This window comes from Collinsella aerofaciens (assembly GCF_039752955.1).
GTDB lineage: Bacteria > Actinomycetota > Coriobacteriia > Coriobacteriales > Coriobacteriaceae > Collinsella > Collinsella aerofaciens_BI.
In genome coordinates this window covers 1-49,987 of sequence record NZ_JBDMHB010000011.1, presented here as the reverse complement: position 1 = coordinate 49,987, position 49,987 = coordinate 1, and the positions used below count along the sequence as shown (strand labels likewise).

The window sequence follows — 49,987 nt, the reverse complement described above, 5'->3', positions numbered from 1 at the left end:
GATATACGCCGTGATGCGCGACCGGGTGCCCTACCGGGAGTAGCCCCGACGGTTGACAAAACTATAGGAACACCCAATGACTAGGCGGGGAAGGCGTGCGACAATGGTGGGCGTTGTGTTGTTCGCGCTAAGGAGTTGCCATGTTGTTGTGCCCCGTTTGCCATGAGCCGCTGGTGGATGACGAACGCGGTGCTGCATGCGCGGGCGGACACCGGTTTGACCGTGCGCGCGAGGGCTATCTATATCTATTGCGCTCGTCCAAGAGCGGCGACTCCATGGGCGATCCCAAGTCGCAGGCACGCAGCCGTCGCGACTTTCTGAACCGCGGTTACTATGCGCCGTTGCGCGATGCGATGGTCGAGCTGGTGCGCGAGCGGGTGTCTGGACGTGCCGCGTCTACGAACTGCCCCATGACGTTGCTCGATATTTGCTGTGGCGAGGGCTACTACACCAGCGCCATGGGTGCGGTGCCGGGCGTGGATGCTTACGGCTTTGACCTGGGCAAAGAGATGGTGCGCCTTGCCGCCAAGCGCGGCGATGCGACCTACTTCGTGGCCAACATGAAGGACATCCCCGTGGCCGATGGCACCTTCGATATGGTGACCGAGCTCTTCGCTCCCTTTAACGAGCGCGAATTTGCCCGCGTGCTGGCTCCAGAGGGCTCACTCTATACCGTGGTGCCGGGTGCCCGTCATCTCTTTGGGCTCAAGGAGGTGCTCTACGATACGCCGTACCTTAACGATGAGAAGCTGCCGAAGACCACCGAGCTCGAGTTGGTCGGAACACAGCGGGTGTCTGCGAACATTACGCTCCAGACCCAGGCAGACATCGAGGCGGTGTTCCAGATGACGCCGTACTACTACCGCACACGCCCTGCCGACAAAGAGCGCCTGGCAAATTTGAACACGCTCCAGACCGATATCGACTTCATCATCGCCGAGTACCGCCACTGCTAACCTACCAAAAAGGGACAGGTTTATTTTGGCAGGTTTTATCTGGGCAAACGCAAAGGGCCGACCGCGGAGACGCGCGATCGGCCCTTTTTAGTTGCTTGGCTGCAGAGGTTATGAGAAGCGAGCGCTTACAGGCGGTCCTTGTTCTCGGCCTTAACGGCGTGTGCCTGCTGAACAAAGAACAGGTCGTACACCACGATGACAAAGGCGACGATATTGACGGAGCTGCCGCCGAGCGCGGGAAGCGTGAGTACGGCCTGCGCAATCGTGGCGATTGCGGCAACGATGCCGAGCTTAAACGCGCCATCCACCTGCGAAGGCTTGTTGGCGCCCTTGATGCCCGCAACACCTGCGGCAAGATCGACAACGCCCTTGGCGACCAGCACGACCGCGGCGAGCATGGCGTTCGACCCGTAGGTGGACTCGAGCTTGCCGGTCGCGATACCGGCGATTCCAATGACGAGACTGGCGATGCCCAGAACAAAATAAATCAGGGCAAGGATTTTGAGTGTCTTGCGCGCGGCGCTCATGGCTGGTCCTTTCGATGCGGGCGCGGAGAATCTGTCGCACCCAGGTTGTGGCACATATCGTGAAGCACATTGTAGTTCAACGCGGCGATGCATGCGTTTGAAAGCGTCTCTTGCCTGTACGGTCCAACCTTTCAAAAAGGAAAGCTGGACGTAAGCCAAATCGATGGCAGCCCATGTGCGGCGCTGCGATGATGAGGCCGTAACAAGGAGCTGGTCTCAAGGAGGAGTCATGATGTACGGAGCAGGGCAAATGCGTGAGCCGCAGTCGTTGGGAAGGCGCATGGGTGATTCTGTGATCGCTGCCGTGTGCACGGGATTGATGGCGGTGCTTTGCATTGCGATGCTGTGGGCCATGTCGCATGTGGGACAATAGCGGACGGTTGGGTGCTGGCATAAACGGCACTCGCGTATTCGTTTTGCTTGCTAAGGAGTGCCCATGGGCGTCGTCGATCCCTTTTCTGTTGCTCGGGCCGCGGGGCTTGAGCTGATCGGGAAGTCCGAGGGCCTCACGCTCACCGACGGCACGATGGAGCTGCGTGCCGATTTTGACCGCATGCTTCCGCGGCTCAAGCAGGGCCGTCTGCAGCAAGAGCTGTTGGTAAAGGCTGCGCGCGCAAAAGGCATCGAGTGCCCATGGGCGATTGATGCCACGGCAGGCTTTGGCGAGGATTCGCTGCTGTTGGCGGCCGCGGGCTTTACCGTCGATCTGTATGAGCAGGATTGCGTGATCGCGGCGCTCCTCAAGGATGCCCTGGATCGCGCGGCAGATGATCCGGCGCTTGCGGCTGCCGTGTCGCGCATGCGCTTACATGCGGGCGAGGACAGCATTGCCGGCCTTCGTCATACGGCTGAGCTGATCGGGCGGGGCGAGCTTGCCGCCCCCGACGTGGTATATCTGGATCCCATGTTTCCCGAACGCACCAAGAGCGCGGCGGTGAAAAAGAAGTTCCAACTCTTGCACCATCTGGAGCAGCCGTGCGCCGATGAGGAGACGCTGGTCGAAGCTGCGCTTGCGGCGCGCCCGCGCAAGGTCGTTATCAAGCGGCCGGTGAAGGGGCCGCTGCTTGCCGGCGTTAAGCCGAGCTATCAACTTGCGGGCAAGGCCGTTCGCTACGATGTGTTGGTGCCGCCGCGCCCGTAGCTTGCGTGCGATGGCTGGCGCTCCGTCAATGCCGTGCCGATGCGGCGCCTATTTCCAAGGGTGCGACGTCAAGTGCCAGCCGCCGCAGTATTCGCATTTGTAGCAGGCCAGCCCGCGGCGTCCGCGGTTTTCGCAGTCGGCCATAACTGCCTCGGCCTCGGCGCGCGTGTCGTAACGGTTTTTGCGCTCGCACGATTTGTAGCGCCAGGCTTCATCGCGCTCGGCGTCCAGGGCGTCGCGGCGCTCGTCCTCGCGTGCAAACAGGTCGCTCATATCGCTGCCGGTAGCAGCGCCCAAAAACTCGCTTTTGGCCTTTGACCAGGCGGCTCGCTTTTTGCTTCCCATCTGCATCGCGCCCCTCTCCAAACGTTGGTATCATTGCTCAATCAAAGTGATACCAATAAACGTGAGGTCGCCGCGTGATGATCAGAAAAACCCTCGATACCGACATTCCCGCCGTCATGGCTATCTATGACGCGGCCCGTGCCTTTATGCGCGCGCATGGCAACGCCACGCAGTGGCCCGAGGGCACGCCTTCTGCCGAGCAACTGGCTGCCGATATCGCCGCTGATGGCAGCTATGTGTACGAAGTCGACGGTCGCGTGGTGGCGACGTTTGCCTTTTTACCGGGCCCGGACGAGTGTTATGACGTAATTGAGAACGGGCAATGGCGCAGCGACACTCCGTACGCCGTGCTGCACCGTGTGGCGTCCGACGGCACCATGCACGGTATCACGGCTGCGATGTTTGCCTTTGCCAAGGAACGCGCCAACCACCTGCGTATCGACACACATCAGGATAACCTGCCCATGCAGGGTGCGAGCCTCAAGGCTGGATTTGAGCGTGCCGGCATCGTGTATGTGTCGGACGGTACACCGCGTGTTGCGTTTGACTGGCTGCGCGAGGCATAAGAGCGGGGACGCGTGTCAACAATTCGCGCGAACGAAAATGGCCCCGGGTGGGGCCATTTTCGATTACTACGCTGTTTTGAAAGCCGGCTTTCGCAAGGCGCGAACCTACGAAAATCGCCGCGCGGCAACGCGGGGCGATGAGCTCGGTCGGGGGATAGGGCTCGCTTCGCCCGCCGGCCCGTACATTGTATCATCCAGTGTGGAACGAGGATGCCCGTTGCCGCGTGCGATGGGCTTGCAATAAGAGGAGAGCCATGTCGAAGCAAGCGGTCGTTGGAATCTTGGCGCATGTCGATGCCGGCAAGACCACGTTGGCCGAGGCCATGCTGTTCAACGCGGGTCGTATTCGCAAGCGCGGCCGCGTTGATGATGGCGATTCGCACCTGGACACTGACGCGATCGAGCGCGAGCGCGGCATTACGATCTTCTCGTCGCAGGCCGTACTCGACCACGGCGATACCCACGTCATGCTCGTGGATGCACCGGGGCATGTCGATTTTTCGGCCGAGGCGGAGCGCACATTGCGCGCGCTGGACTACGCGATTTTAGTTGTGGGCGCCAACGACGGCGTGCAAGGGCACACCGAAACCCTGTGGCGCCTGCTTGCACGCTATGACATCCCGACGTTCATCTTCATCAACAAGATCGATTTGGAGAATCCCGGCCGCGATGTTTTGCTGGCACAACTCGGGCAGCGTCTTTCCGAGGGCTGCCTGGATGCCAACGAACTGCTGGCGGGCGGCGCCGTTCAGGAGGACGCTGCTGCGTTGGACGAAGCGGCGCTCGAGGAGTTTTTTGAAGCGGGTGAGCTTTCTGTCGCAACGCTGTCGCGCATGGTTGCCGAACGCAAGCTCTTTCCCTGCTTTGCCGGCTCGGCGCTCAAGGACCAAGGCGTGGACGAGCTGCTGGACGGCATATGCGCGCTGATGCGTGAACAGGCATGGCACCCGGAGTTTGCCGCGCGCGTCTATCGTGTCAGCCGCGGGGATCACGGCGAGCGCTTGGCTTGGGTTAAAGTGACCGGCGGCACGCTGCATGCCAAGCAGATGATTGACGGACGTTCTGGCGCCGAAGCATGGGAGCAGAAGGTCGATCAGGTACGCATCTATAACGGCGAGAAGTATGAGCTTGCCCAAGAAGTTGTTGCTGGCGGTATTTGTGCTGTGACGGGTCTTGCGCACGTTCGCCCAGGGGACGCCCTGGGCGCGGAGCCCGCGGGCGATGCGCCCGTCATCGCTCCGGTCCTCACCTATACGGTGCTTCCGGGCGAACACGATGTCCACGCGGTGTTCAAAGCGCTGACTGAGTTGGCGGACGAAGATCCCATGCTCGGCGTAAGCTGGAACACGCATCTTGAACAAATACATTTGCAGCTCATGGGGGCGGTGCAGCTCGAGGTCGTGCAGCGGGTGTTGGCCGATCGTTTTGGCCTTTCGGTTGCGTTTGAGTCTGGCGGCATTCTCTATAAGGAGACTATTTCGCAGCCGGTCGAGGGCGTGGGCCACTTTGAGCCGCTGCGCCACTATGCCGAGGTGCATCTGCGCCTGGAGCCGTTGGCAGCGGGTTCGGGCGTGCAGTTTGGCACCGTGACCTCGACCGACGAGCTCGATCTTAACTGGCAGCGTTTGGCGCTCACCAACGCCATGGAGCGCGATCATCTGGGCGTGCTGACCGGTTCGCCCATCACCGATGTGCGCATTACGCTCACGGGCGGCCGCGCGCATGCCAAACACACCGAGGGCGGCGATTTTCGCCAGGCCACGTATCGCGCGATTCGCCAGGGACTCATGCAGGCACGTGAGGCCGGCGCGGCGGTGCTGTTGGAGCCGTGGTACCACTTTGAGCTCGAGGTGCCGGGGGAGTGCGTGGGCCGGGCGCTCTCGGATGCCACGCGTATGGGTGCCGAGTACGAGCCACCGGCGATGGCGGGAGACCGGGCGAAGCTTGTGGGTCGCGTGCCGGCATCCGAGGTGCAGGATTACGCGCTGGAGGTGGCTGCCTACACGAGCGGTCGCGGGCATCTGTACCTGGAGTTCGCCGGTTATGCGGCCTGTCATGATGCCGAGCGCGTTATAGAGGCGGCCGCCTATGAGCCCGAGGCCGATCTGCCCAACACGCCCGACTCGGTCTTTTGCTCTCACGGCGCCGGTTACACGGTCAAATGGTACGACGTACCCGCCGCGGCACACGTAAAGGTCGATCCCGCCACCTTCCGCCCCTGGCGTGCAGCAGACGCGGAGTTTTTCGGCCACATGTGACAAAGGGGCAGTTCCTTTTGTTCCATGCTATTGGTATAACTCGGTATAAGTTGGTATAACTATTACCAGGGTTTGCCAATCCGAGGAGGCCGACATGAATCCAAATCCCTTTAAGCCAACGGCAGGCAAGCGGCCTCCGATACTCATCGGTCGCGAGTCGGTCATCGAAGATTTCGAGGAAGGGCTCGATAACGGCGCCGGAGCGCCGGGCAGGCTCATGCTCATTACGGGAAACCGCGGCTGCGGCAAGACAGTTCTCCTGCGGGAGCTGCAACGTCTGGCCAGTGAGCGCGGATGGGCGGTTGTCTCCGATTCCGCTTCGCTTGGCTTATGCGACCGCTTGGCCGACGCGCTTCGCTCGAATAAACCCGTTGTGACGTCAATGGAGCTCGGTCCGTCGTTTGGCCGGATGTCGGTCGAGGCGGCGCGAGCAAAGGGCGAGACGTTGCGAGGGCTGGTCAACGAGCGCCTTAAGAAGCTCGGTCCAGGCAAGGGCATACTGTTTGCGATTGACGAGGCGCAATCGGCGTCTATCGAGGAACTGGCGGCTCTTGCCGTTCTCTATCAGCAGGTGCTCGGAGACCAGGATGCCACGGGCCTGCCCGATAGCGACCAGCGCGGTCTTGCGCTGGCGTTCGCTGGATTGCCCAGTATGGTTGATGACTTGCTCGAAGAGCCGAGCGTGACGTTTTTGCGCCGTGCCCAGCAGCGTACGCTGGGGGCGATTTCTTTGCCCAAGGTGCGCGATTCGTATATCCAGACGGTCAAAGACGCTGGTCTTTACGTTGACGCGGAGACGGCGGACCTTGCGGCACGCAAGAGCATGGGGCATCCCTATATGGTTCAGCTGGTGGGCTATTACATGTGGCGCTCTGCTGTCCGGCGTGGTTCGCAGGTCATCGAAAGGTGCGATGCCGAGGCCGGCCATACGGACGCCGTCTCCGAGTTCTACGAAGCGGTTGACGCGCCCCTGTATTACGGGCTGCGTAGTCCACAGCGCCTTTTTATCGAGGCCATGGCGGTTGACGAGGACAAACCGACTCGTATGGCGGATATCATTGAGCGCTGCGATCGTACTCAGAGCTGGGCGAGTAAATATCGCGCAAGTCTGATTCGCGAGCGCGTCATCGAGGCTGCCGGATATGGCCTCGTCCGGTTTACCGTGCCCATGCTGGGCGCGTACATTCGCGATCGAGTTATATGGCATGAGTAGGGTGATAAAGGTGACGGAACAGAAGATGAGCCCGCAGGCTATCGAGGTACGTGGCGCACGTGTCCATAACCTTAAGGACATCGATATCGATATTCCGCTGGGAAAGCTCGTGGGTATTGCCGGCGTGTCGGGCTCGGGCAAGAGTTCGCTGGCACTGGGAGTTCTTTATGCCGAGGGCTCGCGTCGCTACTTGGAAGCACTCAGCACCTATACTCGCCGTCGCCTGACGCAGGCCGAACACGCCCAGGTGGACGAGGTACTGCACGTGCCGGCGGCGCTCGCATTGCATCAGCGCCCCAGCGTGCCGGGCGTGCGCTCCACCTTTGGCACCATGACCGAGCTCAACAATAGTCTGCGTCTGCTCTTTAGCCGTTGCGCCCATCACGTGTGCCCGCATTGCGGGACGCGCGTGGAACCGAGCCTTAACGTGGCCGCTGGTCTGTCGCTCACGTGCCCTGCGTGCGGTCGCGAGTTCTACGCGCCGAGTGCCGAGGATTTGGCTTTCAATAGCGGCGGTGCGTGCCCTACCTGCGGCGGTACCGGTGTCATGCGCGAGGTGGACGAGACGAGCCTGGTGCCCGATGAGTCAAAGACCATCAACGAGGGCGCAGTACTTCCCTGGGGTACGCTTATGTGGGATCTGATGAAGCAGGTAGCCGGCGAGATGGGCGTGCGTACCGACGTGCCGTTTAACCAGCTCACGCCTCAAGAGCGCGACATCGTGTTCCATGGTCCGGCGGTTAAGAAGCACATTCTCTACGTTCCCAAAAACGGCGAGGGCGCCACGCCGCTCGACTTCACCTATTACAACGCCGTCTATACCGTCGAGAATGCGCTCGCCAAGGTCAAGGACGATAAGGGCTTAAAACGCGTTGCGCGCTTTTTGCGCGAGGGGGCATGCCGTGACTGTGGTGGCACGCGTCTTTCCGAGGCTGCGCGCCAGCCCCAAGTGCGCGGTATCAATCTGGCGCAGGCCGCGGCCATGACGCTGGGCGAGGCGATTGAGTGGATGCGCGGGGTGCCCGCATCCTTGCCGCCCGAGATGCGGCCCATGGCGACGGATATCTGCGATTCGTTTTTGAGCGTGGCCCGTCGTCTGGTCGACCTGGGTCTCGATTACCTTTCACTCGACCGCGCCGGTGCCACACTCTCCACGGGTGAGCGCCAGCGCGTGCAGCTCGCCCGCGTGGTGCGCAACCGGTCGACGGGCGTGCTCTATGTGCTGGACGAGCCCTCGATCGGCTTGCATCCAGCCAATGTCGACGGCTTGGTGGGCGTGATGCGCGATCTGGTGGATGACGGCAACACCGTGGTTGTTGTCGACCACGACACGCGCGTACTGGCGGAAGCCGACTATCTGGTCGAGATGGGCCCCGTTGCCGGAGCAGGCGGCGGCAATGTGATCGCCGCTGGTACGGTAGACGAGGTCGAACAATCGCAAAGCAGCCGCATCGCGCCGTTTTTGCGCGCCGAGCCCAAGCGCTTGCGTCCGCAGGTGACTGACGACGAAATGTTCGACCAGGGCCATATCCGCATGGCGACCGATGCCATCCATACCGTCAAGCCGCTCGAAGTCGATATCCCGCGCGGCCGCCTTGTCGCGGTGACGGGTGTTTCGGGTTCGGGTAAGACGACGTTGGTGCTCGAGACGCTCATCCCGGCGCTTAAGGCGCAGGCAGCTGGCGAGCGTCTGCCGGGGCACGTGCGTTGGGTCGATGCCGAGGGCATTGCGCGTGCCAACCTGATTGACGCCACGCCCATCGGTGCCAACGTGCGCTCGACGGTAGCGACCTATGCCGACATCCATGATGAGCTGCGCCGCGCCTTCGCCCGTACGCCCGAAGCCAAGGCAGCCGGCTACAAGGCGGGTGCCTTTAGCTACAACACTGGCGCCTTGCGCTGCCCTACGTGCGATGGTACGGGATCGATATCGCTCGACGTGCAGTTTTTGCCCGATGTCGAGATCGTCTGCCCGGCATGTCGCGGTTCGCGTTATGCCGACGCGGCTTCGCGTATCCATCGCGAGGGCAAGGATGGAAGCCTACTTACGTTGCCGCAGCTCATGGACATGAGTGTGGACGAGGCCATCGACGCCACGGTGGGACTCAAGAAGGTTCAGACGCGCTTACAGACCTTGCACGACCTGGGCCTGGGTTATCTCACGCTCGGTGAGCCCACGCCGGCGCTTTCGGGCGGTGAGGCACAGCGGCTTAAGCTCGCGAGCGAGATGGGCCGCGTGCAGGACGACGCCGTATTCGTGTTCGACGAGCCCACAATCGGACTACATCCGCTCGATGTCCAAGTGTTGCTGAGTGTGTTCGACGGCCTCGTTGCCAAGGGCGCCACGGTTATCGTGATCGAACACGATCTCGACCTTATCCGCAATGCCGATTACGTGATCGACATGGGCCCGGGTGGTGGCGACGCGGGCGGGCAAATCGTCTGCGCCGGCACGCCGGGCGACATCGCTGCCTGCTCTACAAGCATCACCGGTCGCTACCTATAACCGAATGCGACAAAGGGGCTGCCCCTTTGTCGCATTGACCTCTATTTCACGCATTGAGCCGCGAGATAGTCGCGGAAGAATGGCAATTCAAATGCGACGAGCCCTCGTCCTCGTTCTCCGATGATGCCGGCATCTATCATGCGGCGTCGGTAGCGGGAGACCTGCTGCGGCGAACGCTTAAGGCGCTCGACAAGGTCAGCGGTGGTGGACTCTTCCTCGTCATCGAGCATGGCGATGAGGAATCGCTTGTCCTCTGCAGTGAGTTCCCGATAGGTTGCCGCGAGGATTCGGTCGTCCATCTCGTCGCGCGCGATTTTGATTCCCAGGTCAAAGTCGCGTGACGAGATTTCCTTCGAATCGCTTGTGAGATCCCAGGCACGGTAGCCTACGAGTTGCAATAGGAAGGGAAAACCAGAGATCGAGCGAACGGCTCTATCGATTCCCTCGGCATCTGCCAGGCGATCGTTTTCCTGGATCGTGCGAATCAAGGCCTCGCGTACGTCATAGTCGGCAATGCGACCCAGATGATATTGTTGGGCGCGGCGAAGGAACGAGACCGTCTTGTGGTTCAGCAACGTCGAGACGTTGTTGGGAAGTCCCGCCATGAGCAGCGCGACGCGTTTCCCATCGGTCACAAAGTGCTGATACGTCGCTGCGAGCTGAATCATCTCGTCGAGTGTCGGGTCCATCTCGTCAACCGTGACGAGCAGACCGGTGCCCGCCTCGTTGAGCTGGTCGATGATGTCGCTCATGCGATAACGCCAGGTTGAGGCATCGTGAACGCGATTGACCTCGATGCTGCCGAGCGGTGCAATTCCGAGGCCGGTGACTTCGAAGTTCTTAGACGGGTCGATAAGATGGCCGGCAGCACGTTTCGCCCCGAACTCGATTTCCTCAAGCATTCCCGGGAGCGCGGTCGTCTTTACGGCTATCCAGCCGTGGGATTCCGCCCTTGTCGCGAGCGACGACATGAGAGCGGTTTTACCGGTTCCGCGCGCGCCTGAGAAGATCGAAGTCAATTCCGGGCGCCTGCGCTGGCTCAAGAAGGCACGGTCCAAATCCCGAATAATCTGTTGTCTGCCAGCGAGATGGGCAGGAACCTCACCAAAACTGGGGGTAAACGGGTTCTCGAGATATTTCACAAGGCTCTCCTTTCACACCGCCGTTTAACTTCATTTTATTTTAGTTAATTCTGATTAAAAGCAATGGTTCGTTATTTAGAGCATCAATGTGACAAAGCGACAGTCCCTTTGTCACATTGATGCCAAAACCAGCTTGTCAAGAGCTAGAGGGTTTAAAAATCTGCCATTTCTACCCCGTCCCCTAATGGCGGGTTTGTTACATTCCCGGAAAGCCTGTTTGGCGCAGGGCCTCGTAGAGGACGATGGCGGCGCTGTTGGAGAGGTTGAGTGCACTGATACGGTAGTCGTCCGGGTTGACGAAGTTGCCGCAGATATCCTGCTGAAGGATGGTCTCGTGGCTGTCCTCGGTATGCCCCAGCGATTCCTCGTGGGCTTCCCAAGCCTCGGCGTTATCGAGTGAGTCGCAATCGCGCAGCATCGGGATGCGCTCGCAGCGCTCGGGCGCCGCGGCAAGCAGTGGCTCGGGAATGCCCGAGCTTTCGCTGCCAAAGACTAAATAGTCACCGTCACGGTAGGTGCTCTGTGCATAGGTTCGGCGTGCCTTTTTGGTCAGCAGATGTAGGCGACCATCGGCGGGGGAGAGGTCGTTGCGCGCAAGGAAATCCTTCCAGCCGGCATAGGTCGTCACGTCCAAGTTTTGCCAGTAGCCCAGGCCAGCGCGACGTACTGTCTTGTCGTCGAGCGAAAAGCCCAGCGGCTCCACCAGATGCAGGCGGGCGCCGGCAACCACGCAGGTGCGGCCGATATTGCCCGTATTGGCCGGGATTTCGGGCGCATACAGCACAATGTTGAACATGAATCTCCTTGGCATAGAACGAAAAACCACCACGAAGGGGACAGGCACCTTCGTGGTGGTTTGGCGGTTGCGTAGCGGAAAAACCCGCTTGGATAAACCTAGGCACGGTGCCAGTCGGTCAGGCAGGCATCGAGGGAGGCGATGAGCGCATCCTTGTCCATGTGACGGCCGATGATGCACAGGCTCGTCATGCGGTCGCCCGTCTCGTCGTCCCAAATCTGCATGATTTCGGGGTTCTCGTCGATGATCTTCTGCTTCTCGCCCTCGGGCGCGGAGTCAACGAACAGGCCATTCTCCATCAGGCGCATCTGGTGGCCGGCCTGCTCAAACATGTAGCACATGTCCGGATCGCCGGTCTGCCACAGCGGACCCTTGACGCGGATGACCTCGTCGGGCCACTCCTGCTCAACAAAATCGGTAAATTTCTGCAGGTCAAACGGCTTGCGGCGCGAGTACACAAAGGTCTCGATGTCATACTCGAGCACCTCGGGGTCGTCGTGCTCCTCGGGATGCTCCATGGCCTCGATCCAGGCGGCGGAGTTGTAGGCGCGCATAAAGTCGAAGCGGTCGGTATCGAGCAGCTCCTCCATGGGGACCTCGCCGTTTTGGGCCTCGACGATCACGGCGTCCTTCTGCAGGCTGCGCACGATGGCCTTGAGCTCGGCGATCTGCTCGGGCGTCACGGTATCGGTCTTGTTAAGGATCAGCGTGGAGCAGAACTCGATTTGCTGGATGAGCAGGCTTTCGATGTCGTCCTCGTCGATATCCTCAGCCAGCAGGTCGCGACCGCCGTTGAACTCGTCGTACATGCGGGCGCAGTCGACCACGGCCACGATGTTGTCGAGCGCGAGCTTGGGCTCGCCGCCCACCTTGGCCTCGTCGCAGAAGCTCGAGATGGTGTAGGCGATGGGGATAGGCTCGCAAATACCCGATGCCTCGATGATGATGTAGTCGAACTTGCCCGAATCGGCAATGCCCTGCAGCTGGTTGGCCAGGTCGTCCGAAAGCGTGCAGCAGATGCAGCCGTTGGTGAGCGGGATGAGGTCGTCGGTCTCGGAAAGGCCGCCGTCGGCGATAAGACTGGCGTCGACATTGATCTCGCCGATATCGTTGACGATCACGGCGGCGCGGATGCCGCCGTCGTTAGCGAGGATGTGGTTGAGCAGCGTGGTCTTGCCGGCACCGAGGTATCCGGTAAGCATGATGATCTTCACGGGTTTGTTGGGCATGTGCCCTCCTTTGTTAGACATGGCTTACAGTTGAATCTTATGCCAAACGCCTGCTCTTATACCCACGCGCCGGCAAATAACACAGGCTACTCCCAGGCTCCCCATACATCGGGGCAATAACCGACGGTGGCCTTTTTGCCGTTGCGCACGATGGGTTCGGCTAGAACCTGCTGGTTTTCGAGCAGTTTGTCGAAGCGCTGGCTAGGGGTAAGGTGCTGGATGAGCGCGAGCGTCTCCTCGTCCTTGGCCTTGGGGTTGAGCAGCTTGTCGATGCCGCCGACCGCCTGCATCACGCTCGTGAGCTCGCCCTTGCTCATCTCCTTTTCCCTAAGGTCAATAAACTGCACCTTAATGCGGCGCTCCTTAAAATAGCGCTGGGCCTTCTTGGTATCGAAAGACTTTTTGGTTCCAAAAATCTGGATATTCATGCTCCGCCGCTCTATCGAATGAAGTTGGTCGTTGCTCGATCTGCCTCGGGTGCGTTGATACCGGCGGCCTGTCCTGCCTCGATACAGCGCAGGAGCCAGGCCATGTTTTTGCCGATGTTTCGCATGGTGGCCAGGCCCTCGGCGTCCTGGGTGGCCTCGCCCGGCATGGCACCAAAGACGTTGTTCCAGTACGTGGAGGCCACCACGGGCATCTGGTTGATAGTGAAGTACTTGTTGAGTACATCGAAGGTGGTCGACGTGCCGCCACGGCGGGCGACGGCAACGGCAGCGCCCGGCTTGTGGTCAAAGGCCTTGCTGCCCGCATAGAATGCGCGGTCGAGCGCCGACAGAATGCGACCGCTGGGGTGCGCATAGTAGACGGGGGAGCCAAAGACAAAGCCGTCTGCCTGCTCGGCGGCGGCGATGAGCTCGTTCACCACGTCGTCGTCAAAGGTGCAGCGACCGCCAAGCTTGCCGCACTGACCGCAGCCGATGCAGTCGCGGATGGGCTTGGCGCCCAGTTGGAATACCTCGCTGTCGATGCCCTCGGCTTTAAGTTGCTCGGCGACTTCGGCGAGCGCGCGAGCGGTGTTGCCGTTTGCCTTGGGGCTGCCATTGACCAAAAGAACCTTCATCACAAACTCCCTCTGCTGTTGGTGACTTCTGCAGAGGATTATCGCACGATGGGGGAGGCGGTGCGGGCGTGGTGCTAATCCAGTTTGGTACCTGGCACCTGCACGGCTTTCCCGAGCAACACTTTGAGCTCGTTCAAAATGGAAACGGGCTGTCGGTCGACGGTATCCAGATGAAGCGTGGCCACGCGAAGGGGCGGCTGATATTCAAACGAGCCAAAGAGCACGGGAGAGCCCAGGAATCGTTCGATTTCGTTTGCGAGCTCGTCGATTGCCTCGGGGCCGAGCTCATCGAAAAGCGCCACGAACATTGGTCCCGTCGAGCGGAACAGGCGACCCTTGCCGCGCGAACAATCCATGAGGCAGGCGGCACTTTCGGCGAGCACGCGGTCGCCTGCATCGAATCCAAAGCGGGCATTGACTTCGGCGATATCGTCGACCTTAATGGCAATAAAGCCTGCCTCGCGCGCCACGCGGCGCATCTCTCCAATAGCGTTGACCAGCGCGTGGACATCGCCCAGGCCCGTTACCGAGTCGGTCGTATCTGCCAAGCTTCGGTTGATGATAGTGCCCACATACATGCTGGGCTCGGTATCGGTGCCGTCCAAGCGGTAACCTGTGCAGTCGCAAAGCACGTATTTTCCGGTGGCATCCATTACGCGATACTGCATGTAGTGGAAGTGCCACGTGCCGTTTATCACCATGTCGAGCTCGGCGCGTACGTTGTCGCGGTCCTCGGGATGAACGCGGGCGAGCCACATGTCGAGTGAGTTAAAAGGGTGCTGGGAGGGCAGGTCAAAATCGCGCACGGCGTTAACCGACCATTGCGATTCTCCCGTATCGAGGTTAAGGATGAACGGATAGCGCGTCTCGGAGCTCATGGAGATCGCTTGGAACACCCGGTCGTTGCAGGGAAGCTGATCGACGATTGGGCGTTGCGGCGCGTCATTGTCTTTCGGTTGCTGCACACGATGCATAAGCTTATAGCGATACATCTTGCGATCGGCATCCATCGTCATCTGGCGACGCGTGTCGCCGGCAAGTGGATCGACGCGCGAGCAGCCAAAGCTAAAGCTGGCGATCATGGGCGCCTTGCCACTTGAGCTCGCCTCGATCAGCCCGGCACGTACCCGCTCCAAGCGCTGCTCGAGTTCGGTCTCGTTTGCGGAGAGCGAGATGAGCACAAACTCGTCTCCACCGATGCGGAACAGCATCTCATCGTGCTCCATGGTTTCGGAGAGCGTGCGGCAGATGCTCAGAATATAGCGATTGCCTTCGGCGTGGCCAAACCTATCATTGCAATGTTTGAGATGGTCGATGTCAATATAGGCGCAGGTGAAGGGGTCACCTTTGTGCCAGAGCTGCTCGACGTGACGGTCGAGTCCGCCGCGGTTGCCCAAGTTGGTGAGCGGGTCGATATAGGCGTTGCTCTCAAGCAGCCGGCGCTCTTGTTGCAGGATGGCATGCGTCTTTTGCAGTTGCTCGCCAACGGCGCGCAGCTCAGCAGGCAGCGCGGCAACATCGAGTTCGGCGGTCGAGATGCCATTCGCAAGTCGCTGAAGATAGGCAATAATCGATTGCTCACCCAGGCGATATGACTCGTTCATGATGGATAACCTCCTTGGGCGGAACAACGGTTTGTATCATATCCCCAATTCGGTTTGAATTGGGGTAATAAGTTAGCTAATGGAGACAAATGCCCCCTTCGACGGTGGCGTTTTGCGCGCGAGCGTATCAGTTGTTATTGCCACCATCGAGCAATGCCTCAAAATCCTTCGCCGGCATGGGGCGGTAGTAGAGGAAGCCCTGAGCGTAGCGGGCACCCATGTGGCGTAGCATGTTCGCCTGCTCATCTGTCTCGACGCCTTCGATTACAATGGGCAGATGGAGCGACTGCGCCATCTCGAGCATCGATGACACGATCTGCGCGCTGCGGCCTTGATCGCGGTCGGTGGGCACAAAGGTGCGGTCGAGCTTGATGACGTCGACGTTGACGTTCTTGAGCATCGCGAGCGTGGACTGACCGGTGCCAAAATCGTCCATATAGGTCGAGAAGCCGCGGGTGTGCAAGTCGGCTGTCAGTTTGTCCACGGCTTCGGACTCTCCCGTATAAGCCGTCTCGGTGATCTCGATACGCATGAGCTCGGGCGGTAGGTTGTATTGGGCGGCAAGCGCCCCCATATGCTCGGCAACGTCGCAGGCAAGGATATCCACGCGCGACACATTAAGCGAGACCGGAACCACACGAAGGCCGCGATCGAGACGCACGCGCAGCCACGAGGCGACACCCTGCCAAATGTACTTGTCGAGCGTCACCACAAAGCCGCTTTCCTCGAGTGCGGGGATAAACGTTGCGGGTGAAATGAGAGAGCCGTCCTTGTCAATCCAGCGGGTGAGTGCCTCGGCGCCAATGATCTCGCCGGTTTCCATATCGACCTGGGGCTGCAGGTAGTACGTGATGCGGCCGTTTGAGAGCGCGTACTGGAACTCGGTCAGCGTGCGGTGGAACGCAATCTCGTGTTCATATTCTTCGGGGCGGAAAATGGCAATGCGCTCCTTGAAGTCGTTTTTGGCGCGTCGATTGGTAAACATGGCCTTTGCCTGCGCATCGATGGTGATCTCCTCATTGGAGTCGATGGGGTAAATGCCCATGGACGGCCAAAAACCTACGCCGTCGTTGTGCTTGGCTACAGCCTCGCGCACGCGCGCATAGACACGGTGAACGAAATCGTGCTCAAAGGGTATGAGCAGACAAAAGTCGTCTTGTCCCCAGTATCCCGCGACACCCATGTCGGCGTTCTCGATATCCTTGAGCACCGTGCCCACATCGGCAAGCATACGGTCGCCTTCGGCCTGTCCATACCATTCGTTAAATAGGCGCATGTGGCCCATGTCGACGGTGGCGATACACCAAGCGCCGTCGCGCCTTGCCTTGATGAAGGCATTGGCACGGCGCATAAACTCGCTGGGGCGGTAGAGGCCCGTGAGCGAGTCGATACGTTCGGCGATGGCGCTTTTGCGCTCCGCCTCGGGTATGGGGAGGCTGTCGTTGGGAACAAGCCCGCCGGCCGTGCGAAGGCGACGGTCGAGTTCGCCTAAAACGGCGGTCGCTTGATGGGTTAACTGCTCGTAAAAGGCCGGGACGACAAGGCAGACGGGAGTAATGGTGTCGCCCGCGATTTGAACAGGAGCGAAAACAGCCTCTTTAAGGTGGCGGGTCAGTTGCTCGAATGCCTCATGGTCCAAATCGTTGCTGAGCACGACGAACTGGACGCTTCGTGAACGGAAGACCCGGCTTCTGCCGCGGGTGATCGACAGCATGCGGCCTGCGTATTCGGCAAGCATGTTGTCGACAGCCTCGGCCCCGTAGAGCTCGTTGAGATTCGCCGTGCCACGAATGCGCACCGCTATAAGCCCCGTCTCGCAGCGGTCGCGACGGCAGGCATCGATAGCGTTGACCAGCATGCGCTGCGTTCCGAGGCCTGTGGCGGCGTCGACGGTTTCGGCAAGCGAGTGGTTGACGAGTTCGCCGACATAGAGCGAGGGGACATTTCCGTCGCCGTCGATGCGAAACCCGCGAGCACGGCAGAGAACGTAGTCACCCGCGGCATTGCGCATGCGGTACTGCATGACGCGGCGGTGTTTGGAGCCGTTAAAGATCTGGTTGATGTCGTTGGCGTAGGCCTCGAGGTCATCGGGATGGACGCGCGTCTTCCAGAAATCGCGGCAGCTGTCTATGTGCTCCGAAGGAAGACCGAGATCGCGCAAGGCACCTTGCGACCAAAGGGTGCGGTCCTTGTCCAAGTTCTCGATAAAGAAATAACGGCCCTCGTTGAGCATCGAAAAAGCGTCGAAAATACGATCGCTTATTTCGAAGTCGTCGGCGTGGACTTGCGTAATATTGCGCCGATCGAGGTGCATGGCATGACGTAGCTTGTAGTCGTACATGCGATGGTCGGCATCGAGTGTCATGCGATTGGAGGCTTCGCCCAGGGCGGGGTCGGCGTGTGCCACTCCGTAGCTAAACGAGTGGGGCATCTCGGAATCGTTGTTTTTGAGCAGGATCGTTCGGCAGTGTTCCAGACGTTCGGCGAGGTCGTCCTCGGTCGCTATCGTAGATAGGATGGCAAACTCGTCGCCTCCCAGACGAAATGCCGCCTCGTCTACCTTCATATACAGCTTGAGATAAAGGCTTACCTGCAAGATATAGCGGTTGCCCTCGTCATGGCCAAAGACATCGTTGCAGTGCTTGAGATTGTCGATATCGATGAACGCCATGGTAACGGGAGCGTCCTGCTCCCAGAGCTCCTCGAGGGAACGGGCAAAGCCGCCGCGGTTGCCAAGTCCGGTAAGCTGGTCGGTAAAGGCGGTCCTAATCAGATCATCCTGACGCTCGAGAAGGTCGCGGACGGTCTTTTCGAGCGTTTCGGTGTAATTGCTGACAGTATCCATGTTCTAAGCGGCTTTCTGAAGTCGGGGCGGATTGCGTCGGGCGAGCTCGTCGTGTACACGCGTCGTTGCTCAGCGTTTTGCGTGTATCCAGGCCCCCGCCTTGCTGCGTTGTTGGGTTACTTTGCCGGCTAATGTTCGCTGTTGATAACTGCTGAGTAGTATAAACAACAGTAATAAACAACAGTAATAAACAACAGTAATAAACAACAGTACAAAATTATATAGGGGTGCACATGCTGTGGGTGGCTATTATTCGACAAACGGCAGCGCGACGATGCGATGTCCGATAAAAATGCGACTGAGACGATATATGTTGACGGGTATACTTGTCCCGGTTTTAAACGCAGGAACGGAGATGGTCGCATGGCACAGCCAAATATGACGCGCACGGTGGGGCTGGCGCTCGAGGGAGGCGGCTACCGCGGTATGTATACGGCGGGCGTGCTCGACGTTTGGATGGAGCACGGTTTGACTTGCGACCATATGGTGGGTGTCTCGGCGGGCGCGGCGTTTGGCTACAACTTTAAATCGCGCCAGATCGGCCGTGCCATTCGCTATAACAAGGCCTATTGTGCCGACAAGCGCTATGCGGGTGTAGCAAGCTGGCTGCGGACCGGCGATATGTTCAATGCCGATTTTGCCTATCACGAGGTGCCTATCGAGCGCGATCCCATTGACTTGGAGGCGTATCGCGCCTGTCCCATGCGGTTTACGTGCGTGTGTACTGATATCGAGACGGGCAAGGCCGTCTACCACGACCTGCCCTATGGCGACGAGAGGGATATCGAGTGGATCCGGGCATCGTCGGCGATTCCTGTGGCGACGCGTCCCGTTGCTATTGACGGGCATAAGTATCTGGATGGTGGCGTGGCCGATTCCATTCCCAGCGCTTGGTTGTTTTCACAGGGGTATGACCGCAATATCGTGGTACTCACGCAGCCGGCGGGCTTTGTGAAGCAGCCCAACAGCGTGATGCCCATGCTGCGTCGCGTGTTCCGTCACTACCCGGAGTTTGTCGCAGCGCTTGAGCATCGGCATGAGGTTTACAATACCACTCTCGATGACCTGACACGTCGCGAGGCTGCCGGCGAAATCTTTGTGGTGCGGCCGAGCGAATCGGTGAAGGTGCCGTCGCTATGCCGCGAGCCCGATGAGCTCGAGCGCATCTATCAGATCGGTCGTCGAGATGCGGAGGCGACTTTGCCGGCGTTGGAGGCCTACCTAGCGGGGTAGAGCAAACTGCCGCGGACTCGGCGGAAAGCGCATCCCGGAATGGAGGTCCAAACTGGGATGCGCTTTCCATTGCTAAAGATGTGAGGCTGCGGATCAGCTGCTCGGCTTATGCCTATGCCTGTTGCCAGGTGTCGACGAGCTCCTTGGCGGCGGCGCAGGGGTCGTCAGCACTGCAGACGGCGCTCACCACAAAGAAGCCATCGACGCCGGTGGCCTTGAGCTGCGGCAGGTCGGCCGTCTTGACGCCGCCGCCCACCACGATGGGCACGGGGCTTGCCGCGTGGAGTGCGGCCAGGTCCTCAAAGCTCTTGGTGATGATAGAGCCGTCGGCCGCGCGTCCGCAGTCGCGCTTGGTCTCGGTCTCGTGGAGCGGGCCGATGCCCAGGTAGTCGACCAGGCTCATGTCGGCGGTCTTGACGTACTCGAGCATCTCCTCGCAACGGGCCGAAAGGCCCACAATGGCATCGGGGCCCAGCAGCTTGCGGCAGACCTCGACGGGAATATCGCTCTGGCCCACGTGCACGCCGTCGACGGCAATGCCCTGCTCGCGCGCGGCGAGTACGCAGTCCAGGCGGTCATCGATTAGCAAGGCGACCTGACCGGTCTTGCCAGCCTGTGCGATTGCCTGCGCGGCGTCGCCGGCCAGCGCAATGATCTCGCGGGCGCTTGCCACCTTGGAGCGCACCTGGATGCAGGTAAAGCCTGCGTCGAGTGCCTGGGCCACCACATCGCCCACGGGGCGCCCGAGGGTGTTTTCGGGGCCGAGTACCAGATAGGCCGAGATATCAAGGTTGTCGCGGATGCTCATCGTGCTTCCTCCTGCTTTTTGATCTGCGCTTCCATGCGTTCGAGCTTGCCGGTCATGGTGTCGGTAAATCCGGGTCGAATATCGGCTTTGAGCACGACTTCGGTGCGGATGCCCTTGCTCGCCAACACAAAGGTTGCGTCGCGCACGACCTGCATGACCTCGTCCCAGTCGCCCTCGATCTCGGTGAACATCGAGGTGGTGCGGTTGGGAAGGCCGCTCTCGCGAATGACGCGCACGACTTCGGCGACCTCGGCGGACAGTTCGTCGCCGGTGCCGCACGGGGCGATGGCCACGGCGACGAGCGTGTTCATGCCGGCATTGGTTACGGGCTCGGACATGGCTTATGCCTCCTCGAGCTCGAGCTGGTTATCGGCAATGTCCTGGGCGGTTGCGCGGTAGAGCTCGTCGATAAAGGCGACCTTAAAGCTTGCCGGGGCATCGGCGACAGCGGCGGCACGCGTGCCGGCAACGTTGTAGACGGCGGCGCCGCAGACTGCCGCCGTAAACGGATCGGTAACGCAGGCGTACACGGCCAGCACGCCGCCCTGCGAACAGCCGCAGCCGGTGATCTTGGACATGAGCGGGCTGCCGCCGTGGGACTTGGCCACCGTCGTGCCGTCGGTGATCAGGTCGACTTCGCCCGAGACCACTACGGCGCCGCCGGTGTAGCGGGCGAGCGCCACGGCGGCGTCGCGGGCGGCATCGACCGTGTCGGTGGTATCGACACCGCGCACGCGGCTCAGATCAGCTGCTTCGCCCTCAAGGCCCCACAGGCCGGCGAGCGCGATAATCTCGGAGGCGTTGCCGCGCACGATGGCGGGCTTGTACTGCTTGAGCTCGTTTACCAGCTGGGTGCGCAGGCTACCGATGCCCAGGCCAACCGGATCGAGCACCCAGGGCTTGCCGGCATCGTGTGCCGCCTTGGCCGCGCGGGGAATCGTCTGCTCGTAGATGGGGAAGAGCGTGCCCATATTGAGATAGATAGCGCCGCCGCCGGCAACGAGGGCCTCGCCCTCGTCGGGCAGATAGACCATGGCGGCCGATCCGCCCACGGCGAGCTGTGCGTTGGCGACAAAGTCGATCGTCACCGTGTTGGTGATGGAGCCGGCCATCGGATTGGTGGCGTGAATCTCCTCCACGGCCTTGACCATATGTTGCTTAAGCTGTTCCGAATCAATCACTGCACATGCCTCCTTGGCATAGAAAAGGGGCGCTGTGCATAGACAGCGCCCCTGTAAAGGCGGCATGCTCCCTACGCCAGCATTAACTGACAGGTTCAAAGGATTGGGCTCCATGCCCTCTCAGCCTTGTGGTTTGCACCGCCGGCACTCCCGCATCGAATCTGTTGTTCCCTATACTAGCGCACCTGCCAAAAAGGGACAGGTTTATTTTGGCAGGTCGTTACAATAGGTAGGACCGATACGAATGGGGGCCTTATGATTAAACTTGTGCTGACCGATATGGACGATACGCTGATTCCAGCCGGGCATGACGGCGCTAGCGACTACGCCATCGAGGGCATTCATGCCATGCGGGCGGCGGGTCTGCACTTTGGCCCGGTTTCGGGCCGTCAGCCGTCCGCGATGGGCTGGATGTTCAAAAATCGTTCCGAGTGCTTCTCGACTGGCGCGTTCTGTAACGGCCAGGTCATGTTTGTGGACGGTGAGGCGGTAGCCTCGCATGCGACCGACAACGCCGCCCTTATGCGCTTGGCTGACTACTTGGAGCAAGAGACCGACGATACGTATCTGAAGGTCTACAGCCTGGGTGATGACTTTTGGGATAACGATGCCTATTGCGTGACGAGCGACCCCGAGCGCGTGCGCCGCGCCATGGAGTCGGGCGGCAACGCGTGGCTCAAGGGCGAAGAGGCCCCGTGCCGTCCTGTTGTCGATGACGCACCGGTGTTCAAGGCGAATATCTGGAGTGCCCGTTCGCGTGAGGAGCTCGCGGAGCTACGTGAGCGCGTTGCCGCCGAGGTGCCGGAACTCTCGCTCGTGTTTCCCAACAACCGAGTGCGCCTGTTCGACATCCTTCCGGCTGGTTGGGACAAGGGTTGTGCTGCGCTGGAGTTGGCGCGCGCTTTGGGCCTGACGCCCGACGAGGTGGCCGTATTCGGCGATTCCGATAACGACCTGCCCATGATCGATGCCGTTCCCAACTCCGTTGCAGTCGCCAATGCCAACGAGGCTGTCACGGCTGCCGCGCGCTGGCATATCGGCGCTGCGGCAGACGATGCGGTTGCCGGGGCTCTGCACCAGATTGCCGCCTGCGCCGCGACGGGGGAGATGCCGCCGTTTATGCGCCAGATGGATGCGGCGGGTCTTGGCATCATGAACGTCTAGGGAGAAGGCTATGAAGCTCCAGCAGCTCAGATATGTCGTCAAAGTTGCCGAATGCGGCAGCATCACCGAGGCCTCGCGCCGGCTCTTTGTGTCGCAGCCTTCGATTACCGCGTCGATTCGCGATCTCGAAAACGAGATGGGTGTGCACATCTTTGAGCGCACCAACAAGGGCGTCATTGTGTCCGAGGAGGGCGAGACCTTCTTGGGCTACGCTCGACAGGTGCTCGACCAGGCCGATCTGCTCGAAGGTAAGTACAAGGGCGCGTCCGAGCAGGTGCCGCACTTTAGTGTGAGCTGCCAGCATTATTCCTTTGCCGTTAATGCGTTTGTCGATGTGATCCGTGAGTTCGATGCCGCGCGCTACGACTTTACCCTGCGCGAGGAGCAGACCCACGAGATTATCGAGGACGTCGCGCATATGAAAAGCGAGCTGGGCATCCTGTATCTGTCGGAGCACAATCGCGAGGTCATCGAGCGCATGCTCGCCGCCAACGAGCTCGTATTCGAGGGGCTCTTCTGCGCCGCGCCGCACGTTTTTGTGTGTGCAGACCATCCGCTGGCTGGCCGTTCCAGCGTGACGCTCGAGGACTTGGAAGACTACCCGTTCCTGTCCTATGAGCAGGGCAGCTATAATTCGTTCTACTATTCCGAGGAACTGACCTCGACGTTTGAGCGTCGCAAGAATATCCGCGTACGCGACCGTGCGACGTTGTTCAACCTGGCTATGGGACTTAACGGTTACACGGTGTGTTCGGGTGTGATCAGCCATGAACTTAACGGTCCCGGTATTATCTCGATTCCGCTCGATGTGGACGAGTACATGGAGATCGGCATCATTACGCGCAAGAACACGACGCTCACGCGCTATGGGCAGGCCTATATCGATGCGATTCGTCAGCATATTTAGCTCACTTCGAGATACCCATGTGAGGCTGAGTCCCGCTGTTGCTCTATATAGAAAAAACTTATGACAAACCTATATAAACATATATTTTACGATGGCCATATGAGCGCTCATACTCTGTCCCAGTAAAGCAACCAATGCAAAGGGAGATATCTATGAGCACTTCGATTCAACCGAACGCGCCGTTTCGCGCCGATATCGTCGGCAGCTTTCTTCGTCCACAGGCCGTGAAAGACGCTCGTGCCGCCTATGCTGCGGGCACACTCGACGCCGCCGGCCTTAAGGCCGTCGAGGATGAGGCCATTCGCGACCTGGTGGACAAGCAAAAGTCCGCTGGCCTGCAGGTGATTACCGATGGCGAGTTTCGCCGCAGTTACTGGCACCTCGACTTTATGTGGGGGCTCAACGGCATTGAACGCCGTACCTCGCGTACGGGCTATATGTTCCACGACGAGGAGACCACAGCCGACACCGCCGTGGTAACCGGCCCCATCAGCGGCGAGAACCACCCCTTCGTCGAGCACTTTAAGTTTGTCAAGGCACTTGAGGGCGAGGACCACGTTGCACGCCAGACCATCCCGGCGCCTATCCAGACGTTCTCTGAGGTCACGCTCGACCGCTGCGATGGCCAGCAGGAGAGCCTGCGCGCCGTCTACAAGACCGACGAAGAGCTCGCCGATGCCATTGCAGCCGCTTATCGTACGGTGATCGCCGACCTGTACGCTGCAGGCTGCCGCAACATCCAGTTTGATGACTGCACCTGGGGTATCTATTGCGATACCGACTTTGTGTCCAAGACCGGCATGAGCCCGGTTGATCTGCAAAAGGTGAGTGAGCTGGGCGTGGCGCTCAACAACGCCGCTATCGAGGGCAAGCCCGACGACCTGGTCATTAACACGCACGTGTGCCGTGGTAACTACCACTCTACCTATGCCTTCGAGGGTGGCTATGACCCCATCGCGCCATACCTGTTCGCAAACGAGGATGTTGACGCATTTTACCTGGAGTTCGATACGCCGCGCGCCGGCGGTTTTGAGCCGTTGAGGTACGTTGCCCCTGGCAAGAAGGTCGTGTTGGGCCTGGTGACCACCAAGGCCGCTGAGCTTGAGGACGAGGATGCCATCGTCGAGCGTATTCACGAGGCTGCAAAGTATGTTCCGCTCGAGAACCTGTATCTGTCTCCGCAGTGTGGCTTTGCCAGCTGCGAGATTGGCAACAAGCTGACCGAGGACGAGCAATGGGCAAAGATCGCGCTGGTCAAGCGTATTGCCGAGCGCGTTTGGAAATAGCGGTAACGTTCGCAGGTGACGGCGCGTGCGAGACATGGCGCATCGCGTACAATGGTTCGGATCGTATCGTTCGGGCAGGTAATCCGCTATGCTCGAGCGCCCTTCCATTTTGAAAGGACTCTCATGTCCCAGTCCTCGACGCCCGCCGCCAGCGATGCCATCTACGATGCGTCGTCGCTCGGCCGCCCGCGCATGTTTTTGCTCGGTCTGCAGCACCTGTTTGCTATGTTTGGCGCCACCGTGCTGGTGCCCGTGCTCACCGGTCTCTCGGTTTCGGCAACGCTTTTGTTTGCCGGTTTGGGTACGCTGCTGTTCCACTTCCTGTCGCGTGGTAAGGTGCCGGCATTTTTGGGCTCATCGTTTGCCTTTATTGCGGGTTATGCCGCAATCGCGCCCAACGGCGAGGTCGAGCTTTTGCCCTACGCCTGCCTGGGCGTTGCCTGCGCCGGTCTGCTCTATCCGGTGCTGGCAGCGCTGTTCCGCGCATTTGGCGCCAAGCGCGTCATGCGCTTCTTCCCGCCGGTGGTGACCGGTCCCATCGTCATTTCGATCGGTCTGATCCTGGCGAGCTCCGCCATTGCCAACTGCCAGACCAACTGGTTTGTGGCTGTTATTGCCGTTGCCGTTATCGTCATCTGCAACATTTGGGGTCGCGGCATGGTCAAGATCGTGCCGATTCTGCTGGGCGTTGTGGTGAGCTATGCCGTTGCGGCTGCGCTGGGCGAGGTCGACTTTTCTGGCGTCGCAGCCGCTCCCTGGGTCGGTCTTCCCATCGTGTGGGATGACACCGTGTTTGCGCTCTTTGGGCCGCAGTTCGATAGCGGTCTTGCCACGACGGCCATCATCACCATCATGCCGCTGGCCTTTGCAACTATGATCGAGCATATCGGCGATATCTCTGCTATTGGCTCCACCTGCGAGCGCAACTATATTGCCGATCCCGGTCTGCATCGCACGCTGCTCGGCGATGGTCTCGCCACGATCCTGGCTTCGCTCTTTGGCGCTCCGGCCAACACCACGTATGGTGAGAACACCGGCGTGCTCGCCCTGACGCGCGTGTTCGACCCGCGCGTGATTCGCATTGCCGCGTGCTGCGCCATCGTGCTTTCGTTCTGCCCCAAGTTCGCGGCTATCATTGCGGCCATGCCGGCGTGTGTAATCGGCGGCGTGTCGCTCGTGCTCTATGGCATGATCAGCGCCGTGGGCGTCCGCAACCTCATTGAGAACCAGGTCGATTTCCAAAACAACCGCAACGTGCTGGTGGCCGCTCTGGTGCTCGTGCTTTCGCTCGGCATTGCGTACAGCACCGCCGGCGCCATCGTGCTTGAGCTGGGCGGCGTGACGATTTCGCTTTCCGGCCTTGCCGTGGGCTCGCTGGTGGGCATCGTGCTCAACGCCATCCTGCCGGGTAACGACTTTGAGTTTGATGTCTCCGAGCTCGAGGAGGCTGCTGAGTAGCAGCTGCGTTCAGCTAAACAAGATATGGTGCCCATGCGTATATGCGCGTGGGCACCATTTTTAATGCGTCAGTACCCAGTGGATGCCGCGGGCCATGCGTAAGTCGGTTTGGGCAAAGTGATTGCCGGGGTTGAGCTCCAGCGTTGTTGGAATGCCGCGCTCGACGAGCAACGCTTCCATGGCGCGTGTGTCGTCGAGTACATGCCGCATCATGCGGTTGGGCGTCTTGGTTTCCTTTTTGCCGAGTGACAGGTAGACGGCGTCGGGCGTAACTGCCATCGCGTGCTCGTGCGCATAGTCGATAAAGCCAGGAAACCACAGGGATCCCGATGCGCTTGCGACGCGGTCAAAGGCATCGGTCTGCCAGGGGGCCCAAAGCGAAAAGAGGCCCGCTAGCGAATAACCGGCAATGCCGCGCCAGGTGGGCGGCTGAGGAAGCGACGACTCCACCTGGGGGATTATCTGATTCAGCAGCTCATCAAGAAAACCGGCAGCTTGGCCTCCGAAAGGCTCGGCATCGCGTACGGTCCCGTCGCATGCCCAAGGGCTCAGCTCGCGATTCCAATCGAGCCCGCCAATGGTGACGAGGGCGAATGGCGGACAGTCGAGCTCTCGGCAACACTTATAAACCTCGCTGCCGTCGCCCACGACCACAGGAAGGTAGATGACAGGCGCGCTTTCCGTATGATTCGAATAAACGGTTATCTGCTTTTGATGCGCTTCCATGACGGGCTTCTCTCAGTGTTGTGATATCGGCAGCCCCAATTGTCGCACGCCAGCGTATGCCGGTTGGGCTAGACCAAAGACAATCTCGTGCATCCCCTGCGGACGCATATGGAAAACGCCACCGCCGGAGGGGAGCTCGGCGGTGGCGTTGTTAAACGGTGCTGGGGCTCGGGGCCTTCGCGGGAGCTGCCATGTGCGCAGAGGCGTCTAAGAACGCTTACGGCTCGCCATGGTGCCTGCGGCGATAGCGGCTGTTCCCGCAAGGACGGTTGCCACGATGGCCGCACCCGAGGTGTCGCCGGTTGCCGCGAGCACGCCGGTAGCCTTGGCTTTCGTGGTTGAAGCCGCAACGGCCTTGGTCGGCTTTGAGCCCTCAGGCTTGGGGTTCTGCTTGGACTCCGCGGGCTTGCTTTCTGCGGGCTTGGTCTCGTCGGGTTTGGGGTCTTCCGGCTTGGCTACCTCGGGAGGTGCGATGGTCGTACTTTTGGCGACTGCTTTGATATAGAGGGAGTCGATCGTGGCGTCGCCCGTGCCGATGGCTTGGCCTGCCTCGTAGATGCCGTCACGGAGCTTGCGATAGTCAATGACCTTGCCGCCTTCGGGCGTCTGGATGGCGGCGTTCTCAATCTTGATGGTGCCGATTGTCTTGCCGTCAGCGCTCATGGCACGGGCAAAGATTGCCGCTGTATCTCCTTCGGCCGTTACCTTGCTGCGGATGATCGAGATGACTGCGGGTGTGACGCCCTCGCTGGTCTGGGCGATGATGCCGATGTTCTCGCCTTGGGGTTCGCGCCTCGTCTCGCCATCTTGGTTTTCGCTGTAGGGGATGGGGCCGTCGCCGTTCTCGACATAGCGGGCTATGGCCTTGACAACGGAGTCGCTGATGTAGATGTGGCCGCCCTTCTCGTTGGGTCGATCGTTTCTGGTGGAGAATGCAGCCGAAACCTCGCCTTCCGCAAACGCGTCCACGGTGGAGCCGTTCTTGACGACGATGTCGTCCTGGTAGGTGAAGAGGGCGTTGGCGCCACCGTATCTGCCTTTACTTGCACGGACCGTCACGTTTGCATGATCGAGGGTGATGCCCTTGTGGGCATAGACGCCATATTCAACACCGTTTACGTTGAGGGAGGCGTTTGTGGCTGCGAGGCTGCCCTTGGCCTCGACGGCAGCGTCTTTCTCGGAGCTTGCCTTGACCTGGCCGCCGTCCGAGATGTTGATATTGCCGCCGCTCCAAAGGGCCTCACCATCGGCTGAGCTTGCCTCGACCGTCCCGCCACCCTTGATGGTGAGGTTCTTGTCGGCTCCAATACCCTTGTCCTTGGTAGCCCTGGCGGTGACGGCTCCGCTGTCGTCAATCGTGATATTGCCGTTTGCCCTGATGCCATCCGATGCACCCGTGGCGTTGACGTTGCCCGAACCTTTGATAGCGAGATCACCTCCGGCATTGATGGCATCAAACCCAGTGCTCGTGGCGTTGACGGATCCGGCTCCGTCGATGTTGATATTACCCGTGGAGAGGATAGCGTCCTCAGTAGATGTCACGCTGAGCGTGCCGCCCTCGTCGCCTTGGATATTGAGCTCGGCATTCTCGTTAGTGCCATGAGAAACGTTGATGCTTTCGATCCATTCGGCAGTGACGATGTTGGTTCCCGAGTAATTCACGTTGAGCTTGCCTGCGGCCTGGATCTCGCCGCCGTTATAGTTGTTGAGCTTCAAGTCGTCGGCGCCGTCCCACGACCAGGTACCGGCCTCGTCGCTCGCCGCGGTGTTGTACTTGTTGCCGCCGACCTTGACCCATTCCGCTGCGAGCGAGACGCTCGGCATGAGCAGCGAGCTCACCGTGAGCGCGCACACGGCGCCCGCGACGATGCGGCGCGTCACGCGGCGCCAGCTGCCGTGCGCGAGTCCTATGCGACGGCGAACGTCGGGTTCGGCAACATGGGTTCCGGCGGTAGTGTCATTGCGTTTGGGGGTCGTGAACAAGGCTGCCATGGTTGCTCCCGTTCTCATAGGGCCTATACGACTAGATTCAGCGTATCTGCTGGATGTTGCCGGCGGTAGTGCCGTTTGGAGGGCAAAATGGCCAAAATGGGGGAGAAATAGGCCGCACGCCGGCGCAGGGACCGGCGCTAAAAGAAAAGCGCGGGGCCGCATGGCGACTCCGCGCTTTATTGTTCAGCTTTTGCAGCCTTGCCCTTACGCTACGAAGAAGTAGACGAGGAAGGCAAGGGCCGCGATCCACCCGTCCCGTGCGAAAAAGTGTTTACGAGCGCTTGCGGCTCACCACGGCGCCCGCGGCGATGGCGGCTGTTCCCGCAAGGGCGGCCGCCACGATGGCTGCGCTCGAGGCGTCGCCGGTTGCTGCGAGTTTGCCGGCGATCTTGGCTCCCGTGGCTGCAACTGCAACGGTCTTGGTCGTCTTCGTGCCCTCGGACTTGGAACCCTCGGGCTTGGTCTCGCCTGGCTTCTCCTCGGGTTTGATCTCCTCGGGAGGCGCGATGACCGTGCTCTTGGCGACAGCTTCGTTATAGGGGGAGTCGATCACAGCGTCGCCCGTGCCGATGGTTTGACCCACCACGTAGAAGATGCCGTCATCGAGTTCTTCCTTGTTGCGATAGCCAATGATCTTGCCGCCTGTGGGCGTCTGGATGGGAGCGCCTTCGATCTCGATGGTGCCGATTGTCTCGCCGTCCGCGCTCACGGCAAGGGCGAAGATTGCCGCCGTGTCTCCCTCAGCTTTGACCTTACTGCGGACAATCGAGATGGTCGCGGGCGTGATGCCCTCCTTGGTCCGGGCAAAGATGCCGATGTTCACGCCCCTATGCTCGGGAATGACCGCGCCGCTTTGGTCGTTGCTGTAGTGATCGGGGCCGTCGCTACCGGACTCGACATAGCGGGCTATAGCCTTGACAACGGAGTCACTAATGTAGATGTGACCACCCGCTTCGTTGGGGTAGTAGTTTCTGGTGAAGATTGCGGTCGAGAACTGGCCTTCTGCGAACGCATCCACGATCGAGCCGTTCTTGATGACGATGTCGTCCTCGTCGGTGAAGAGGGCGCTGGCTTCATCGTTCCCTGCACTTGCACGGACCGTTACGGTTGCGCCATCGAACGTGATGCCCTTGTAGACATAGATGCCATACCCAACGCCACTTGCGTTGAGGGAAGCGTTCGTGACCGTGAGGCTGTTTTTACCGTCGATGGTGGCGTCTTCCTCGGAGCTTGCCTTGACCTGGCTGCCACCCGAGATCTCGATGTTGCCGTCGGCCCAAATCGCATTGTCTTTGATAGAGCTTGCCTCTACCTTGCCGCCGCCCTTTATGATGAGGTTCTCGTTAGCATCGATACCCTGATCCTCGGTGGCCTTGGCGGTGACGGTTCCGCTGTTGTCGATCGTGATGTTGCCGTCGGCCCTGATGCCATCCGAATCGCCCGTGGCGTTAACGTTTCCCGAGCCCTTGATGGTGACATCGCCCCCGGCATCGATGGCATCGTGCTCGGTGCTCGTGGCGTTGACAGTGCCAGCGCCGTCGATGTTGATGCTGCCGACGGAAGTGATGGCGTCACGAGAAGATGTCACGTTGAGCGTGCTGGACGCGTCGCCCTGAATATTAAGCTCGGCGTTCTCGTTCGCGCCATCCTTAACCTTGATGCCGCGGCCGTCGCCGTTAGTGACGATGTTGTCGCCCTCGTAGCTCACGTTGAGCTTGCCCGCTGCCTCGATCGCGCCGCCGTTATAGCCGTTGAGCTTCATGTCATCGGCGCCGTCCCAGCTCCAGGTGCCGGCGGCGTCTCCCGCGGGCCCCGCGGCCGCTTCGTGGCGGACGCCGCCGACGTCCACCCACTCGGCCGCGAGCGAGACGCTCGGCATGAGCAGCGAGCTCACCGTGAGCGCGCAGGCCAGGCCGCAGACGATGCGGCGCGTCACGCGGCGCCAGCTGCCGTGTGCGAGCAGCGTGCGACGGCACACGTCGGGCTCGACAAAATGGGCTCCAGAGGTTTTGTCATTGCGCTTGGGGGTCGTGAACAAGGCGGCCATGGTTACTCCCATCCTCATAGGGCCTATGCGATTAAGCCCAGCATATCTGCAGGATGTAGCCGGCGGTAGTGCCGTTTGGAGGGCAAAATGTCCAAAACTTGGGAAGCAAAACATCGCGCGTCTGTGCGTTGCCTGGCTTTAAAAGAAAAGCGCGGAGCCGCTCGATGCGACTCCGCGCCTTGTTGTTTTGTTTTAGCAGACTATGCCGTTACGCCACGAAGAAGTAGACGAGGAAGGCAAGGGCTGCGATCCACATGAGCGGCTTGATCTTGGAGGCCTCGCCCTTAAAGAGCGCGACGATCACGTAGGCGATAAAGCCCAGGCCAATGCCGGCAGAGATGGAGTAGGTGAAGGGCACGCCGGCGACAATCATGAACGCCGGGAAACCCTGCGACACGTCGGACCAGTCGATCTCGGAGGCTTCGCTCATCATGAGGTAACCGACGTAGACCAGAGCACCGCAGGTGGCGGCGCTGGAAACGATGGTGACGATGGGGGAGAAGAACGCGGCGAGAATGAACAGCACGCCGGTGGTGACGGAGGTGAGGCCCGTGCGGCCACCGTCGGCGGCGCCGGAAGTGGACTCGACGAAGGTGGTGATGGAGGAGACGCCCATGAAACCGCCCACAGCGGCGGCGGCGGAGTCGACGATCAGAATCTCCTTGATATTCTCGACGTTGCCGTCGTCGGTGAGGAACTCGCCCTGCTTGGCCACGGCCATCGCGGTGCCCATGGTGTCGAAGAAGTCACTCATGAGCAGCGAGAACGAGATGACGAGGAGCGCGGGGTCGGTAAGGACCTTGACGATGGCAGGCACGCCGCCGGCGTCGGCGATGGGGCCACCGATGCTCGAGAAGTCGAGCGGGGCGATGATACCGGTCGGAGCCTGGGTCACACCTAGGGGGATACCGGCGATGACGGCGACGACGATGCCGATGAGCAGCGAGCCGGGGACGTTGCGGCAGGCGAGGGCGACTGTCACCAGGATGGAGATGATGCCGACGATGAAGGTGGGGGAGGTGATGTCGCCCAGACCGACGAGTGTACCGGCGCCAGCGGTGATAATGCCGGCATCGCACAGGCCAATCATGGCGATGAACAGGCCCAGACCCACCGAGATGGCGTGACGCAGGACAACCGGGATGGCGTCCATGATGGCCTCGCGCAGGCCACAAAGCACGAGCAGCAAGATGACGACGCCCTCAAGGAAGATGACGCTCATGGCCACGTGCCAGTCACCGCCGCAGACGGTGGTGGTGATTCCGGCGATCATCGCGTTGACGCCTAAGCCCGACGCGCAGGCGAGCGGGCGGTTGGCGAAGATGCCCATGCAGATGGTCATGATGCCGGCGCCCAGGCAGGTGGCGCAGGCGAGCGCTCCCGCATCGATGCCAGCGCCCGAGAGCACCGCGGGGTTGACGGCGATGATGTAGGCCATCGCCAGGAATGTTGTCAGTCCAGCGCGGAGTTCGGTCCCGATTGTGGACTTGCGCTCGCTGACGTGAAATAGTTCGTCCATGCATACCCTTTCCTTGTTCGGCCCCGAGTTTAGGCCGATTGACACGAACTCACCCACTATAGCCCCTTTACGACGCTGTTGTTCCTCGCATGTTGATGTTCGGCGCTTTGTAGCAGACGGACGGTATTTTTCGCATGAAAATGTGTGGGTACCGTATACTTAAGCGGTTACAACGACCCCTATGGAGGAACGTATGATTAAAGAGCTTTGCCACGACGAGGCTATCCTGTCCCAGCGTTGCGAGGTTGCGACCGTCGAGGACGAGTCGGTTGCTCAGGACCTGATCGATACCATCAAGTCGCTCGACGATGCCGGCTGCCTTGCCGCTAACCAGATTGGCGTTACCAAGAAGGTTTGCGTCTACCTGGACGATGCCGGCGAGCCCCACGTGCTCTACAACCCCCGTCTGGTGTTTGGCCTGGGCGCCAGCAAGATGGAGGAGAGCTGCCTGACGCACGAGGAGGTCACCAAGTCCACGCGCTACATCAAGTGCAAGGTTGCTTATGACGTGATCGTCGACGGCAAGATGCGCGAGCGCAAGCAGGACTTCGTCGGCTTCGAGGCACAGATGATCCAGCATATGATCGATCACTGTCTTGGAAAGTTGGTCTAAGGGGACCAAAGCACCGCACCTTGCCGCTCAATCGTCGCTCGCGTACCTTAAGTACGCTTCGCTCCTCTTTCGTGGCAATCTGCGGCACTTTGACCCCTTAGACGACCTGCGGGGTTAACTTGGTTGAGTTTATCCTGCTTGAATAGCCCGGGCATGACATTGTTGTCATGTCCGGGCTTTTGTGTTTAGCGCCTTTTTGTTTGGAGACAATGAAATTAGCAAGAACGTAAAGCTAGGAGGCGCTATGTGTACGAGTATTCGATTTACCGATAATTCTGGCCACATGTATCTGGGCCGCAATCTCGACTGGAGCTTTGACTACGGCCAACAGGTTCGCGTGATGCCGCGCGGGTTTCACATTCCGTATTCGTTTATCGACGACGCGACAGCGGCACACGCGGTGATCGGTATGTGCATCGATTACAAGAACTATCCCATGTTTTTCGATTGCGGTAACGATGCGGGTCTGGCTGTGGCGGGGCTCAACTTTCCCGGCTATGCCGAGTATGCCGAGGGCCCTGTCGACGGCAAGAACAATATCGCGGCCTATGAGTTTCCCCTGTGGGTGGCAGCGACGTTCTCGACGGTCGATGAGGTCGAGGCCGCGCTGCGCGACACGGTGATTGTCGCCAAATCTGCCGGAGAGGGGCTGGGCGTGTCGCTGCTCCATTGGATTATCGGCGACAGCCAGCGCAGCATCGTGGTCGAGATGATGGCTGACGGCCTGCATGTATACGACGATCCGGTCGACACCCTTGCCAACCAGCCGACCTTCCCGTGGCACATGGAAAACCTGCGCACCTATATCACCGCCACAAGCGATTTTCCGCAGACGGCGACATGGCGTGGCGCCGAGCTTAAGCCCTATGGAGCCGGTGCCGGCATGCGCGGCATTCCGGGCGATTGCTATTCGCCGAGCCGTTTTGTAAAGGCGGCGTACCTCAATGCCAATTACCCGCAAAAGGAGAGCGAGACCGAAAACGTCGTTCGCATGTTCCGCTCGCTCGAGGGCGTGGTGATGATCGAGGGAGCGTCCAGGATGGGCGATGGTGAGTTCGAGAAGACTATCTACACCGGATGCTTTAGCGCGCGCACGGGCAATTATTACTACGCGATGTATGGGGATCCGTCGATTCGCTACGTGAGCCTGATGGATGCTGAGGGCGCGAGCCCCGATAGGCTCGTGGTTCCCGAGCCGCGTCGTTCGTAGCTCACTGGTCCGTTGCGACATAAAACGGCCTCGCACCTCTTATGAGATGCTAGGCCGTTGTCGTCAATGGCTGATGGCGTGTTAGAAGTTGGCGTCGTTGAACTGGGTGCTCTCGAGTCCGTCGAGTTGCTGTTCGGGCGTATCGGCGACGCTCTCGAGCAACTCGGTGGGATCGACGTTCATGTCCTTACCGGCTTCGTTGCCGTTGACCAAGTCGTCCGAGAAGATGTCGACTTCCATTTCCTCGGCCTCTTCGATCTGAACCTCGAGCGGCACCTGGGTGCGCACGAGCTTAACGGCCGGGCGCATGCGGGCAAACAGCGGCACGTACTCGATGATGATGGCCGAGTTCTCAAGACCGTACCAGCGTGCCGGGCTTCCGCAGGCGCGGCGGACGGCGTACTTGATGGCCATCACGCGGTGGTCATTGCGGTTGATGTCCGTTTCGGGGGCAAGCATCTTGCGCAGCATACAAAAGCGGAAGTCACCCACGTTGCCGCGTGTCTCGTAGATGGAGTAGGTGTGATGTTGCGGCGGCAGCTCGCCCGATGCCATCAAGTCGCCGACGATCTGACGCAGATAAGCGTTGACGCGCTGGTTGACTTTAAAGCCCAGGTCCAGGCGAACGCGGAAGAGGAAGTCCGTGCCAAAGGTCTCGACGGAATACTCGTGCGTATAGGGTTCGTCGGTAACGTGCACGTTAATGAACCAATATGCCTTGGCGCGCTTGGGATGCTTATCCAGGATGGAATAGAGCACGTCGCGGTCGAGCGTGAGCGGGTCGGGGCTGTTGGTGAGAAATACCAGATTGTCGGCGAGCACGGGATAGGTCTCGTCGTTGCGCAGGCGGTTGAGCTGATCGATGTACTTGGAGACGGGCAACAGAATCGTCTGCGTGCGCTCGATGGCGGTGCCACGGCGCCACACGTACATAAGGCCAAACAGCAGTGCGGCCAGGAAGATCATCACATAGCCGCCGTCAAAGAACATGGTGAGGCACGAGGCAAAGAAGCACAGCTCAATGGCACCGAAGAGCAGGGCGAAGACGCAGGCGCCCAGCTTGTGCTTGAGAATGCCAGCGATATAGCTCGTCAAAAGCGTCGTAGTCATGAGCATGGTCACGGTAATGGCGAGGCCGTAGGCGCTCTCCATGCGCTCGGAGTTTTGGAACAGCAGCACGATGAAGATGCAGCCGACCCACATGATGTTGTTGACGAGCGGAATATAGAGTTGACCCTTGGTGTCGCTGGGGTAGTGGATGCGCAGGTGCGGCATAAGGTTGAGGCGCGTTGCCTCGGATACCAGCGAGAACGAGCCGGTGATGAGCGCCTGCGAGGCGATGATGGCCGCTACGGCCGAAAGCACGATGGCAAAGGGGCGCAGGGGCTCGGGAAGCATCATATAGAACGGGTTAACAATATCCATCGCGAGCATCTGGGGGTTGGAGTTGTTGGCGAGCAGCCAAGCGCCCTGACCCAGATAGTTAAGGATGAGGGCCGCCTTTACGAACGGCCAGGATGCGTAAATGTTAGCCTTGCCCACGTGACCCATGTCCGAATAGAGCGCCTCGGCGCCGGTCGTCGACAGGAAGACGAAGCCGAGCACCATGATGCCCGAGTGGTTGATGGGCGAGAACAGGAACATAATGCCGCGAATGGGGTTGAGCGCGCGCAAGATGGACAGGTTGCCGAGCATGTTGAACAGGCCGGCGCCTGCCAGGAACAGGAACCACAGCGTCATGAGCGGGCCGAAGAGCTTGCCGATTGACGAGGTGCCGGCGCGCTGCATGGCAAACAGACCGCAGATAATGATGATGGTGATGATGATCACATTGGTCTGACCGTCACCCAATAGTGCGTGGCCCCACTCGATGGTGCGCAGACCCTCGATGGCCGTGGTAACCGTGACGGCGGGGGTGAGGATGCCGTCGGCGAGCAGCGCCGCACCGCCGATCATGGCGGGGAGAATCAGCCACGGTGCCACCTTGCGTACCAGGCTAAACAGGGCGAAGATGCCGCCTTCGTTGTGGTTGTCGGCCTTCATGGCGATTACCACGTACTTGACCGTGGTCACGAGCGTCATGGTCCAGATGACGAGCGAAAGCGCGCCCAGGATCATGTCCTCGCTGACGGTACCGATGCCGCCGTTGTTGGCGACGATTGATTTCATGGTGTACATGGGGCTCGTGCCGATGTCGCCGTATACGACGCCGAGCGTTACGAGCAGCATGCCAGCGGAGAGGGGGATGGCTCCGTGCCCGCCTTGACCACGCTGGTCTTGGGGGTTTGCCTCCAGTTTGTTGTGTGCCACGTGGACTCCCTTAGACATCCGGTTGTCTGTCTAGGACAGATAATCTTTATGCCGTCTTTATACATACAAGAGCAGTTTGGCACATCAGGTTATTTTAGACAATAATCCCCAGCTGGGGATTATTTATGTACGTAGGTAGCATTTCAAAACAGGGGCTTTTAAGCACGTGCTGTCTGGGCTATGCCAGCCTTGGCGCTTGCGCGTTTGCCGGCGAGTTCGCAAAAAATCGCGCCGCCGATGATAAGCGCGGCACCCATCAGACGGACCGGTGTTATGGCTTCGCCCCAAAGGACGGCGGAGAACACGACCGCCGAAAGCGGCTCCAGGTAGCCGACAACGGCGACGGTCTGCACAGGCAGTTTGGCGACGGCGCTAAAGTAGAGCAGGCAACCAATGCCGGTGTTGACGACGCCGAGCATGACGACGGCGCGCCAATCGATGCCTGCGGCGACGCCGGCGGACAGGAATGAGGGTGCACCCTGCGTGATGAGCGTGAGGACCAGCGCGGTCACAAAGGCGGCACTCACCTGGAGCGTGGAGTTCTCGAGGCCTTCGATGTGTGGCGCGCCCTTGCTAGCGATGACCATCAGCGCATAGCAAAATGCCGAGGCGATGCCGCAGGCGATACCTGCAATGGGCATATTGCCGCCTAGACCTTGCGCTGCAATGAGAAAAGCACCGCAAGCAACGGCGATAAAGCCGGCGATTTTGCCGCCGGTCAGCTTTTCGCCAAAGATGAGCGGGGAGAGTGCCATGACAATGATGGGGCCGCAGTAGTACAGCAGCGAGGATACGCCGACGCCGATCGTCTGGTAGGCGCGGAACAGAAAAATCCAGCTGGCGCCCAGCGCAGCTCCCGAGAGGAGGAGGGCTGCGGCTTCGCGGGGGCGAGATGGCGCCTGCAACTTATGGCGTTGGGTGATGGCGAGAATGGTGACAAGCGAGAGTGCGCCCAAAAACGTGCGTAGTAGCACGATATCCGAGCTCGGCAGCGCGATGGCAGCGGCGATGATGCCGTTGAAGCCAAACAATAGCAATGCTGCTAAGTACGTAAACAGTCCGTTGTTCATGTGCTTCCGTCCCCTCTATATCCGAACAAGTTCACTATGGGTGAACTGGCTTTAGAAGAAAAGCGAATATAATGCATAGTTAACATGACAAAAACTCATGCATAGGTGGAGGCGCCTCGTGGAAACGAATATTCAAAAGATGCAGGTGCTGCTGGAGACGGTGCGCGCCGGAAGCTTTACGCGTGCTGCCGAGCGACTGAGCTATTCGCAGTCGGGCGTGAGCCGTATGGTGGCCGATCTTGAGGCCGATTGGGGCTTTAAGGTGCTCGACCGCAGTCGCGAGGGCGTAGTGCTTTCTGCCGACGGGCGGCAGGTCATGCCGGCTGTCGAGGCGCTCTGTGAGGAATTCACTCGCTTGCAGCGACGGGTGGATGAGATGCGCGGGCTCATGCGCGGCAAAATCTGCATCGGTACGTTTTCGAGTGTGGCGACCCACGTGCTGCCGCCAGTGATTGCGCGCTTTCGCGCCGATCACCCGGACGTCGATTACGAGTTGCTGATGGGCGATTACTCAGAGATTGAACAATGGGTGGCAGAGGGCCGCTGCGATCTGGGCTTTATCCCGCATGAGCCCCGAGAAAACGGCATGGCATCGCGGCCTTTGGTGCGCGACGAGTTGATGGCGGTAGTGCCGGCAGGCTCTTTGCTTGCCACGGCGGAGGCCGTCTCTCTTTCCGATTTGGCTAACGAGCAGTTTATTCTGCTAGAACGCGGCACCGATGACGAGATTACGCCGCTGTTTCGCCGCGCGGGCCTGGCGGTGCGCTCTAAGCTGTCGACTTGGGATGACTATGCGATTATGGCTATGGTCGAGGACGGCTTGGGCGCGAGCATTCTTCCCGCGCTCATCTTGCGCCGCTGTCAGTTCGATGTTGCCGTGCGACCACTCGAGGGACATCCCCATCGGCAGATCAATGCGATATATCGCACGGCTGACGTTTCGCTTGCCGCCGCTCGATTCCTTGAATACCTCTAAACGTGTGCACGTCATTGTCCGCTTTGGGCAAAACTCGGAGTTCCGTACGTTTTCTTATGAAATTGAACTTTCGAATGAAGTACGGCGCTATACTGCTTGCTAAATTGAACCTTGGTTCAATTCGTGTTCTATAAATTGAACTTTGCCAGCAAGGAGGTTCCTGTGGCCCAAGAGACGTTTTGCGATCGCCTGCGACAGACTATGTCCAATCGCGACGTTCGCCAGTCGGACGTAATCCGCGCATCGGAGATGCTCGGCAAAAAACTCGGCAAGAGTCAGATGAGCCAATATGTGAGCGGCAAGACGATCCCGCGGCGCGATGTGGCTGAGCTGCTCGCCCGGATTTTGGAGGTCGATGTTACCTGGCTGCTTGCCGGCGACGCCGATCAAGGCGAGGCATCATCACCCCGCAACGATTCCAAGCCCGAACCCCATCCCTCAGCTCAAATTGCAAGGAGCACCACCATGCGTACTTTTTCTAAATCCACCAAACTCGACAACGTCCTGTATGACGTGCGCGGTCCCGTCGTCGACGAGGCCGCCCGTATGGAGGACGAGGGCGAGCGCATCCTCAAGCTCAATATCGGCAACCCGGCGCCCTTCGGTTTCCGCACGCCCGATGAGGTCATCAAGGACATGCGCCAGCAGCTGCCCGACTGCGAAGGCTATTCCAACTCGCGTGGCCTGTTCTCCGCGCGCAAGGCGATCATGCAGTATTCGCAGATCAAGGGCCTGCCCAACGTTCAGATGGAGCATATCTACACGGGCAACGGTGTGTCCGAGCTCATTCAGCTTTCGATGAACGCGCTGCTCGACAATGGCGACGAGATTCTGATCCCCAGCCCCGACTATCCGCTCTGGACGGCGTGCGCAACCCTTGCCGGCGGTCATCCCGTACATTATCTGTGTGATGAGCAGGCGGATTGGTATCCCGACCTGGAGGATATGGAGTCCAAGATTACGAGCGCGACCAAAGCCCTCGTCATCATCAACCCCAACAACCCCACGGGTTCTGTCTATCCGCGCGAGGTGCTCGAGGGCATCGTCGAGATTGCACGCAGGCATCAGCTGATGATCTTTGCCGATGAGATCTACGACCGCCTGTGCATGGACGGCTACGAGCACGTCTCGATTGCCTCGCTCGCCCCCGATCTGCCCTGTGTCACCTTTAGCGGTCTGTCCAAGTCGCACATGATCGCGGGCTATCGCATTGGCTGGATGGTGCTTTCGGGCAACCAGCGCTGCATGAGCGACTTCATCATGGGCATCAACATGCTCTCCAACATGCGCCTGTGCTCCAACGTGCCGGCTCAGTCGATCGTCCAGACGGCGCTCGGCGGCCATCAGTCCGTTAACGACTACATCCGTCCCGGCGGCCGTGTCTACGAGCAGCGCAACTTTGTGTATGAGGCGCTCAACAAGATCGATGGCATTTCGGTGGTTAAGCCGCGTGCGGCGTTCTACATCTTCCCCAAGATGGATGTTAAAAAGTTCAACATCACCGATGACGAGCAGTTTGCCCTCGACCTGCTGCACGAGAAGAAGATTCTGATCACGCGCGGCGGCGGCTTTAACTGGGCAGAGCCCGATCACTTCCGCATCGTGTACCTGCCGCGCATGGAAGTACTCAAAGAGTCCCTCGAAGACCTCGCCGATTTCTTCGATCACTACCGCCAGGCGTAACGGCAAAGGTAGACTGTAATGAAACGGTCGGCCCGCAACGGATGCGGGCCGACCGTTTTCTGTCTAAGCCCGTGCTGTTAGCGCTTGTCTCGTTGAGCGGGCGAGGTTCGCATGTGAGCGGTAAGTTCTATTCCAAAATGGAATACAGTGGGCTTAAGCTGGAATTGATGTCCGGGTACCTGCTTTTCTAGAATGTTTTCAACAAGATGAAAGGCGGTTCCAACCAATGATTATCGATGCAAATTCCTACTGGTTCGACGAGCACATCTTTCATGACGAGACGCTCTGCGAACAGTTTTTGGCCGAGGTGCCCCGCGCCTATGACACCGAAGGCTATCTGACCATGAATTCCGCCGGCAAACGACAGATCGTGATCGAGATGCCCGCCGGTTCTCCGGGTCTTAACTACATTGAGGGCGACTACACCCTCGAGAAGCGCTTGGCCGATATGGATGAGGCGGGGGTCGACAAGGCGATCCTCAAGCTCCCCGGTTGTCACGAGTGGATGTCGCTCGAGATGTGCCGGCGTTTCAACGACGGTATGGCTGCTGACGCGAAGGCGTCAAATGGCCGTCTGATTCCGCTTGTCGCTGTGCCGCCCTTTGGCACCAAAGCGAATTTGGAGGAGCTCGATCGCAGGCTCGACGATGGTTTTGCGGGTGTGCAGCTCTGCGCTCACTACGGCAAGCGCTATCTCGACGACCAGGTCTTCTCGAGCTTTTTCGAGCACCTGAACGAACGCCATGTCACCGTTTACGTGCACCATGTTCCCGTGCCGGTCGAGAACGAATCGCTTCTCGCGTACGACAACCTTCGCCGCTCTTATGGCCGCTGCGTCGACCAAACTACGGCGATCGGCCGAGAGATCTTTGGCGATTTCTTTGAGCGCTACCCCAATATCAAGATGGTCCACTCCATGCTCGGCGGCGCATACTTTGCGTTCAAGGAGATGCTGCTGCCTCATGGTCCCAAGCGCCCTGATGCTTCTGGCCGTTTTCAGGTCGATACCGAGACCGTTTTCAGGCGCCTCGAGAACAACATCTATTTCGACATGTCCCATGCTCAGCCCTGGGGCGAAACGCTTCTTGCCTGTGCGGTTGAAGTCCTTGGTGCAGACCATATTGTCTTTGGTACGAGTTATCCCGTTAAACGCGAGTGGCTAACAGAGGGTGTCGCCTGCGTCCGCGCCACAGATTTAAGTGATACGGACAAGGACCTTATGCTTGGCGGCACGGCACAGCGCTTGTACGGCATCGAGTGAGCGACAGATAAAGGAGGGCGTTCGCCATGGATAAGGGAGAGATGAAGGCCGGAGCCGCCCGGGTGGCCATTAACTTAGAGGACGTATTGCCGTTCGACGGTTTCGACGCACTCCGTCATGAAATCTTTGCCCGTGCCTTCGTGGTCGAAGGGATGGGGCGGCGCGCTTGCATCCTTTCACTTGAGGTTACCTCGATCGCTCCGGCCCTACTCGTCGATCTGCGTGAGGTTGTCAAGGATGTCTCCAATTGCGACGGCGCCTTTTCTTGGGTGGTCCCGACCCACACGTTTTCTGCGCCTCACGTGCGCACCCCTGGGCATCTGGCCGACACCGATGCCCGCGATCGAAATGAGCGCTATCGTGCCGCGCTCATCGCCGCGACACGCGCGGCCGTTGGGCAGGCGGTTGCGGGCATTCGCTCTGTCACGCTCGCCTCGGCGGAGGGCTACTGTCCTGTGAACGTTAACCGCGACATTGAGACACCGGCCGGCTGGTGGCTGGGAGTAGACCCCAAGGGGTTTGCCGACCACGCGATGCCCGTACTTGTCGCGAGGGATGCCGAGGGCGGGCTCGTTGCCATGCTTGCGACGGCTGATGTCCAGTCTTCCGTGCTCGACGGATCGCACGATTCTCAGGGGAAGCGCTTGGTGAGCGGGGACCTCTTTGGCTTTGCCGCCATGGCTCTCGAGCGCGAATTGGGCGGAGTCGTGTTGCTGCTACCCGGTGCCGCGGGGGATCAGAGTCCGGCGGAGCGCGCCGTAACCGTTGCGTTCGATTCGACCGGGGCGAAGCAAACGTTAGATGCTCACGAGAGTGGATATCGCATGCTGCATCGACAGGGTCGCGCTATGAGCGATGCGTTGATTGAGGCCGTCCGTGCGGCGCGTGAGGACGATGCCATCGGCGTCGATGCTCGCACGGTCGACGTCCTTTTGCCCGCCCAGACGCGCGCCGACTTCTGCTCATTGGCCCCGCATCGAACTTATGAGTTTCATGCGGCAGGCGAACAGCGTACGAGGGTCTATTTACTTCGGCTGGGAAATGTCGAGTTCGTTGGTATCCAGCCCGAGGTTTCGAGCTCGTTTGGCGCCGCCGTGCGCGCCGCCCGATTCTGCCCCGTTCTCTTTGCCACGCTTGTCAACGGAGGGCAAAAGTATCTGCCGGCCCCCGATGCGTACGAGAAAATCACCTATGAGGCCATGAACTCCGGCTTCGCCGCCGGTTCCCATGAGCGCCTCCTTCAAACCATCCTTGCCGCTTTAAACGCGGCATGACAAAAAGGAGAACTTGCATGAATATCGGACATGCACGCCGCAAGATTACCCCGCAAGGCGACATCTATCTAATCGGATATCGTAACCTCTCCAACCGTCTGGAGCCTGCGACAGGCGTCCATGACGACGTCTTCGCCAACGCGATTCTTTTCCAACAGGACGACCGCGAAGTTTTTCTCTTCAACGCCGATGTTCTCGAGTTTGAGGAGGGCATGGCCGAGGAGGTTAAGACGATGCTCGCCGAGCGCTACGGAATCGACCGTGACTGCGTTCTGCTCTCCGCGACGCACGACCATACTTCAATCGTCGCTTACCACCGCAGCTGGTGGACGGGAAAATTCGACGAGAACTACTACCGCTGGTTCCTCGATACCATTTGCCAATGCTTTGAGGAGTGCCGCGCCAACGCACAGCCCGCGATTTGTCGCTTGGGCAAGCAGGTCATCACCGGTTTCTACGACAACCGCATCATCCCAGGTGAACTCGCCGACAATGAGGTCATTGTCGTATCGTTCTTCGATACCGAAGGCAAGCCATTTGCGGGCTTTGTGAACTGGGCGGTGCATTCCGCTTGCGTCGGACCCGACTGCACGGAGCTCACGAGCGAACTCGCCGGTCTTACCGGCAAAAAGCTCGCTCAGAGTCTTGGTTACTATCCGGCCATGGTCGTCGGTGCTGCTGGCGACTGTAGCGACCGCAATTTTCGCCAGGGACGCGGCATTCCCGAGGTCGAGCGCGTTTCGACCGGTCTTGCCGAGGCGATTTCCCAGATCAAGCTCGATCGCGAGGTCGTTCTCGACCGCATCGAGCCTCAGACGTTCTATCACACCGTTGCCCATGACGACTTTTCGCTCACGCTTAAGTGTGTCGTCATCAGTTTGGGCGGCCTGCATCTCTTTGTGTTCCCGAGTGAGCTCGGCAGCGACTTGGGCATTCGCATGAAGCGCGAATGCCCGGTCGAGGGAATAGTTTGCGGTTACACCAACGGCTATTTCGAGTATTTCCTTCCGGCACGCGAGTACGGCCTCTCCTTTGAGACCGAGCGTACTCAGATTCCCCAGGGCGAACCGGAACGTCTGTGTGACAAGTTCTGCCAGACGACGAGACTTCTCGGCGCGGCAGATTCGCGTCTGTAGACCTGATTGCGTGACATGGGCCAATGAGGCTCGCTGCCATGTGATCGGCATCTTCCATCTTCTCTGCCGTTTCCCATCCCGGGCGTACGTGCGTCCGCGGATTTCAAAGGGGGAAGCGGGTTCCTTGCCCTCCCACGTCGACTACGGAGGCATGAAATCGATGCTATACCCCGCTCAGAAAAAGGAGAATTCCATGAAATACCAGAAGCTTTGCGATGAAATCATCACAAAGGTCGGTGGTCGAGACAATGTGTTAGACGTGAGCCACTGCATTACGCGTCTCCGCTTCCACCTCAAGGATGAATCGCTCGCCCAGACCAATGAGCTTAAGGCGACGAAGGGCGTCGTTGACGTCATCCAGGCCGGCGGACAGTATCAGGTCGTGATTGGTGCCACTGTCGAGGCCGTCTACAACGACCTTGTTCAGATTGGCGGGTTCGACTCCAAACCCGCACTCGATATCGATGAAGGCGACGACGTCAAAAAGGGCGATCCATTCTCGCGTCTGCTGGCCATCATCTCCGAGATTCTGCAACCGGTTCTTGGCGTGCTTATGGCCGGTGGCTTTATCAAGTCGATGCTCGCGCTCTGCACGGTTGCCGGTTGGCTTGCCAAGGACAGCAATACGTATGTGACGCTCTCGGCAATCGGAGATTCGGTCTTCTATTACTTTCCGCTAATCATTGGCTGGACGTCGGCCAAGAAGTTCGGACTTAAGCCCGTTATGGGAATGGCGCTCGGTGGTATCCTTGTCTACCCGACGCTCGTTGCCCTTATGGGCGGAGATCCGCTCTACACGCTCGGCGCCGGCACGGTCTTCGAGTCCAATGTCTACGGTGATATTTTTGGCATCCCGCTGATCATGCAGAATTACTCATCGACGATTCTGCCTGCGATCTTTATCGTCTGGATTGCCTCCAAGGTGCACAAGGCCCTTTCTAACGCGCTGCCCGCGCTTGTGAGCTCGTTCTTCTCCAACATCCTGACGCTCCTCATTTGCGGCATCCTTGGCCTGCTTGTGGTCGGTCCGGTCATGACGGTCCTCTCCAACATCGTTGCCCAGATCATCTTGATGCTCATCAACTTCCAGCCCGCCATCGCCGGCTTTGTCATCGGCACGTTCTGGAGCCTGCTCGTCATGTTCGGCCTGCACTGGGGTATCATCCCGCTGTGGTTTCTCGATGTCGCAACCTACGGCTATGACCTCATTAACCCGCTCGTGTATGCAGGCGGTTGTGCCATCGCCGGTGCTGTGCTTGGCATGGTCATCCGAACCAAGGACTCCGAGGAAAATGCTGCCGTCAACATTCCCGCCCTTGTCTCTTCGATTTTCGGTGTCAACGAGCCTGCGCTTTACGCCATCTTGCTGCCGCGTAAGCGTCTTATGTGGTCAACCTTTATTTCCGCTGGTGTAGGCGGCGCCATTGCCGGCCTCATGGGTGCCAAACTCTATGCCTTCGGTGCCTCCGGCCCGCTCGGTTTCCCGAGCTTTATTAACCCTGCCGGCATCGACACGGGCTTTATCGGCCTTGTCATCTCCGGTGTGGTCGCTTTCGTTTTGGCTCTTGTCGCCGCTATGGCGATCGGTACCAGGAAGGACGAGGGCGGTAAGGCGCTCAACATCTCGGTGGACTAGTCTGTCTGCGCACTTTAACTAAATATGCCTCGGACGGCGACGTGCCGCCCGAGGCATATTTGTGTTTTGTGCCGTTGTCAGCGTGTTTGCGGACACAAGTCTGCGGTTGTGGAGCAGCGGGGATTATGACGGTCGTGCCGCGGTGGAAGACGCACGGTCGCCCTGCAGGAGCTGACGGTAGGGGAGGAAGCCGATGAACGAGACGACCGCCTGCGAGTGCGCGGCATTCCGCTTGAGGTAGAGCCTGACCTCGGAGGTCGTCGCGGGCTCAAGCGGCACCAGGGCTACCTTTCCGCTGGCAAGCGATTCCGCCGGCTTGCGCATGAGGAATGAGACGCCGGCGCCGCGTGCGACAAGAGAGATGATGTTCTCGGCTCGTTTGCCGGTGAACGTAACGCGTGGGCCAAATCCAGCTTCGCGACAAAGGGAAAGGACGAGCTCGCTTACGAACGAGCCTTGGGGAAGCATGAGGAAATTCTCGTCGATAAGGTCGTCTATCTCGACGGTGTCACGTTCGGCGAGCGGATGGTCGAGCGGAAGGACGGCCACGAGCCGGTCAGTCGTAAAGGGAATCTTTTTGAACTCCGGCTCGATGGCGCCACTGTCACGGATGAAGGCCAGGTCAATGTCCTCGTGCAGGAGCATACGCTTGAGTGTGTCGCCCTCGCCCTCGATGAGCTCAACAGAATATGAGGGGTTCGCCTGCTGAAAATCGATGACGGCGTCCGTGATCCCATAAGGGGCCATAATGGGGATAGAACCTACGGTGAGGTGCTCGAGCGGCTCACCTGCGCCTATTTGAATGGCGGCAAGATAGCGGTGCTGAAGCGTCGCAATTTTTTGCGCATAGGGGAGGAGCGCTTCACCTTGCGCGGTGAGTGTTACGTGGCGCTGGCTTCGATCGATGAGCTTGCAGCCGAGTTCGTGCTCCATTGCCATGATGTGCTTGGAGAGGGTTGATTGCGACATGAAAAGCAGTTCCGCCGCATCAAGAAACGTGCGTGACTGCGCTAAGATGGCGAATTCGCCAAAGCGGCTGATATCCATAGGGAGGCCTCCGGTACCCTCATTTTGGCAGGTGGCCTAAACCACGACGCCATTGCAGTGGTCGATTTCGTGCTGGATGATCTCGGCGGTGTAGCCCGAGAAGTTTTTGATGCGGTGAACGAAGTTCTCGTCCAAATACTCAACCTTAATGCGGCGATAGCGGGTACAGGGACGCTCGCCGGTCAGCGAGAGGCATCCTTCGCTCGTCTGATAGGCATTGACCTGCTCAAGAATTTGAGGGTTGTACATCAGGAGTGTCCTGTTGCCGTCCTTTACGCAGATGATGCGTTTGCGCACGCCGATCATGTTGGCGGCGAGGCCCACGCACTCGCGCTCATGCTCGTGGAGTGTATCCAGGAGATCCTGCCCGGTTGCGGCATCGTCGGGTCCCGCGTCTTCGGAAGGCAGACGCAAAAAGAACTCGGATTTCATGATGGGCTTAATCATGGCGGGCTCCTCATGTCTTATGCTTTCGTGGACTTTTAATAATAGCGCGGAAGGAAAGCTGTGCGTCCGCGTTACAATCTTTCGATGTTGGACCATGTTGCCAGATTCGTCGTGTACGGCGTCTGGCGTAAGTCTAGGGCTCATTTTTCGCCCTGGACCGTTCCTCTGGGGCGATGCGACTGTCGTTCCAAGAGGAAGGAAATGCATGGGGAGCAAATCTCAGCAACAAGTTCAAGTAACGCCATCGGCCTCTGCGGCGATTCTCGTCGTAATGTATATTGCAGCCTTTGTTGCCGCGTTTAACGAGAACATCATTAACGTGGCGTTGCACGACATTATGGCAGCCTTTTCGGTGAGTGCCACCACGGCACAGTGGCTCGTCTCGGGCTACATGATCGTGACGTCGATTTTTACGGCCATCATGGCCTTCCTGTCCGGCCGTTTCTCGACGCGCAAGCTGCTGTTTTTCGCATGCGGATGCATGGTCGCCGGCGAAGTCCTGTGCCTGGTCGCTCCGTCGTTTAGCGTTTTGCTGCCAAGTCGTATTTTGCAGGCTGCGGGATCGGGCATCTTGTTCCCGCTCATGATGAACGTGGTGCTGTCTTGCGCCCCGCGCGAGAAGCTCGGTTTGTATCTGAGCCTGGGCGGCGCCTGCATTACGCTAGGACCGGCGTTTGGACCCGTGATTAGCGGTCTTATGTGCACGTTATTTGGCTGGAGGGCGGTGTTCGTAGTGCCGCTGGTGGGCGGCATTGTGGTCGCTGCGGCGGGCGTTAAGCTTGTTCAGAATGTCGGAGAGCGCTCGAACACCACGCTTGATATTCTGTCGGTTGTTTTGCTCGCGGTCGGCATTACGGCATTTGTGTATTCCGTAGGCGAGTTCTCGGCCAATCTGATTGCCGGTGTCGTGGCGCTTTTCGCCGCCGTTGTGCTGCTCGGCCTGTTTGCGGCCCGTCAGCTCAAGCTCGAGCATCCGGTGCTTAACGTGCGTCCCATGGCGAGCGTTTGCTTTTGGCCTGCGTGCCTGCTTGTGGTGGTGTCGATGATGACGACGTTCTCGATGAGCGTTTTGTTGCCGCTCTATTTTGAGGGCGCATACGGCATGACCGCACTTATTGCGGGCCTGCTCATTTTGCCGGCGATTGCCTGCAACGCCGTGACCTCGATTGTGGGCGGACGTGTGATGGACGCCCGTGGCGCATGGCCGCTGCTGCCGGTCGGCTTTGCCCTGATTGCCGTGGGACAGACTGCCATCTCGATGACGGCGGCAAGCATGAACATCGGCGTCGTCGTGGCGCTGACCGTTGTGGTGTATGCCGGAGTCGGTTTGGTGCTGAGCCCCTCGCAAACGGCCGGCTTGGAGACGCTGCCCGCCGCTGAGCATCCTCACGGAACGGCATTGCTCAACACGTGGAACATGATTGCCGCATCGTTTGGCCCGTCGCTGTTTATCGGCCTGCTCTCGAGTTCTGCGGCGACTGCCGGTGTCGCTGGCGCTGCGACGGACGTTGCCCAGGCGATTGGATTTGCAGCTGCCGTGCGTGTGGCGGCTGTAATTGCCGTGGTTGGGTTCGCGACGTCGCTGGTGTACGCTCGTCGCGAGTCGCACATGTCGCATTAATGTGTGCACATAGATTCTGCAGCTAGATTGAATGGCGACACCATAAACTAATGGACGTTTTGCCGAGAGGCATGAATGTTTAAAGCGCAAAGAGTGCGCGACGGGCCCCGCGAATGGGGCGATGATGCCCGAGAGGGCCAAGAAGGAGTCTCATGTCCGAGAACGAAGAGATCATGAACGAGACCGAGAACGAGACCATGGCTGCCGAGGTCGAGGCAGTCGAGACCGTGGAGACCGAAGCTGCTGAGGTTGAGGCTGCTGACGAGGTTTCCGCCGAGGAGGAGGCCGAGGTTGTCGAGGCCGCCGCTGATTACGATGACGAAGAGCTGATGGATAAGATGCAGAAGGCCGCCCGCCTGCTGCGTAGCCGTCGCTTTGCTATTTCCAAGGAGGAGGAGGCCAAGGCCGAGCGCATGGCGAACATCGAGCGCGCCATCAAGCTTCTTGACCTCAAGCCCAAGATGGAGCAGAAGGAAATGTCCGACCTGCTGGGCATGCGCCTCCGTGAGCTCGATGGCCTGATGGCCGAGGCCGAGGCTGCCGATCTGGTCGGCCGCATCGACGACGCCGAGGGCGATATGCGCAAGATCGTCGTCTTCGCTGCCGAGGATGCCGCTGAGGGCCTGGTCGAGCTTGCCAACAAGAAGGAGAAGCTCCTGCCCGAGCTTTCTTACGAGGAGGCCACCGAGCTGATGGCTGCTCTCGATAAGGTTATCGCTCCGCTCGTCGCCATGGGCCTGGACGAGGACCGCGGTCCTCGCGGCGGCCGTGACGATCGCGGTGGCCGTGGCGGCGACCGTGGCGGTCGCGGCGGCTTTGGCGATCGCGGTGGCCGTGGCGGCGACCGCGGCGGTCGCGGTGGCGACCGTGGCGGCCGTGGCGGCTTTGGTGACCGTGGCGGCGACCGTGGCGGTCGCGGCGGCTTTGGTGGCAACCGTGGTGGCTATGGCGACCGCGGCGGCAACCGTGGCGGCTTCGGCGGCAACCGTGGTAACGACCGCGGCGGTCGCGGTGGCGACCGTGGCGGCCGCAACGGTGGCGGCTTCCGCGGTAACCGCTTCTAGTTGGGTTACGCGGTTTTACCAAACCGCGTAACTAGTTGACGCTGCGCGCCCACCAGAGCGACAACTTGTCATTCAAAGAGGACGGCATGACCAGAAGGTCTATGCCGTCCTCTTTTCATGCCAATTT

Annotated in this window: 42 protein-coding genes and 1 riboswitch; of the genes, 22 read left to right on the top strand and 20 right to left on the bottom strand. The window is 59.7% G+C overall.

Annotated features, from left to right (window positions below; genetic code table 11):
* Positions 1-140 precede the first annotated feature (140 nt).
* On the top strand, positions 141-956 hold the full coding sequence (locus ABHR75_RS04305) for a putative RNA methyltransferase (protein ID WP_346963738.1): 816 nt from the start codon (positions 141-143) through the stop codon (positions 954-956).
* A 125-nt stretch (positions 957-1,081) separates the two neighbouring features.
* Here ABHR75_RS04305 and ABHR75_RS04300 read toward each other — a convergent pair whose 3' ends face one another.
* Positions 1,082-1,483, bottom strand: a complete 402-nt coding sequence (locus ABHR75_RS04300; RefSeq protein ID WP_148331554.1) for a hypothetical protein — start codon at positions 1,481-1,483, stop codon at positions 1,082-1,084.
* 229 nt (positions 1,484-1,712) lie between these two features.
* On the opposite strand from ABHR75_RS04300, the gene ABHR75_RS04295 reads away from it, so the two are divergent.
* Both ABHR75_RS04295 and ABHR75_RS04290 read left to right on the top strand, forming a co-directional pair.
* On the top strand, positions 1,713-1,856 hold the full coding sequence (locus ABHR75_RS04295; RefSeq protein ID WP_346963737.1) for a hypothetical protein: 144 nt from the start codon (positions 1,713-1,715) through the stop codon (positions 1,854-1,856).
* Positions 1,857-1,919: 63 nt separating this feature from the next.
* Positions 1,920-2,624, top strand: coding sequence for a class I SAM-dependent methyltransferase (locus tag ABHR75_RS04290; RefSeq protein WP_118081367.1), 705 nt, complete (start codon positions 1,920-1,922; stop codon positions 2,622-2,624).
* A gap of 48 nt (positions 2,625-2,672) precedes the next feature.
* On the opposite strand, the gene ABHR75_RS04285 is transcribed toward ABHR75_RS04290, so the two are convergent.
* Positions 2,673-2,969, bottom strand: a complete 297-nt coding sequence (locus ABHR75_RS04285) for a hypothetical protein (protein ID WP_346963736.1) — start codon at positions 2,967-2,969, stop codon at positions 2,673-2,675.
* 77 nt (positions 2,970-3,046) lie between these two features.
* On the opposite strand from ABHR75_RS04285, the gene ABHR75_RS04280 reads away from it, so the two are divergent.
* The 4 genes from ABHR75_RS04280 (at position 3,047) to ABHR75_RS04265 (ending at position 9,512) form a co-directional block, all read left to right on the top strand.
* A complete protein-coding gene (locus ABHR75_RS04280; protein WP_346963735.1) occupies positions 3,047-3,535 on the top strand; it encodes an N-acetyltransferase in 489 nt (162 codons plus the stop codon).
* A 254-nt stretch (positions 3,536-3,789) separates the two neighbouring features.
* On the top strand, positions 3,790-5,793 hold the full coding sequence (locus ABHR75_RS04275) for a GTP-binding protein (RefSeq protein WP_346963734.1): 2,004 nt from the start codon (positions 3,790-3,792) through the stop codon (positions 5,791-5,793).
* A gap of 94 nt (positions 5,794-5,887) precedes the next feature.
* Positions 5,888-7,006, top strand: a complete 1,119-nt coding sequence (locus ABHR75_RS04270) for an AAA family ATPase (RefSeq protein ID WP_346963733.1) — start codon at positions 5,888-5,890, stop codon at positions 7,004-7,006.
* Entirely contained in the window at positions 6,999-9,512 is a 2,514-nt protein-coding gene (locus tag ABHR75_RS04265; protein WP_430392721.1) for an excinuclease ABC subunit UvrA, read from the top strand. The genes ABHR75_RS04270 and ABHR75_RS04265 overlap by 8 nt, the downstream gene beginning before the upstream one ends.
* A 41-nt stretch (positions 9,513-9,553) precedes the next feature.
* On the opposite strand, the gene ABHR75_RS04260 is transcribed toward ABHR75_RS04265, so the two are convergent.
* The 7 genes from ABHR75_RS04260 to ABHR75_RS04230 all read right to left on the bottom strand — a co-directional run bounded on the left by ABHR75_RS04260 (position 9,554) and on the right by ABHR75_RS04230 (position 18,191).
* On the bottom strand, positions 9,554-10,654 hold the full coding sequence (locus ABHR75_RS04260; RefSeq protein WP_346963731.1) for an ATP-binding protein: 1,101 nt from the start codon (positions 10,652-10,654) through the stop codon (positions 9,554-9,556).
* Between the two features lie 196 nt (positions 10,655-10,850).
* On the bottom strand, positions 10,851-11,450 hold the full coding sequence (locus ABHR75_RS04255; protein ID WP_346963730.1) for a tRNA (cytidine(34)-2'-O)-methyltransferase: 600 nt from the start codon (positions 11,448-11,450) through the stop codon (positions 10,851-10,853).
* Positions 11,451-11,548: 98 nt separating this feature from the next.
* Positions 11,549-12,679, bottom strand: coding sequence for a GTP-binding protein (locus tag ABHR75_RS04250; protein ID WP_117635529.1), 1,131 nt, complete (start codon positions 12,677-12,679; stop codon positions 11,549-11,551).
* Positions 12,680-12,765: 86 nt separating this feature from the next.
* Positions 12,766-13,107: an arsenate reductase family protein gene (locus tag ABHR75_RS04245; RefSeq protein WP_117769844.1), complete on the bottom strand. Its 342-nt coding sequence runs from the start codon at positions 13,105-13,107 to the stop codon at positions 12,766-12,768.
* An 11-nt stretch (positions 13,108-13,118) separates the two neighbouring features.
* Positions 13,119-13,742: a flavodoxin family protein gene (locus ABHR75_RS04240; RefSeq protein ID WP_346963729.1), complete on the bottom strand. Its 624-nt coding sequence runs from the start codon at positions 13,740-13,742 to the stop codon at positions 13,119-13,121.
* Positions 13,743-13,816: 74 nt separating this feature from the next.
* Positions 13,817-15,346: a diguanylate cyclase domain-containing protein gene (locus tag ABHR75_RS04235; protein WP_346963728.1), complete on the bottom strand. Its 1,530-nt coding sequence runs from the start codon at positions 15,344-15,346 to the stop codon at positions 13,817-13,819.
* 127 nt (positions 15,347-15,473) lie between these two features.
* A complete protein-coding gene (locus tag ABHR75_RS04230; RefSeq protein ID WP_346963727.1) occupies positions 15,474-18,191 on the bottom strand; it encodes a bifunctional diguanylate cyclase/phosphodiesterase in 2,718 nt (905 codons plus the stop codon).
* A gap of 363 nt (positions 18,192-18,554) precedes the next feature.
* Here ABHR75_RS04230 and ABHR75_RS04225 point away from each other — a divergent pair, with 363 nt between their 5' ends.
* Entirely contained in the window at positions 18,555-19,424 is an 870-nt protein-coding gene (locus tag ABHR75_RS04225) for a patatin-like phospholipase family protein (protein ID WP_346963726.1), read from the top strand.
* 112 nt (positions 19,425-19,536) lie between these two features.
* Here ABHR75_RS04225 and ABHR75_RS04220 read toward each other — a convergent pair whose 3' ends face one another.
* The 3 genes from ABHR75_RS04220 to thiM are packed head-to-tail and all read right to left on the bottom strand — an operon-like array spanning position 19,537 to position 21,413.
* A complete protein-coding gene (locus tag ABHR75_RS04220; RefSeq protein ID WP_346963725.1) occupies positions 19,537-20,232 on the bottom strand; it encodes a thiamine phosphate synthase in 696 nt (231 codons plus the stop codon).
* Positions 20,229-20,570 (bottom strand): thiamine-binding protein, encoded by a 342-nt coding sequence (locus tag ABHR75_RS04215; RefSeq protein ID WP_343000889.1) that lies wholly within the window; start codon positions 20,568-20,570, stop codon positions 20,229-20,231. Before ABHR75_RS04215 ends, ABHR75_RS04220 begins: the two co-directional genes overlap by 4 nt.
* Positions 20,571-20,573: 3 nt before the next feature.
* The gene (gene thiM, locus ABHR75_RS04210) at positions 20,574-21,413 is read right to left on the bottom strand and encodes a hydroxyethylthiazole kinase (RefSeq protein ID WP_346963724.1); all 840 of its coding nucleotides are present in this window, start codon (positions 21,411-21,413) and stop codon (positions 20,574-20,576) included.
* Positions 21,414-21,464: 51 nt separating this feature from the next.
* A riboswitch (TPP riboswitch) is annotated at positions 21,465-21,575 on the bottom strand.
* A gap of 93 nt (positions 21,576-21,668) precedes the next feature.
* Here thiM and ABHR75_RS04205 point away from each other — a divergent pair.
* The 4 genes from ABHR75_RS04205 to ABHR75_RS04190 all read left to right on the top strand — a co-directional run bounded on the left by ABHR75_RS04205 (position 21,669) and on the right by ABHR75_RS04190 (position 26,228).
* Positions 21,669-22,577 carry an HAD-IIB family hydrolase gene (locus ABHR75_RS04205; protein WP_346963723.1) on the top strand — a complete coding sequence of 303 codons (909 nt, stop codon included), beginning with the start codon at positions 21,669-21,671 and terminating at the stop codon, positions 22,575-22,577.
* 10 nt (positions 22,578-22,587) lie between these two features.
* Positions 22,588-23,484 (top strand): LysR family transcriptional regulator, encoded by an 897-nt coding sequence (locus ABHR75_RS04200; RefSeq protein WP_006234513.1) that lies wholly within the window; start codon positions 22,588-22,590, stop codon positions 23,482-23,484.
* 152 nt (positions 23,485-23,636) lie between these two features.
* Positions 23,637-24,770 (top strand): 5-methyltetrahydropteroyltriglutamate--homocysteine S-methyltransferase, encoded by a 1,134-nt coding sequence (locus ABHR75_RS04195; RefSeq protein WP_346963722.1) that lies wholly within the window; start codon positions 23,637-23,639, stop codon positions 24,768-24,770.
* A 123-nt stretch (positions 24,771-24,893) separates the two neighbouring features.
* A complete protein-coding gene (locus ABHR75_RS04190) occupies positions 24,894-26,228 on the top strand; it encodes a uracil-xanthine permease family protein (protein ID WP_346963721.1) in 1,335 nt (444 codons plus the stop codon).
* A gap of 60 nt (positions 26,229-26,288) precedes the next feature.
* Here the strand turns inward: ABHR75_RS04190 and ABHR75_RS04185 are convergent, their stop codons facing one another.
* The 4 genes from ABHR75_RS04185 to ABHR75_RS04170 all read right to left on the bottom strand — a co-directional run bounded on the left by ABHR75_RS04185 (position 26,289) and on the right by ABHR75_RS04170 (position 32,512).
* Positions 26,289-26,954 carry an alpha/beta hydrolase gene (locus ABHR75_RS04185; protein WP_346963720.1) on the bottom strand — a complete coding sequence of 222 codons (666 nt, stop codon included), beginning with the start codon at positions 26,952-26,954 and terminating at the stop codon, positions 26,289-26,291.
* A 207-nt stretch (positions 26,955-27,161) separates the two neighbouring features.
* Positions 27,162-28,946 (bottom strand): hypothetical protein, encoded by a 1,785-nt coding sequence (locus ABHR75_RS04180; protein WP_346963719.1) that lies wholly within the window; start codon positions 28,944-28,946, stop codon positions 27,162-27,164.
* A 271-nt stretch (positions 28,947-29,217) separates the two neighbouring features.
* The gene (locus ABHR75_RS04175) at positions 29,218-30,993 is read right to left on the bottom strand and encodes a hypothetical protein (protein ID WP_346963718.1); all 1,776 of its coding nucleotides are present in this window, start codon (positions 30,991-30,993) and stop codon (positions 29,218-29,220) included.
* 208 nt (positions 30,994-31,201) lie between these two features.
* Positions 31,202-32,512, bottom strand: coding sequence for an NCS2 family permease (locus ABHR75_RS04170; protein WP_138375321.1), 1,311 nt, complete (start codon positions 32,510-32,512; stop codon positions 31,202-31,204).
* 193 nt (positions 32,513-32,705) lie between these two features.
* On the opposite strand from ABHR75_RS04170, the gene ABHR75_RS04165 reads away from it, so the two are divergent.
* Complete coding sequence (locus tag ABHR75_RS04165; protein WP_117746174.1) at positions 32,706-33,125, top strand: peptide deformylase; 420 nt, start codon at positions 32,706-32,708, stop codon at positions 33,123-33,125.
* Positions 33,126-33,369: 244 nt separating this feature from the next.
* The gene (bsh, locus tag ABHR75_RS04160; RefSeq protein WP_346963717.1) at positions 33,370-34,335 is read left to right on the top strand and encodes a choloylglycine hydrolase; all 966 of its coding nucleotides are present in this window, start codon (positions 33,370-33,372) and stop codon (positions 34,333-34,335) included.
* A gap of 81 nt (positions 34,336-34,416) precedes the next feature.
* On the opposite strand, the gene ABHR75_RS04155 is transcribed toward bsh, so the two are convergent.
* Positions 34,417-36,663, bottom strand: coding sequence for a KUP/HAK/KT family potassium transporter (locus ABHR75_RS04155; RefSeq protein ID WP_346963716.1), 2,247 nt, complete (start codon positions 36,661-36,663; stop codon positions 34,417-34,419).
* Positions 36,664-36,803: 140 nt separating this feature from the next.
* Entirely contained in the window at positions 36,804-37,715 is a 912-nt protein-coding gene (locus ABHR75_RS04150; protein ID WP_346963715.1) for a DMT family transporter, read from the bottom strand.
* Positions 37,716-37,833: 118 nt separating this feature from the next.
* Between ABHR75_RS04150 and ABHR75_RS04145 the strand changes: the two genes are divergently transcribed.
* The 6 genes from ABHR75_RS04145 to ABHR75_RS04120 all read left to right on the top strand — a co-directional run bounded on the left by ABHR75_RS04145 (position 37,834) and on the right by ABHR75_RS04120 (position 45,681).
* Positions 37,834-38,691, top strand: coding sequence for a LysR family transcriptional regulator (locus ABHR75_RS04145; RefSeq protein ID WP_346963714.1), 858 nt, complete (start codon positions 37,834-37,836; stop codon positions 38,689-38,691).
* Positions 38,692-38,892: 201 nt separating this feature from the next.
* Entirely contained in the window at positions 38,893-40,374 is a 1,482-nt protein-coding gene (locus ABHR75_RS04140; protein WP_152068440.1) for an aminotransferase class I/II-fold pyridoxal phosphate-dependent enzyme, read from the top strand.
* Positions 40,375-40,600: 226 nt separating this feature from the next.
* Entirely contained in the window at positions 40,601-41,635 is a 1,035-nt protein-coding gene (locus ABHR75_RS04135) for an amidohydrolase family protein (RefSeq protein ID WP_346963713.1), read from the top strand.
* A 26-nt stretch (positions 41,636-41,661) separates the two neighbouring features.
* Positions 41,662-42,909, top strand: coding sequence for a hypothetical protein (locus ABHR75_RS04130; RefSeq protein WP_346963712.1), 1,248 nt, complete (start codon positions 41,662-41,664; stop codon positions 42,907-42,909).
* A gap of 17 nt (positions 42,910-42,926) precedes the next feature.
* Positions 42,927-44,045 carry a neutral/alkaline non-lysosomal ceramidase N-terminal domain-containing protein gene (locus ABHR75_RS04125; protein WP_346963711.1) on the top strand — a complete coding sequence of 373 codons (1,119 nt, stop codon included), beginning with the start codon at positions 42,927-42,929 and terminating at the stop codon, positions 44,043-44,045.
* 193 nt (positions 44,046-44,238) lie between these two features.
* Positions 44,239-45,681 carry a PTS transporter subunit EIIC gene (locus ABHR75_RS04120; RefSeq protein ID WP_161115319.1) on the top strand — a complete coding sequence of 481 codons (1,443 nt, stop codon included), beginning with the start codon at positions 44,239-44,241 and terminating at the stop codon, positions 45,679-45,681.
* 123 nt (positions 45,682-45,804) lie between these two features.
* Here ABHR75_RS04120 and ABHR75_RS04115 read toward each other — a convergent pair whose 3' ends face one another.
* Both ABHR75_RS04115 and ABHR75_RS04110 read right to left on the bottom strand, forming a co-directional pair.
* The gene (locus tag ABHR75_RS04115) at positions 45,805-46,728 is read right to left on the bottom strand and encodes a LysR family transcriptional regulator (protein ID WP_138341146.1); all 924 of its coding nucleotides are present in this window, start codon (positions 46,726-46,728) and stop codon (positions 45,805-45,807) included.
* Positions 46,729-46,764: 36 nt separating this feature from the next.
* Positions 46,765-47,175, bottom strand: coding sequence for a peptide deformylase (locus tag ABHR75_RS04110; protein ID WP_346963710.1), 411 nt, complete (start codon positions 47,173-47,175; stop codon positions 46,765-46,767).
* 205 nt (positions 47,176-47,380) lie between these two features.
* Between ABHR75_RS04110 and ABHR75_RS04105 the strand changes: the two genes are divergently transcribed.
* Positions 47,381-48,796 (top strand): MFS transporter, encoded by a 1,416-nt coding sequence (locus ABHR75_RS04105; protein WP_346963709.1) that lies wholly within the window; start codon positions 47,381-47,383, stop codon positions 48,794-48,796.
* A 152-nt stretch (positions 48,797-48,948) separates the two neighbouring features.
* Positions 48,949-49,860, top strand: a complete 912-nt coding sequence (locus ABHR75_RS04100) for a hypothetical protein (RefSeq protein ID WP_117734540.1) — start codon at positions 48,949-48,951, stop codon at positions 49,858-49,860.
* Positions 49,861-49,987 lie beyond the last annotated feature (127 nt).

Coding starts and splice junctions, on each gene's coding strand:
- ABHR75_RS04305 (WP_346963738.1), top strand. CDS start 141: ATGTTGTTGTGCCCCGTTTGCCATGAGCCGCTGGTGGATGACGAACGC.
- ABHR75_RS04300 (WP_148331554.1), bottom strand. CDS start 1,483: ATGAGCGCCGCGCGCAAGACACTCAAAATCCTTGCCCTGATTTATTTT.
- ABHR75_RS04295 (WP_346963737.1), top strand. CDS start 1,713: ATGATGTACGGAGCAGGGCAAATGCGTGAGCCGCAGTCGTTGGGAAGG.
- ABHR75_RS04290 (WP_118081367.1), top strand. CDS start 1,920: ATGGGCGTCGTCGATCCCTTTTCTGTTGCTCGGGCCGCGGGGCTTGAG.
- ABHR75_RS04285 (WP_346963736.1), bottom strand. CDS start 2,969: ATGGGAAGCAAAAAGCGAGCCGCCTGGTCAAAGGCCAAAAGCGAGTTT.
- ABHR75_RS04280 (WP_346963735.1), top strand. CDS start 3,047: ATGATCAGAAAAACCCTCGATACCGACATTCCCGCCGTCATGGCTATC.
- ABHR75_RS04275 (WP_346963734.1), top strand. CDS start 3,790: ATGTCGAAGCAAGCGGTCGTTGGAATCTTGGCGCATGTCGATGCCGGC.
- ABHR75_RS04270 (WP_346963733.1), top strand. CDS start 5,888: ATGAATCCAAATCCCTTTAAGCCAACGGCAGGCAAGCGGCCTCCGATA.
- ABHR75_RS04265 (WP_430392721.1), top strand. CDS start 6,999: ATGAGTAGGGTGATAAAGGTGACGGAACAGAAGATGAGCCCGCAGGCT.
- ABHR75_RS04255 (WP_346963730.1), bottom strand. CDS start 11,450: ATGTTCAACATTGTGCTGTATGCGCCCGAAATCCCGGCCAATACGGGC.
- ABHR75_RS04250 (WP_117635529.1), bottom strand. CDS start 12,679: ATGCCCAACAAACCCGTGAAGATCATCATGCTTACCGGATACCTCGGT.
- ABHR75_RS04245 (WP_117769844.1), bottom strand. CDS start 13,107: ATGAATATCCAGATTTTTGGAACCAAAAAGTCTTTCGATACCAAGAAG.
- ABHR75_RS04240 (WP_346963729.1), bottom strand. CDS start 13,742: ATGAAGGTTCTTTTGGTCAATGGCAGCCCCAAGGCAAACGGCAACACC.
- ABHR75_RS04235 (WP_346963728.1), bottom strand. CDS start 15,346: ATGAACGAGTCATATCGCCTGGGTGAGCAATCGATTATTGCCTATCTT.
- ABHR75_RS04230 (WP_346963727.1), bottom strand. CDS start 18,191: ATGGATACTGTCAGCAATTACACCGAAACGCTCGAAAAGACCGTCCGC.
- ABHR75_RS04225 (WP_346963726.1), top strand. CDS start 18,555: ATGGCACAGCCAAATATGACGCGCACGGTGGGGCTGGCGCTCGAGGGA.
- ABHR75_RS04220 (WP_346963725.1), bottom strand. CDS start 20,232: ATGAGCATCCGCGACAACCTTGATATCTCGGCCTATCTGGTACTCGGC.
- ABHR75_RS04215 (WP_343000889.1), bottom strand. CDS start 20,570: ATGTCCGAGCCCGTAACCAATGCCGGCATGAACACGCTCGTCGCCGTG.
- ABHR75_RS04205 (WP_346963723.1), top strand. CDS start 21,669: ATGATTAAACTTGTGCTGACCGATATGGACGATACGCTGATTCCAGCC.
- ABHR75_RS04200 (WP_006234513.1), top strand. CDS start 22,588: ATGAAGCTCCAGCAGCTCAGATATGTCGTCAAAGTTGCCGAATGCGGC.
- ABHR75_RS04195 (WP_346963722.1), top strand. CDS start 23,637: ATGAGCACTTCGATTCAACCGAACGCGCCGTTTCGCGCCGATATCGTC.
- ABHR75_RS04190 (WP_346963721.1), top strand. CDS start 24,894: ATGTCCCAGTCCTCGACGCCCGCCGCCAGCGATGCCATCTACGATGCG.
- ABHR75_RS04185 (WP_346963720.1), bottom strand. CDS start 26,954: ATGGAAGCGCATCAAAAGCAGATAACCGTTTATTCGAATCATACGGAA.
- ABHR75_RS04180 (WP_346963719.1), bottom strand. CDS start 28,946: ATGGCAGCCTTGTTCACGACCCCCAAACGCAATGACACTACCGCCGGA.
- ABHR75_RS04175 (WP_346963718.1), bottom strand. CDS start 30,993: ATGGCCGCCTTGTTCACGACCCCCAAGCGCAATGACAAAACCTCTGGA.
- ABHR75_RS04170 (WP_138375321.1), bottom strand. CDS start 32,512: ATGGACGAACTATTTCACGTCAGCGAGCGCAAGTCCACAATCGGGACC.
- ABHR75_RS04165 (WP_117746174.1), top strand. CDS start 32,706: ATGATTAAAGAGCTTTGCCACGACGAGGCTATCCTGTCCCAGCGTTGC.
- bsh (WP_346963717.1), top strand. CDS start 33,370: ATGTGTACGAGTATTCGATTTACCGATAATTCTGGCCACATGTATCTG.
- ABHR75_RS04155 (WP_346963716.1), bottom strand. CDS start 36,663: ATGTCTAAGGGAGTCCACGTGGCACACAACAAACTGGAGGCAAACCCC.
- ABHR75_RS04150 (WP_346963715.1), bottom strand. CDS start 37,715: ATGAACAACGGACTGTTTACGTACTTAGCAGCATTGCTATTGTTTGGC.
- ABHR75_RS04140 (WP_152068440.1), top strand. CDS start 38,893: ATGTCCAATCGCGACGTTCGCCAGTCGGACGTAATCCGCGCATCGGAG.
- ABHR75_RS04135 (WP_346963713.1), top strand. CDS start 40,601: ATGATTATCGATGCAAATTCCTACTGGTTCGACGAGCACATCTTTCAT.
- ABHR75_RS04130 (WP_346963712.1), top strand. CDS start 41,662: ATGGATAAGGGAGAGATGAAGGCCGGAGCCGCCCGGGTGGCCATTAAC.
- ABHR75_RS04125 (WP_346963711.1), top strand. CDS start 42,927: ATGAATATCGGACATGCACGCCGCAAGATTACCCCGCAAGGCGACATC.
- ABHR75_RS04120 (WP_161115319.1), top strand. CDS start 44,239: ATGAAATACCAGAAGCTTTGCGATGAAATCATCACAAAGGTCGGTGGT.
- ABHR75_RS04115 (WP_138341146.1), bottom strand. CDS start 46,728: ATGGATATCAGCCGCTTTGGCGAATTCGCCATCTTAGCGCAGTCACGC.
- ABHR75_RS04110 (WP_346963710.1), bottom strand. CDS start 47,175: ATGATTAAGCCCATCATGAAATCCGAGTTCTTTTTGCGTCTGCCTTCC.
- ABHR75_RS04105 (WP_346963709.1), top strand. CDS start 47,381: ATGGGGAGCAAATCTCAGCAACAAGTTCAAGTAACGCCATCGGCCTCT.
- ABHR75_RS04100 (WP_117734540.1), top strand. CDS start 48,949: ATGTCCGAGAACGAAGAGATCATGAACGAGACCGAGAACGAGACCATG.